The sequence below is a fragment of the Candidatus Harpocratesius sp. genome (genome assembly GCF_054039255.1).
Map to the genome: position 1 here is coordinate 1 of NZ_JBPLBG010000015.1, position 57,671 is coordinate 57,671.

At 30.8% G+C, this 57,671-nt stretch carries 55 protein-coding genes (1 of these 55 running past the window's edge); 36 read left to right on the top strand and 19 right to left on the bottom strand.

The genetic code is table 11. The features are described 5' to 3' along the window. Window positions 1-189: 189 nt before the first annotated feature. A complete protein-coding gene (locus tag ACXLDF_RS03260) occupies window positions 190-645 on the bottom strand; it encodes a GNAT family N-acetyltransferase (RefSeq protein WP_457557061.1) in 456 nt (151 codons plus the stop codon). 269 nt (window positions 646-914) lie between these two features. Here ACXLDF_RS03260 and ACXLDF_RS03265 point away from each other — a divergent pair, with 269 nt between their 5' ends. From ACXLDF_RS03265 to ACXLDF_RS03275, 3 genes are all read left to right on the top strand, one after another. Further along, window positions 915-1,625 (top strand): TIGR00266 family protein, encoded by a 711-nt coding sequence (locus tag ACXLDF_RS03265; protein ID WP_457557062.1) that lies wholly within the window; start codon window positions 915-917, stop codon window positions 1,623-1,625. A 297-nt stretch (window positions 1,626-1,922) separates the two neighbouring features. Then, window positions 1,923-2,414: a hypothetical protein gene (locus ACXLDF_RS03270; RefSeq protein WP_457557063.1), complete on the top strand. Its 492-nt coding sequence runs from the start codon at window positions 1,923-1,925 to the stop codon at window positions 2,412-2,414. A 29-nt stretch (window positions 2,415-2,443) separates the two neighbouring features. Further along, a complete protein-coding gene (locus tag ACXLDF_RS03275) occupies window positions 2,444-4,711 on the top strand; it encodes a site-specific DNA-methyltransferase (protein ID WP_457557064.1) in 2,268 nt (755 codons plus the stop codon). 251 nt (window positions 4,712-4,962) lie between these two features. On the opposite strand, the gene ACXLDF_RS03280 is transcribed toward ACXLDF_RS03275, so the two are convergent. The 5 genes from ACXLDF_RS03280 to ACXLDF_RS03300 all read right to left on the bottom strand — a co-directional run bounded on the left by ACXLDF_RS03280 (window position 4,963) and on the right by ACXLDF_RS03300 (window position 8,483). Beyond that, window positions 4,963-5,388: a DUF134 domain-containing protein gene (locus tag ACXLDF_RS03280; RefSeq protein WP_457557065.1), complete on the bottom strand. Its 426-nt coding sequence runs from the start codon at window positions 5,386-5,388 to the stop codon at window positions 4,963-4,965. Continuing rightward, window positions 5,378-5,767, bottom strand: a complete 390-nt coding sequence (locus tag ACXLDF_RS03285) for a NifB/NifX family molybdenum-iron cluster-binding protein (RefSeq protein ID WP_457557066.1) — start codon at window positions 5,765-5,767, stop codon at window positions 5,378-5,380. Before ACXLDF_RS03285 ends, ACXLDF_RS03280 begins: the two co-directional genes overlap by 11 nt. A 171-nt stretch (window positions 5,768-5,938) precedes the next feature. After that, on the bottom strand, window positions 5,939-6,964 hold the full coding sequence (locus tag ACXLDF_RS03290; RefSeq protein WP_457557067.1) for a P-loop NTPase: 1,026 nt from the start codon (window positions 6,962-6,964) through the stop codon (window positions 5,939-5,941). 28 nt (window positions 6,965-6,992) lie between these two features. Then, window positions 6,993-8,000, bottom strand: coding sequence for an AAA family ATPase (locus ACXLDF_RS03295; protein ID WP_457557068.1), 1,008 nt, complete (start codon window positions 7,998-8,000; stop codon window positions 6,993-6,995). Window positions 8,001-8,084: 84 nt separating this feature from the next. Beyond that, on the bottom strand, window positions 8,085-8,483 hold the full coding sequence (locus ACXLDF_RS03300) for a NifB/NifX family molybdenum-iron cluster-binding protein (RefSeq protein ID WP_457557069.1): 399 nt from the start codon (window positions 8,481-8,483) through the stop codon (window positions 8,085-8,087). 175 nt (window positions 8,484-8,658) lie between these two features. Between ACXLDF_RS03300 and ACXLDF_RS03305 the strand changes: the two genes are divergently transcribed. Both ACXLDF_RS03305 and ACXLDF_RS03310 read left to right on the top strand, forming a co-directional pair. Then, window positions 8,659-9,594, top strand: a complete 936-nt coding sequence (locus ACXLDF_RS03305; protein ID WP_457557070.1) for a PIG-L deacetylase family protein — start codon at window positions 8,659-8,661, stop codon at window positions 9,592-9,594. Window positions 9,595-9,738: 144 nt separating this feature from the next. Beyond that, window positions 9,739-10,104 carry a DUF5320 domain-containing protein gene (locus tag ACXLDF_RS03310; RefSeq protein WP_457557071.1) on the top strand — a complete coding sequence of 122 codons (366 nt, stop codon included), beginning with the start codon at window positions 9,739-9,741 and terminating at the stop codon, window positions 10,102-10,104. 142 nt (window positions 10,105-10,246) lie between these two features. Here ACXLDF_RS03310 and ACXLDF_RS03315 read toward each other — a convergent pair whose 3' ends face one another. After that, window positions 10,247-10,810: an Lrp/AsnC family transcriptional regulator gene (locus ACXLDF_RS03315; protein WP_457557072.1), complete on the bottom strand. Its 564-nt coding sequence runs from the start codon at window positions 10,808-10,810 to the stop codon at window positions 10,247-10,249. Between the two features lie 194 nt (window positions 10,811-11,004). Here ACXLDF_RS03315 and ACXLDF_RS03320 point away from each other — a divergent pair, with 194 nt between their 5' ends. The 9 genes from ACXLDF_RS03320 (at window position 11,005) to ACXLDF_RS03360 (ending at window position 20,809) form a co-directional block, all read left to right on the top strand. Next, a complete protein-coding gene (locus tag ACXLDF_RS03320; RefSeq protein ID WP_457557073.1) occupies window positions 11,005-11,775 on the top strand; it encodes a DUF134 domain-containing protein in 771 nt (256 codons plus the stop codon). A 201-nt stretch (window positions 11,776-11,976) separates the two neighbouring features. After that, window positions 11,977-12,888: a hypothetical protein gene (locus ACXLDF_RS03325; RefSeq protein WP_457557074.1), complete on the top strand. Its 912-nt coding sequence runs from the start codon at window positions 11,977-11,979 to the stop codon at window positions 12,886-12,888. Window positions 12,889-12,902: 14 nt separating this feature from the next. Further along, window positions 12,903-14,123 (top strand): M24 family metallopeptidase, encoded by a 1,221-nt coding sequence (locus tag ACXLDF_RS03330; RefSeq protein WP_457557075.1) that lies wholly within the window; start codon window positions 12,903-12,905, stop codon window positions 14,121-14,123. Window positions 14,124-14,214: 91 nt separating this feature from the next. Continuing rightward, window positions 14,215-15,081 carry an EFR1 family ferrodoxin gene (locus ACXLDF_RS03335; RefSeq protein WP_457557076.1) on the top strand — a complete coding sequence of 289 codons (867 nt, stop codon included), beginning with the start codon at window positions 14,215-14,217 and terminating at the stop codon, window positions 15,079-15,081. Between the two features lie 195 nt (window positions 15,082-15,276). Continuing rightward, window positions 15,277-17,856, top strand: coding sequence for a M1 family aminopeptidase (locus ACXLDF_RS03340; protein WP_457557077.1), 2,580 nt, complete (start codon window positions 15,277-15,279; stop codon window positions 17,854-17,856). Between the two features lie 323 nt (window positions 17,857-18,179). Further along, window positions 18,180-18,518: a hypothetical protein gene (locus tag ACXLDF_RS03345; protein ID WP_457557078.1), complete on the top strand. Its 339-nt coding sequence runs from the start codon at window positions 18,180-18,182 to the stop codon at window positions 18,516-18,518. A gap of 37 nt (window positions 18,519-18,555) precedes the next feature. Continuing rightward, window positions 18,556-19,656 carry a WD40 repeat domain-containing protein gene (locus tag ACXLDF_RS03350; RefSeq protein ID WP_457557079.1) on the top strand — a complete coding sequence of 367 codons (1,101 nt, stop codon included), beginning with the start codon at window positions 18,556-18,558 and terminating at the stop codon, window positions 19,654-19,656. Between the two features lie 111 nt (window positions 19,657-19,767). Next, window positions 19,768-20,040 (top strand): hypothetical protein, encoded by a 273-nt coding sequence (locus ACXLDF_RS03355; RefSeq protein WP_457557080.1) that lies wholly within the window; start codon window positions 19,768-19,770, stop codon window positions 20,038-20,040. Window positions 20,041-20,245: 205 nt separating this feature from the next. Further along, the gene (locus ACXLDF_RS03360; protein WP_457557081.1) at window positions 20,246-20,809 is read left to right on the top strand and encodes a hypothetical protein; all 564 of its coding nucleotides are present in this window, start codon (window positions 20,246-20,248) and stop codon (window positions 20,807-20,809) included. 88 nt (window positions 20,810-20,897) lie between these two features. Here the strand turns inward: ACXLDF_RS03360 and ACXLDF_RS03365 are convergent, their stop codons facing one another. Continuing rightward, window positions 20,898-21,809 carry an ABC transporter ATP-binding protein gene (locus ACXLDF_RS03365; protein WP_457557082.1) on the bottom strand — a complete coding sequence of 304 codons (912 nt, stop codon included), beginning with the start codon at window positions 21,807-21,809 and terminating at the stop codon, window positions 20,898-20,900. A gap of 56 nt (window positions 21,810-21,865) precedes the next feature. Next, window positions 21,866-24,868, bottom strand: a complete 3,003-nt coding sequence (locus ACXLDF_RS03370) for an FtsX-like permease family protein (RefSeq protein WP_457557083.1) — start codon at window positions 24,866-24,868, stop codon at window positions 21,866-21,868. Between the two features lie 316 nt (window positions 24,869-25,184). On the opposite strand from ACXLDF_RS03370, the gene ACXLDF_RS03375 reads away from it, so the two are divergent. From ACXLDF_RS03375 to ACXLDF_RS03390, 4 genes are all read left to right on the top strand, one after another. Then, window positions 25,185-25,757 (top strand): LOG family protein, encoded by a 573-nt coding sequence (locus tag ACXLDF_RS03375; protein ID WP_457557084.1) that lies wholly within the window; start codon window positions 25,185-25,187, stop codon window positions 25,755-25,757. A 201-nt stretch (window positions 25,758-25,958) separates the two neighbouring features. Next, entirely contained in the window at window positions 25,959-26,789 is an 831-nt protein-coding gene (locus tag ACXLDF_RS03380) for an NfeD family protein (RefSeq protein WP_457557085.1), read from the top strand. A gap of 131 nt (window positions 26,790-26,920) precedes the next feature. After that, window positions 26,921-28,093 carry an SPFH domain-containing protein gene (locus ACXLDF_RS03385; RefSeq protein ID WP_457557086.1) on the top strand — a complete coding sequence of 391 codons (1,173 nt, stop codon included), beginning with the start codon at window positions 26,921-26,923 and terminating at the stop codon, window positions 28,091-28,093. Window positions 28,094-28,367: 274 nt separating this feature from the next. Continuing rightward, window positions 28,368-29,612: an MFS transporter gene (locus tag ACXLDF_RS03390; protein WP_457557141.1), complete on the top strand. Its 1,245-nt coding sequence runs from the start codon at window positions 28,368-28,370 to the stop codon at window positions 29,610-29,612. A gap of 13 nt (window positions 29,613-29,625) precedes the next feature. Here ACXLDF_RS03390 and ACXLDF_RS03395 read toward each other — a convergent pair whose 3' ends face one another. Beyond that, the gene (locus ACXLDF_RS03395; protein WP_457557087.1) at window positions 29,626-30,489 is read right to left on the bottom strand and encodes a glycerophosphodiester phosphodiesterase family protein; all 864 of its coding nucleotides are present in this window, start codon (window positions 30,487-30,489) and stop codon (window positions 29,626-29,628) included. A 174-nt stretch (window positions 30,490-30,663) separates the two neighbouring features. Next, the gene (locus ACXLDF_RS03400; protein ID WP_457557088.1) at window positions 30,664-31,479 is read right to left on the bottom strand and encodes a hypothetical protein; all 816 of its coding nucleotides are present in this window, start codon (window positions 31,477-31,479) and stop codon (window positions 30,664-30,666) included. Between the two features lie 555 nt (window positions 31,480-32,034). Here ACXLDF_RS03400 and ACXLDF_RS03405 point away from each other — a divergent pair. Both ACXLDF_RS03405 and ACXLDF_RS03410 read left to right on the top strand, forming a co-directional pair. Then, window positions 32,035-33,504 carry an ArsR/SmtB family transcription factor gene (locus ACXLDF_RS03405; RefSeq protein WP_457557089.1) on the top strand — a complete coding sequence of 490 codons (1,470 nt, stop codon included), beginning with the start codon at window positions 32,035-32,037 and terminating at the stop codon, window positions 33,502-33,504. A 126-nt stretch (window positions 33,505-33,630) separates the two neighbouring features. Then, complete coding sequence (locus ACXLDF_RS03410) at window positions 33,631-34,314, top strand: ArsR family transcriptional regulator (RefSeq protein ID WP_457557142.1); 684 nt, start codon at window positions 33,631-33,633, stop codon at window positions 34,312-34,314. Between the two features lie 15 nt (window positions 34,315-34,329). Here the strand turns inward: ACXLDF_RS03410 and ACXLDF_RS03415 are convergent, their stop codons facing one another. Further along, window positions 34,330-35,184 (bottom strand): hypothetical protein, encoded by an 855-nt coding sequence (locus ACXLDF_RS03415; protein WP_457557090.1) that lies wholly within the window; start codon window positions 35,182-35,184, stop codon window positions 34,330-34,332. Window positions 35,185-35,433: 249 nt separating this feature from the next. Between ACXLDF_RS03415 and ACXLDF_RS03420 the strand changes: the two genes are divergently transcribed. Both ACXLDF_RS03420 and ACXLDF_RS03425 read left to right on the top strand, forming a co-directional pair. After that, window positions 35,434-36,033 (top strand): GTP-binding protein, encoded by a 600-nt coding sequence (locus ACXLDF_RS03420; RefSeq protein ID WP_457557091.1) that lies wholly within the window; start codon window positions 35,434-35,436, stop codon window positions 36,031-36,033. Between the two features lie 141 nt (window positions 36,034-36,174). Continuing rightward, the gene (locus ACXLDF_RS03425) at window positions 36,175-37,617 is read left to right on the top strand and encodes a B12-binding domain-containing radical SAM protein (protein WP_457557092.1); all 1,443 of its coding nucleotides are present in this window, start codon (window positions 36,175-36,177) and stop codon (window positions 37,615-37,617) included. Window positions 37,618-37,645: 28 nt separating this feature from the next. On the opposite strand, the gene ACXLDF_RS03430 is transcribed toward ACXLDF_RS03425, so the two are convergent. Continuing rightward, entirely contained in the window at window positions 37,646-38,104 is a 459-nt protein-coding gene (locus ACXLDF_RS03430; RefSeq protein WP_457557093.1) for a hypothetical protein, read from the bottom strand. A gap of 92 nt (window positions 38,105-38,196) precedes the next feature. On the opposite strand from ACXLDF_RS03430, the gene ACXLDF_RS03435 reads away from it, so the two are divergent. Continuing rightward, window positions 38,197-38,745, top strand: coding sequence for a helix-turn-helix domain-containing protein (locus ACXLDF_RS03435; protein WP_457557094.1), 549 nt, complete (start codon window positions 38,197-38,199; stop codon window positions 38,743-38,745). A gap of 17 nt (window positions 38,746-38,762) precedes the next feature. On the opposite strand, the gene ACXLDF_RS03440 is transcribed toward ACXLDF_RS03435, so the two are convergent. After that, window positions 38,763-41,615, bottom strand: a complete 2,853-nt coding sequence (locus ACXLDF_RS03440) for a DNA methyltransferase (protein ID WP_457557095.1) — start codon at window positions 41,613-41,615, stop codon at window positions 38,763-38,765. A gap of 425 nt (window positions 41,616-42,040) precedes the next feature. Here ACXLDF_RS03440 and ACXLDF_RS03445 point away from each other — a divergent pair, with 425 nt between their 5' ends. Next, the gene (locus ACXLDF_RS03445; protein WP_457557096.1) at window positions 42,041-42,289 is read left to right on the top strand and encodes a hypothetical protein; all 249 of its coding nucleotides are present in this window, start codon (window positions 42,041-42,043) and stop codon (window positions 42,287-42,289) included. 288 nt (window positions 42,290-42,577) lie between these two features. Here ACXLDF_RS03445 and albA read toward each other — a convergent pair whose 3' ends face one another. Further along, on the bottom strand, window positions 42,578-42,868 hold the full coding sequence (gene albA, locus ACXLDF_RS03450; RefSeq protein WP_457557097.1) for a DNA-binding protein Alba: 291 nt from the start codon (window positions 42,866-42,868) through the stop codon (window positions 42,578-42,580). 193 nt (window positions 42,869-43,061) lie between these two features. Beyond that, a complete protein-coding gene (locus ACXLDF_RS03455) occupies window positions 43,062-43,841 on the bottom strand; it encodes a PRK13768 family protein (RefSeq protein ID WP_457557098.1) in 780 nt (259 codons plus the stop codon). A 171-nt stretch (window positions 43,842-44,012) separates the two neighbouring features. Here ACXLDF_RS03455 and ACXLDF_RS03460 point away from each other — a divergent pair, with 171 nt between their 5' ends. Then, window positions 44,013-45,359: a LeuA family protein gene (locus ACXLDF_RS03460; RefSeq protein WP_457557099.1), complete on the top strand. Its 1,347-nt coding sequence runs from the start codon at window positions 44,013-44,015 to the stop codon at window positions 45,357-45,359. Window positions 45,360-45,661: 302 nt separating this feature from the next. Further along, window positions 45,662-47,065 (top strand): transcription initiation factor IIB, encoded by a 1,404-nt coding sequence (locus ACXLDF_RS03465; protein ID WP_457557100.1) that lies wholly within the window; start codon window positions 45,662-45,664, stop codon window positions 47,063-47,065. Window positions 47,066-47,098: 33 nt separating this feature from the next. Here the strand turns inward: ACXLDF_RS03465 and ACXLDF_RS03470 are convergent, their stop codons facing one another. Together ACXLDF_RS03470 and ACXLDF_RS03475 are read right to left on the bottom strand one after the other, a co-directional pair. Further along, window positions 47,099-47,356, bottom strand: a complete 258-nt coding sequence (locus ACXLDF_RS03470) for an LSM domain-containing protein (protein WP_457557101.1) — start codon at window positions 47,354-47,356, stop codon at window positions 47,099-47,101. Window positions 47,357-47,462: 106 nt separating this feature from the next. Beyond that, window positions 47,463-48,731 carry a hypothetical protein gene (locus tag ACXLDF_RS03475; RefSeq protein ID WP_457557102.1) on the bottom strand — a complete coding sequence of 423 codons (1,269 nt, stop codon included), beginning with the start codon at window positions 48,729-48,731 and terminating at the stop codon, window positions 47,463-47,465. A 142-nt stretch (window positions 48,732-48,873) separates the two neighbouring features. Between ACXLDF_RS03475 and ACXLDF_RS03480 the strand changes: the two genes are divergently transcribed. The 9 genes from ACXLDF_RS03480 (at window position 48,874) to ACXLDF_RS03520 (ending at window position 56,128) form a co-directional block, all read left to right on the top strand. Continuing rightward, entirely contained in the window at window positions 48,874-49,338 is a 465-nt protein-coding gene (locus tag ACXLDF_RS03480) for an MOSC domain-containing protein (RefSeq protein ID WP_457557103.1), read from the top strand. 10 nt (window positions 49,339-49,348) lie between these two features. Further along, window positions 49,349-50,233, top strand: coding sequence for a GTP 3',8-cyclase MoaA (gene moaA / locus ACXLDF_RS03485; RefSeq protein WP_457557104.1), 885 nt, complete (start codon window positions 49,349-49,351; stop codon window positions 50,231-50,233). Continuing rightward, window positions 50,214-50,690, top strand: a complete 477-nt coding sequence (gene moaC, locus ACXLDF_RS03490) for a cyclic pyranopterin monophosphate synthase MoaC (RefSeq protein ID WP_457557105.1) — start codon at window positions 50,214-50,216, stop codon at window positions 50,688-50,690. The genes moaA and moaC overlap by 20 nt, the downstream gene beginning before the upstream one ends. A gap of 46 nt (window positions 50,691-50,736) precedes the next feature. Next, on the top strand, window positions 50,737-51,945 hold the full coding sequence (locus tag ACXLDF_RS03495) for a molybdopterin molybdotransferase MoeA (protein ID WP_457557106.1): 1,209 nt from the start codon (window positions 50,737-50,739) through the stop codon (window positions 51,943-51,945). Between the two features lie 48 nt (window positions 51,946-51,993). After that, the gene (locus tag ACXLDF_RS03500) at window positions 51,994-52,530 is read left to right on the top strand and encodes a MogA/MoaB family molybdenum cofactor biosynthesis protein (RefSeq protein WP_457557107.1); all 537 of its coding nucleotides are present in this window, start codon (window positions 51,994-51,996) and stop codon (window positions 52,528-52,530) included. A 16-nt stretch (window positions 52,531-52,546) separates the two neighbouring features. Next, a complete protein-coding gene (locus ACXLDF_RS03505) occupies window positions 52,547-53,488 on the top strand; it encodes an ABC transporter substrate-binding protein (protein WP_457557108.1) in 942 nt (313 codons plus the stop codon). A gap of 100 nt (window positions 53,489-53,588) precedes the next feature. After that, the gene (locus ACXLDF_RS03510; protein ID WP_457557109.1) at window positions 53,589-54,281 is read left to right on the top strand and encodes an ABC transporter permease; all 693 of its coding nucleotides are present in this window, start codon (window positions 53,589-53,591) and stop codon (window positions 54,279-54,281) included. Window positions 54,282-54,292: 11 nt separating this feature from the next. Next, the gene (locus ACXLDF_RS03515) at window positions 54,293-55,405 is read left to right on the top strand and encodes an ABC transporter ATP-binding protein (RefSeq protein ID WP_457557110.1); all 1,113 of its coding nucleotides are present in this window, start codon (window positions 54,293-54,295) and stop codon (window positions 55,403-55,405) included. Window positions 55,406-55,474: 69 nt separating this feature from the next. After that, on the top strand, window positions 55,475-56,128 hold the full coding sequence (locus ACXLDF_RS03520; protein WP_457557111.1) for a DUF4443 domain-containing protein: 654 nt from the start codon (window positions 55,475-55,477) through the stop codon (window positions 56,126-56,128). A 31-nt stretch (window positions 56,129-56,159) separates the two neighbouring features. On the opposite strand, the gene ACXLDF_RS03525 is transcribed toward ACXLDF_RS03520, so the two are convergent. Continuing rightward, entirely contained in the window at window positions 56,160-56,993 is an 834-nt protein-coding gene (locus ACXLDF_RS03525) for a TatD family hydrolase (protein ID WP_457557112.1), read from the bottom strand. A 157-nt stretch (window positions 56,994-57,150) separates the two neighbouring features. On the opposite strand from ACXLDF_RS03525, the gene ACXLDF_RS03530 reads away from it, so the two are divergent. Beyond that, window positions 57,151-57,671, top strand: the 5' portion of a protein-coding gene (locus tag ACXLDF_RS03530; protein WP_457557113.1) for a helix-turn-helix transcriptional regulator. It continues 634 nt past the right edge of the window; only the first 521 of its 1,155 coding nucleotides appear in the window; the start codon lies at window positions 57,151-57,153; the stop codon falls past the right edge of the window.

Consider the following 57,671-nt stretch of genomic DNA (forward strand, 5'->3'; position numbering starts at 1 on the left):
AGTTCAAATCACCATTAGGGAAAATCGATGCGGTCAAAATTGGGATATTGGGAGCAAAAGGGAGTCAAATAATGGAGTAAAGGCAAAAAACTTAAATTAGATTAATCTTAAAATACACTCAATTAAAGTGAAAAAATTTACTTAAAGAAAATTCATAGTGAAAATAATTATTTATATTTATCAAATTTTCTATGTATTTTCTAAAATTTTTGCCATTTCGAACGATTCCCCAAATTTCTCATCTGTTATTTTTCCGATTTTTCTGTAACCTCTTTTGATATAGAAATTAACTGCATTAATACTCGCGTGAAGTTTTACTTCTCGTAGTCCATTTAATTTGGCTAATCTTTCTAAAGAATCCATTAATTTATTTCCAATACCTTTACCTTGCATATCTGGACGTACAAAAACTGAACCGAAATAGTTTTGGCTAATTGTTGCAGTTCCCACAATTTCATCTAATTCTTCTGCTACTAAAACTAATTGTTTTTGAGCGGTTTCAATGAGATGTTTTGGAGTGTAAACTTTAATCATGCGTTGAATTACATTTTCTGGATAAAATTCACTGTTGATTTGCTTAAGATTAGCAATTATTAAATCTGAAACTGCTTGTGCATCAGAATTTCTAAATTGGCGTGTTATCATCGATTCTCATCCCATTTAATATATTATGTACAGCCCACTTAAAAAAGTTGAAGAAACGAATTTTGGAAAGTTAGTAAAGTGTAGAATGAAAGCCTATGTTGTGCATTAATATATTTAAAAATCGAAGAAGAGCAAATAAGTGTATATTTTTTTCTTTATTTAAATAGTTCCTAAAATTTTTAAGTGGAATGCATAATATTTTAATTAAATTTCATGCTTTTTTGCTAAAATGGAATTATTTATGAATTAATTAAATTAAAGTGATGAAAATGACTGTACAGGGTGTAGATTACGAATTTGAAATAGTTGATCGACCTACTTTTACATATTTGAAAGTTCTTTTAAAGCAAGGTCAAGAAATTAAAGCAGAACGTGGGACAATGATGTTTTTCGAGCCAACTTTAGAAATTCAGACTCGAAAAGCCGAAAAAGGTTTTTTAAAATCAATGGCACGAAAATTGGCAGGTGAAACCTTTTTAATGAATTATTTTGTCGCAAATAACAACGGTTGGCTTTCATTAGCTCCATCTTTTGCTGGTGATATGATGCATCTTCCTATAGAAGTCGGTCAAACTTGGGTCGTTTATTCTGGTGGTTATGTTGCAAGTTCTCCACAATTGGAGCAAAAAACTCGCTTTTTAGGTCTTAAAAAGGGGTTTTTCAGTGGAGAGCGTGCGTTCTTTCTAACCATTTCTGCTACTGAATCTCCAGGAGATTTATTTATCGGTGGAAATGGTTCCTTTATTGAATGGAATCTTCAACCAGGTCAGATATTAAATTGTGACAACGGTCACTTGGTTGCGATGGAAGATTCAGTGCAAATGGATATTAAACGTGTTGGTGGTTGGAAATCAACAATATTAAGTGGAGAAGGTGTAGTTGCTCAACTTACAGGTCCTGGAAGAGTGATCATGCAGAGTCGAAATCCACAAGAGTTCGCAATGTGGTTGTATAAATTTATGCCCCATCCAAATAATTAATTACATCTATTGATGTAATTTTTTTTATATTATTTTAGATAGAAATCACTTATGTACGAATAAGTTCTATACATTTGTGATAAATTTTTTTTTGTAGAGATAAAAATTTGAATAATTTTTTTAGAAAAAGTTTCAACTATTCTATTTAAATGGTACCTTTAATTTATTATAAATAGTTGAAGATAGATCTTAATTGGATAATGTTCTTAAGAATTTCAAGAAATGAACCTAATTGAAAATCTTTATTTCAAGTGATATGTGAATAACATTTCGAATTTTAATGTTTTGTGATGAAATATGGCTGATGTAAGCGAAAAGTTGCAAGAATTACAAGAAAGTATGCAAAAATTGCAGTTATTGAAACAACTTGGAGCAGAAAGACTAATTCTTGAACAAGAAAAGGAGATATACAAAATACAACAAGAAATCATGAAGGCTAATGAATCAACTTCAATCGATGCATTTGAAATGATTCTTCCCAAAAAATGTAAATTTTGTACTGAGAAAACTACCGATGAAGAGCGTTTAGAATGCTATGAGAAAAATTATAATACCTGCAAACGAAAACCTCCAAAAGTTGCTAATATGCTTAGTTTAGGTGCTGTAAAACTTTTTCTAAGTTATATTGCTATTTTAGCTTTGTTGTTTGTATTTCTGCTTCTAACTAACATCTTCTTGGATTATTTTCCAGAAAATAGATTATTAGTTTTTATTCTTGCATTTTTGGGATTATCTATGGTAATTATAGGATTTTGGAAGCCATTTAAGCGACTTCATTCCGCATTTTAGAATAATGCTACAAAGTGAAGGTGCTTTTAGTGGGAAATTCCAAAAACGTCTATTTTTTTCCACTGCATTCGAAAAATCAACAAGATAAATCAAAAAAACAAAGTGAACTTATAAATCAAGTCTCATTAAACTGGGATGGAAAATCTTCTGAACCACTGAAATTGCCTGATATTTTAATAAAACCTCTTTTTGAAATTAATCTATCAAAACTAATTTTTAATTTAAAAAGCCCTTATAATTCTACTCAATCTTGTTGGAAAAATCAAATTATTTGTGGTGATTCCCTTTTGGCAATGCATGCTTTATTGCAAGAAGGATATCAAAATTCTGTTCAGATGATCTATATGGATCCACCATATGGAATCAATTATAAACCACAAAGTAATCAGAATCAAATAGCAAGAAAAGGATATATAGATTCATGGAGATGTGGATTGGTTTCTTATTTAGATCACTTAAGAGATCGCTTTGTTTTGATGAGAGAATTATTAAATTCCACTGGTTCTATCTTTGTCCAAATCGGCCAGACAAATTTCCATTATGTGCGTTGTATTCTGGATGAAATTTTTGGTGCTTCAAATTGTGTTAATGTCATTACATTTCGTACAGCGATTAGTACAAATAGGGTCACAAATATCGCAGATCATCTCCTTTGGTATGCTAAGGATAAAAAACGAGTATTTCAACGTAATCTTTTTACAGAACGTCCAAAAGAAAAAACCCAAAAGACATTTACATATATAGAGAAAGAAGTAAGCAAATCCCATTCAAAAAAACTAGCATTTAAGCCACAAGAAGTGGTTTTGCGGTTGAAAAATAAATCCCAAAATAGAAATCCACGCCTATTTCCCGTATATTTGAATGGTAAAGAATACTATCCGTCTTCAGGTTTTGAATGGCGCTGGGATAAAGTTGCTTTTGATCGTCTTATTCAAGCTAATAGATTAGTCGACATAAATGGAAAATTATACGGAAAACGCTATGAATCTGATTTTCCCTTTATGATATTAACAAATGTTTGGATGGATACCAGTACCAGCACTTTTGCAGCTCGAAAACATTATGTAGTTCACACCAATCCAAAAGTCATTTGGCGTTGTATGGCTATGACAACTAAACCAGGTGATTTGGTTTTAGATCCTACTCTTGGTTCTGGCACAACTGCGGTGGTAGCAGAACGTTACGAACGGCGGTGGATTGGGATTGATACTAATTTTGCTTCTATTAGTTCCACGATGATGTGGCTTTTAGAGAAACCATTTCAATCTTTACAAAAAGATCCAGAAAGTCAATCTGTTTTATATCAAACCTTTATAAAAACTAGCTTAAGTTTTATTGCAAAGGGCAAAAAAGAATCAATTGAATTCTTGTTTGATAAACCTTTAATTAGTAAGAAAAAAGATCGTCCCCCTTCTCCCTTTAAAATTTTAACTTTAGAAGCACCTGATGGTTTAGTTGATTATTTTAAAAATAGCAATATAATTGATAATTTTAACCCTATATCTTATTCTATCATAAAACAATTGACTTTCAGTGCTGAAAGTATTGAAAATTTTGAGGTTAAAAGACTGTCTAAATTTAACACAATCACTACTGCAAATAAACCTTTATTTTCACCTATATTACCACATTTTGAGTATTTTGAATTATGCTTAACAGATTCAAAAATATTAATTATATATGCCCCTTTTTTAAGACCAATTTCTGAATTGGAATTAATATCCCATCTTGAAGATCTTAACTCTCAATCTAAATGGGATTATTTGATTCTAGTTATATCTTTAGGGCAATTAAGTTGGGGTGCTTATCATCAGCTTTATAAAAAATATGGTCCAACCTCAAAACAATCAAATCGATTAAGAATTGGGTATTATCATAATGGTTTAACTGTTTCTCAAATGAATGTTCAAGAGAGTAGTGATGTTGCTTACTTAAGTTCTTGGATCGATTTCGGTTGTCTTTCATCGAATAGTCTAATAAAGGAATCAAATTACGTATTTTGGGTCGTATTTCCAATAGAATTGTCTGATCGCTATTTTTCTCATAATATAAAAGTTCCATTTTTTATGAAGATCAATAAAAATTATAGTTCATTAGTTCCTTTATCAAAAAATACTAAAAATTCTGTAGGAATATTCTCTACATCATTATCTGAATTAAATGCATGGGTATCTCAGAATTCTCCTTCTTTTAAAGATCAACAGTCTCATTTTTGCGTATTTGATAAACGAGGTATAATTAATTATGGGATTTTATTTTCATCAAATCATTCATCAAATTTGCAAATGAATAAATAGTAATGTTGTTTTCAATAATGTGCTATGGCCGACAAAACTATATATAAAAGGAAGAAGAAGAATATAAAAAAAATAACTCCTCTCATCCCAATGGATTTTGATAGACTTATAAATAGTCAAGAAAAAATCTCACAGCCCACTTTGGATAAATTAAAGAAAGATAGAAGAAGAATACATCGATTTTATAATTTCGTCCTTCATTTTTAGAAAAAATTTCTTAGATTTTCATCACTATATTCTTTAATTATCCTTCATTTAAAATGAGTAACTATTTTCTTTAGTTTATAGATTGATTTTGAGCCACATTTTGGACATTGGGTAAAATTATTTGATGTTTGCCATTCATAATCGCAGATCCAACAGCCAAAACCAAACCAATCTTCATAAAAAACATTTCCTCCTATGATCTTAAAATCTTTATCTTCTACTAAAGCTTGTGCGATTTTTTCAAGACCTGCCCGTAAAATACGAGAGAATGTTGGCTGTGATACATTTAATTTATTCGCACATTCTGATTGATCAAGTTTTTGATAATAGTATAAGCGAATTGCTTCATATTCTTCTAAATTTAAAATGATGGGGTCATTATCTTCTTCTTGTCGTTCTAGATTTTTATAGTGGATTTTTACCTTATGAAATGATTCAGCATCAATCATGCGGAGTAATTTACGGGGCATTAAAACTATCCTCCATTTTGAATGTCGGGGGCATGAACAACTTTAAGTTTCCCTTTGTAAAAGCAATAAAATTACTTTTCACTGTTTCAGAAAGGCCTTGATATACTTTAATATCCATTTGAGAAAATCCCAAAAATGCCCGTCTACCAATTTGTTTTATCACTATTATATCAACCTTTGAATTTTTTAACAACATAATTGGAGTCATACATTTTCCTTGCTGGTGGGCGGCATTTTTGATGATTTCTATACTTTCAACTTTATTTGTTTCTGAGTTAAAAGTGATTAGTGTAAATGCTTGTGCATGTCCGAAGTGTTCGGCGAGTTTTGAGTGAAGTCCCTCAATTGAACTGGGAAAAGCGATTATTCTTGCAGTCATTTCCTCCTCATTAAGTGATAATTAGGAGAAATTGTGCTTTTATTTTTTACGGTTCTAAAATCTTGCTCATATGTAATTACGAAAAATGAGGACAGAGAAAAAAAACTTATTTGCACTTGAATTAAAGAAAAAAGAGTAATTTCTTCATCTCTCTAATTTCTTGTCAAATTCTTATTGTTTCATTGCTAATTCTCGCTTTTTCCATATTTTTTCAGCAATTTTTTCAAATTCCTGCAAGATTTCTGGATTTTCTAAAAATTTAGCTATTGGTTCTTGACTTACAATTGCATATGGCCATCGTGAATTGATAGGAAAAGATCCAAGAATTTCATATCCTTTTTGGCTAAAAAATACAGTTAATTCAGAATACATTTCAAGGTTCATATCTTTCTTATTTATAATTATACCAAATGGAATATTAAAAGATTTAACAATGGAGATCGCTCTATTAATGTCGTGTAAAGCTGCAGTTGTTGGTTCTGTAACAAACACAATAAAATCTACACCAGTAATAGCTGCCAATACTGGGCATCCGATACCAGGAGGGCCATCTATTAGAAGAAAATCTCGATTTTCTTGCTTGGCTTGAATTTCTGAAATTTTTCGAAGTTCGGTCACCATTTTACCACTCGTTTGAGATCCTAAGATAGTTTCTCCAGATATTAAAGGAAATCCATAATCTGTCATGATAGTCGTTATTGTTCCACTATTTACTGGGTTAATTTGAAAAGCATGACTGGGACATAATAACTGACAAGCTTTACAGCCTTCACATGCAACTACATCAATTACAGGAATTTTTTTACTTTCATCCCAAGCAAGAGCATCAAAAGAGCAGAAATCTTGATCAATACATTGTTTACAGTGTGTGCATTTTTCTGGAATAAATTTGGCTTTTTCGCTTGTTTGAACCGTTTGCTTATGTGATTCTCTTGATTTTTCTGATATTTTATTATGTTCAATACTATGATACGAGTTTTCAGGAGTAAAGAGAATTGCCAAATTTGGAGCATCAACATCAGCATCAGCAACAATGATCTCTCTATTTTGCTGAGCTAAAACGTAGGCTAAACTCGATGTAATTGATGTTTTTCCCACTCCACCTTTTCCTGAAATAACTGTAACTGTGAAAATTTTAGTTGTTTTCTCAGATTGTTGTTGTGTATTATGAGATTCACTTATCGATTTTACATTCATTTTTCATTTATCTCCTTGAGGTATTAAATTAATCTGTTTTTTTTATTCGTAAATTCATAGGAATATTATTATGAAGTGACTTTATAATTGCCTGTATATTATGAAAAATTTCAAAAAATTGGTTTTTTGCAGGAAAAGTCCGCGAATCTTGAATGAATGGTTTACCTTTAGCGTAATCTTCCATAATCGTTTTATCAACTTCAATATGGCCTAAATATTTTGTTATATCACTGGATAACTTTTTTGTAAGATAATCTGCTTCGCTTGTTAGATTTGATCGGTTCAAAATGAAGTAAGATGGTTTGTTTATAAGTCGAAGTAGTTCTAGTATTCTGTTTAAATCATGTTCTCCAAACGGTGTAGGCTCAGTGACGCTGATTACCATATCTGATGCATGAAGTATTTTTTCAACATCACAGTGTGCTCCAGGAGCTGAATCGATAATTATTATATCATACTGGTTCATTATTTCAGGAGTAGTTGCTTGAGAAATCAAGTTTTCAACAATATAAGCCGATAATGCTTCAGACGGTGTTAATTCCCCTACTAAAAGATCAAGATTTTCAAAAGCATTTGGTATAAAATATTTTGTTCCAATCTGTCGTGTTCCTGCTTCAATGGCATCATGTGGACAAATTCGCTGGCAAACTTTACATCCAGAACATAAATGCTCCATAAGAGATGGGTAATGTTCGGGAAATTGTAAAATTGCATGTCGATAACAACCTTTTTGGCAGATTCCACATTTCATACATTTTTCTTTATTAAATTTCGGGATGAAAATATCAATAGGTTGAGAAGAAACTATTTTATTTTCTAAACTTTTTCCCAATAAAATATAGGTATTCGGATTTTCAACATCACAATCTACCAGTAAGACACGAGAATTAGATTGAGTATATGCTACTGCCAGATTAGTAGCAACTAATGTTTTTCCAGTTCCGCCTTTTCCTCCAGTAACTGCAATAATAGGAGGAAATGATTTATTTGCTGTATTTTGAGCAATAATGTCTTTTTCAAGAGAATTATCAGTCATGGAATGACTCCTTTATTTTGATGTTGTGTTGATTTATTCTTTTATTTAAAAAATAACAAAAAAAAAACTTATTCGCACTAATTATTAGTATCGATGACCTGGGCTTGTAGCAGAGTTGATTTCTTCTAATTCATTTTTTAAGAATGCATCAATTAAATCAGCAACAGTTGGATTTTCTTTTTTTGATGGACCAAACATTTGAATATTAGCTTGTTTTAATGCATTTGCCGCATTAGGGCCGTAATGTCCACCAATAATGGAATTTACTCCTTCATTTGCAATTGATTGAACTGCTAAAGGTCCTGCTCCGCCCATGGCTTGGCTGGCTTTATTTTCAATAATTGAAACTGTTTCTATTTCACCATCTTTTAATGAAACGATGGTAAATATGGGGCAACGTCCAAAACGTGTCGTTGCTGTAGCTTTTAATCCTTGATCTGAAGTGCTAGGAATAGCAATTTTAATTGTTTTTGTCTCAGACATTTTTCTCATTTCCAGTATAATTAATTCTTAAATAATTTTAAAAATTTTAAATCAATAGAATTTTATGAATATTTATTCATAAAAATATTTTTTTAAAGAAAAACTTTTGGAGTTAGAATTAAAAGTAGCAAAATAAAAAGATTGAAAAGAAGAATTTTTCCAGTTGTATTAGTAAATGAACCAGAAAAAATTTTTGTTTATCTGTGCCCATCCTGATGATTTGGAATTTAACATTGGTTATCTAATATTCTGCTTGGGGCATAAAAATATCAATGGCATTGGAAAAGATTTTATTTTTTCAGGCAAAGATGGTAATCCTTCTCCTGCTCAACGCAGTGTTTCTGTTCGAATTATTAGTATGACTCGGGGAGAAATGAGTGATTATACTTTAATAACCAAATCTACAAAAAGAGCCGCAGAAGTCAGAACTGCTGAATTAATCAAAGCTATGGATTATCTTGGGATATCAGAGAATGAAATATCTTTTCTCGGATGTTTTGATGGTGATATTCGAGTTACTGATGGAAATATTGAGAGACTTAAGAGAGAGATAATTACCTTTCAACCAGATTATGTAATTGCTCCTGAACCAGTATATACATGGTATTTCCATCAAGATCATCGAAAAACGGGTAAAATCACTTATTGGGCAATTCAACGCTTGATTTCTGAAAGAAAAAATCCTAAAATGAATTTAAAATCTTCAAATGTTGACAAAGTTCCCGCTTTATATTTTTATTCTTCTTTGTTTCATCATTTGTACTTTCCTAAGTATCCTTCATTTCAAATTTCTGTCAATAATGCTCTTCAAGCGCATTATTCTCAGAGAGAATTATTATTTGGTATAGGGGTGAAAATGGATAAAATTACTACCTTTTTACATGGATGGCATGTTTCTAATCATAAATATGCTCAAGCATTGAGACGTCAATTCATTCCTGGACGAGACCCACTTTCAGCTAAATTTAAGCTTGATAAAAAGAATACTTTATGGAGAAAAATATTATATATTTTAGGTATAAAAATAGTTTATTCTTATACTATTCCAGAACTGGAAAGTAAGCGTAAATTTTTTGATGGAACCTTACCACCGTCATATATTTCACTCTAAATTAAGTATCAATCACCCTATTCGTTTATTTTTTACATTATTTTACTTTCAATTTGATAGCAAAGAGTTTAAATATATAGAATGAGTTTAGTCATTTAGTTATGAATAATTATTCATAATTATTTAAATAAAAAAGTGATTAATATGCCCTACGGAGACAGAACAGGTCCTAATGGATTAGGTCCTCGAACAGGTCGAGGATTAGGTTTTTGTAATGGCTACCCACAACCAGGATATGCAAATCCGGTTGGATATTCTCCATATTCGCAACGAGGTTTTGGTCGAGGCGGAGGTTATGGTCGAGGTGGTGGATGGGGAAGAAGTGGAGGTTATGGTCGAGGTTATCGACACTGGGCTCCTATATATGATGTCTATCCTCCAATTTATCCTCCAACTTCAATTTCTCCTGAAGATCAAAAGAAAACCTATGAACTTTATATTCAAAATCTTGAAAAACAACTTAACGATGCAAAAAAACATTTAGAAAATTTTGAAAAGGACAATGAATAATTGTAGAGAAAAATTATCAAAATGCTGATAAAATAACACCTCATTATGCAAAAAATTCTTTTTTTTAAGAGTATGCAATTTTTTGCATACTTTTTTTTCTTCTTTTTAAATTCTTTCAAATTTATTCGCAGTTTTTTTCTTATTACATTAAATTAAGTTCCTCAGGAGATCGAACGCCGGCTTTTTTTCTGTCTGCTGTGCAAACAAGATTCCCTCTACAAGGATCATCAGTATTTACCAAAGATTCAACTGTTAGATTAAGTGGAAAAATTATTGGACTCGCCATAGAAGTAACCAAATCCATTTGAATTCGAAATACATAAGGTTTGTTACGAAAATGTCTATCCAAGACAGCATCCAAATGTTTTAAGTTTCGAGAAGCCAAAAAAAGAGTCATATTATAATCTCCAGTGCTTTTAATTGCATTTATAACAAAAGGACAATATTCACATAATTCCATTATATCATCTGGACGAGTTGTTTTAAGATTAACACGTATTAAATTCAATTCTGGTATTTGTTGGAAATTTACACCAATTTGTGTGGCAATCAATCCTCTTTCGGCTAATTTCTTAATACGAGCACCAATAGCTGGTTGTGATAATCCTAAGATTTCAGCAATTTTCGAATGAGTTATCGAAGGATCATGTTGTAATTGGTCTATAATGGCTTTATCAGTTGAATCAATATTAAAATTCTTTTTCATTAGCTTCAAGAATACGTGTGCCTACATTATATTTTATCTTTTCTTTTCCTATATAATAAAATCAAAAATATTTTCTAATTTCATTAATTTTCATTTTCAACAGTTTATTAAAGAGAATCATACTCTATGTATTGAAGAATGATCAGAAAATCAAATGATCAAGTATATTCTTTAATAGATTTAGGAGGGTTTTAATGGGACGTCCCCACAAATATCGTAAAATTTCAAATATTGTGCCGAAATTTAATAATTACCATCCAAAAGGAATAAATTCTCAAGATGTTAATCAAATTTTTCTTAGCATGGAAGAATTTGAAGCCCTTCGACTTCGTTATTATGAAGATCTTAAACAAACTGATGCAGCTCAAAAAATGCAAATATCACAGACTACATTTTCGCGAATTTTGTCTAAAGCATACCGAAAGATAACAAAAGCTTTAGTTGAAGGATATGGAATTGCAATACAAACAGAAATCATGCCTCTACCAATTCAACCTATTCTGCCTATTTCATCTATTCCTCCTCGGTACGGTCGACGTAGACATGGGCGTGCTTTTCATAGTATTGAGAACTTTCCGCAAAGGGGGAGTTCAAAACCTCTTGGTAATAATTCATTTAAAGTGGATCAAGATAAATCTTTTCAACTGGATCAAACACCAAATTGGATTCCACGACCAACAGATCCAAAAAGTCAAGAAATGCAAGTAATTGTTTTTAAAGGTTGGGGATGTTTGAATTGTGGGTTTGTTTTTCAAACTTCGACGCAATCTGATGAAAATTTGATAGAAAGAAATGATAAAAAAGTGGGTGAATTCGCTGAAGAAAGAAACTATAAAGATCATAAAAACCTTGAAAAGAAAGAAATTTCTTCTTCCCAATCACTCACAACTAAGCAAAAACCAATCTGTCCGAAATGTAATTCTAAAAAAACATATCAATTAATTAAGAAATTATCTCCTGATTGACATTAGTAATTAAATAAATTGTTAGTAATACAGAATTATTGTTTTATCATTATTTCTGAAATGTAAAAATAGCATAATTTTATGTGAAATAATATATTAATAATCAAGATTACTATAATCAAAAGAATATTTTTGCATTCTTCCTAGTGATACATAAGAAATACATGAAGAAAAAGATTAATCTACAAGAAGGATTCATTAATGGAGAGCTCTGAAAAAATAAGTTCAAAAAAACAAACCTCACTAATATCTCACCCTTTTCAAAATGAAGGATTAAGTCAAGAATTATTTAATTTTTTTAGCAATCAGCCAGTGTCTTTATCTTCTTCAGAACTTATTGATTCCTTTAACAAATTCTCTTCACTCCCTAAACATTGGTCTGGCCGAAAACTAAAACAATTTTTAACGAAAGAGCGCTTATTACGATATACACGTGCAAATCCAAAGGGATATTATTTAAATATTAAAGAAATTCAAGAAATCTATCTTGAAGGGTCGAATTCATTACTCAAAGAATCAGAAAAAATAGATTCTGAAAAAATAAAAAATTCTTCAGTGATAAAAACTATTGAATCAAATAAAAAATACAATAGAGCTCATTTAATTTCTTCCCAAGAGTCTGTTAATGATATATTAGATACGATTCCTGATTTTCCACAATACCTTTTGGCAAGAATGCCAAAACAAGCGCGTTATGCATTTCGTTTAGGTGTTGCTCAAATTAATTCTTTATCGATAAGTAAATTAGATCATTTGATTGAATATTTAACTGCTGCCAAGATGTTTTTTGATACTACTTATTCCAATGAAGGAGAATTAGTTAAAGCAATTAATGATAAAATAAGATATATGTCAGAAATTTCCGAAATTCGCCATTCGGAATCCATTCAAAGGGAATTTCAAAAAATATTCTATTCACTATATTCTAAAGGAAAATTCTCTTCAATTATTCAAAATTGGGGTGGAAAATATGGATTGGATGAGTGTGCTTTTCGATGTTGGAAAAAAATGGGAAAAAAAGCCAAAAAAATACCGATTTCAGATTATGCTCTTAGGAAAATGATTGCAGAAGTATTAAAAGAAAAATTTCCAGATAAATTAAAAGAGAAGTAGAATTAACTCATTTTATGGGCCAAATACATAATCTTCGCATTAAATCCATTCAAAAATCCCTTCAAACAATTAAGCTAGATGGAAAAAATATCCATGGTTGGTTATTATACGATTTTCATAACAGGGATCCAATCACATATCGAATTTTAAAATTAAATGAAAATAATTTTCACTCGAGAAGATGGTATTATTATATTCCATCAAATGGGTTACCCCAAAAATTGGTTAGTGCTGTAGAACCAGGAGCTTTAGATGATCTTCCTGGTAATAAATCAGTTTATCGTTCTTTATCAGAACAGAAAGATCTTCTTCACCAAATTCTTTTCAAAGGAAGTAATATTTTGATGAATTATTCACCTATGAATGATGTACCTTACGTATCAATGCTGGATGCAGGAACATTTGAGCTAATTCAAAGTTTTGGTTGCAATATTCATTCTGCACAAGATTTAATCCAAGAATTCGAAGGATTAGTCGATGAGAAGGCATTTGAAACACATCAACGCGCCTCAAAAATTATGCATGAGATAATGGAATCGGCATTTGAAGAAATTGAGCGCCGTATTAGTGAAGGTCTGCAATGTCGAGAGGTGGATATTCGGCATTTTATTCAAGAAAGCTATAAAAAAAATAATCTGATTACAGTGGGTAGCCCTGAGGTGGCAATTAATCAAAATGCTGCAGATCCTCATTATAGTCCTTCAGGAGAAGGCCCAAATATGAAGGAAGGAGATTTGGTTCTTATTGATTCATGGGCTAAATTCGATGAACCCGGTGCTGTTTATTATGATCATACTTGGATGGCGTATATAGGTGAAGAAATTCCTTCTCGCATTCAAGAAATATGGGAAATCGTATGTAAAGCTCGAGATACGGCAGTTGAATTTGAGCGAGATAAAATTGAAAATGGGCAGCCATGTTATGGATGGGAAATTGATCACGCATGCCGTAAAGTTATTGATGAGGCAGGTTATGGTGATTTTTATGTTCATCGAACCGGTCATTCTATTGGGCAGGAAGTTCATGGGAATGCAGTTCATATCGATGGATTAGAAACACATGATACCCGGCAGGTGGTTCCTTTAATTCTTCATTCTATTGAACCAGGGATTTATCTTATGGATGAAAAGATCGGAATTCGCTCAGAAATAGATGTCTATATCGATTCAAATAGACGCGTTATAGTTACAGGACCTATCCAGAATGAAATTGTAAAAATTCTACCTCGAAAATGAACATGCAGTAATCTTTTCGTTTCAATTTTTTTTTTGGAGGAGAAATTAGTATATTTTTTATGTTACTTGAAATAATTGATATCTGATTATAATGCAATTTGCAATTTTTTATTTTTCTGGAACAGGAAATACATGGTGGGTAGCAAAATCTTTCTGTGAAATTGCGATAGAAAAAGGGCATCAAGCCCATTATTATTCAATAGAAAATTCTGAAACTGCCAATTCTGAATTTATTCAAAATACTTTTAATGAAGCTGATGTGATTGGATTTGCTTATCCGATTTACGGCTCAACTCTACCAAATATAATGCGTAGTTTTCTTGAGAAATGTGTGGAAATCTTTAAAAATCAAGAAACAAAACCTGATCAGAAGAATAAACAAGGAATTATTTTAACAACAATGGCTCTTTTTAGTGGAGATGGAGCTTTAGTACCTCGAAAATATGTTAAATCTATGGGTCTTCGATTTACAGGTGCTATGAATTTGCAGATGGCTTCAAATCTCGGAATTCCTTATTTTCGTTATAATCCAGTTGATTTAAATAAATTGGGGCGAAGAATGGCGCGTAATCGTCGAAAAATGAAAAAGTTAATCTATCGCTTAGAAAATGGACGAACTTTGAAAGAAGGGCGAAATCCTCTTTTGATAATTGGAGGATGGCTGCAGCGGGTATTTATGGAGAGTGAATTTAAAATTATGTCTAATATGTTCTCTATTGACCCTGAAATCTGTACTAAATGCATGTTGTGCGTTTCAAATTGTCCCACACAGAATATAGTTGAAGAAAAGGGGCAATTAATAATGAAAGATCTATGTACAGCATGCATGCGCTGCTACAATTTCTGTCCTACACATGCCATTAAGGTTTTTAAACGTTATGCACCACCAAAGAAGTTTAAGCGATTTAAGGGGCCAATATCGTCGTTTAATCTTAAAGTGCTTAGCGAAAATAAATAAATAAATAAATAAATAAATGAAGTTATGAGTAATTTAAAAAATAGAAGTTATTTCTTCAAGTATTTTTTTTTGATATTTACAATTGAAGATATTCAATAATGATTATTTTCTATCTTCTATGAAGTTAGAAGACATAAAATCAAATTGTGCGAATAAGTTTTTATGGAATTTGATCTTATTGTGGCGTGATTTAAAATGCCTATTGATTATTCAAGTGTAAATAGTATAATGCGAAAATATCTAAAGAGGGGAGAATTTGCGCGCCCGGAAACAGAGCGGAAATATGCTCCTTCATTGGAATTTGAACCTACTCACCAAACAATTAATTTGAACTTTGAAATAGCTGAGCAAAAAGCTGAAGGATTTGTAGAAACTCAATTAACAGCAAAAACTTCTTCTGCTAGTATAATTAAGTATGATGCAATCAATCTTTTTATCAAAAATGTTGAAGGACCAGACGAATGGCATTATGATGGAATAGTTTTGACATGCAAATGGAAAAACCCTCTTTCCAAAGGTGATACAACTTCAACCAAAGTATTTTATTCAGTAGATCATCCGATCTCAGGCTTATATTTCAGTAATCCAGATGAATTTTATCCTGATCGTCCTCGCTATGCTGTTACTGACGTTGAATCTATACGAGCGCGCTATTGGTTGCCATGTGTTGATCATTTAAGTGTTCGATGCACACTTGATTTTTTCCTTACCAGTGATAAAGAACATACTATTTTAGCAAATGGAAAGTGTGTTTCTGAAGAGGCTCTTCCAAATGGAAAGAAAATGGTGCATTGGTCTTTGGATTTTCCTTGTCCTAGTTATTTAATCACTTTAGCTGTGGGCGAATTTATTGAATATAAAGATAGAGATGCTGATACCGGAAAAGGGCATATTCCAGTGGCATATTATACCACAAAGAATTATACTGTTGAAAATTTGGGGAAAAGCTTTTCGGGCACACCTGATTTCATTGAATGGATGGTTAAAAAGTTTAGTTGTCCTTTAGAATGGCCTAAATATTATCAAATTGCAACTGCTCTTCATGGTGGTGCCATGGAAAATATTTCTTTGGTAACTTGGGGTGATTTTGCCATTATGGATGAACGAGAAAGAGCCGAATTTAAATGGCTGGTCGATTGGATTAATGTTCATGAACTTTCCCATTCTTGGTTTGGTGATATGATCGTTTGCAATGATTTCGCTCATGCGTGGTTGAAAGAAAGTTGGGCAACATATGTAGAGAAATTGTATTATGAAGATTCTCAAGGAATTGATGCTTATCTCTATGGAATGTATGAAGATCGCTGCGATTATATGAAGGAAAGTGATGAACGTTATGCTCGGCCTATAGTAACCAAAGAATATGAAAGTTCTTGGGATATGTACGATAAACATCTTTATCCTGGTGGTTCTTTTCGACTTCATATGTTAAGAAATATAATTGGAGATTCGGCTTTTTTTGAAGCAGTAAGTGATTATTTGAATACATTCAAAGGGAAAACCGTTGAAACTATAGATTTTCAACGCAAATTAGAGTTTCATTCTGGTATGAATTTACAACCATTTTTCGATCAATGGCTATTTTCTCGCGGATATCCTCAATTAAAAGCAGATTTTTCATATGAAGATAAATCTCAATTAGTAAAAATCAGAATCTCTCAAAATCAAGTGGATGAAAAAGCCAAAATTGGTGTTTTTAAATTTCCATTGGTAATTGAGTGGGAAACTGCAGAGGGTGAGCTTAAACGCCAAACTTTTCAAATTAACGAAAAAGACCAGACTTGTTACTTTAAATGTGAGCATAAACCGCTACGCGTTCAACTAGATCCTGATTTTCATCTTTTATTTAGTTTGGAGTTTAATCCTGGACAAGATCTCCTATTTCAACAATTAATGAAAGGAAATTTAATAGGTAAGATCTTTGCGGCTCAAGAATTGGCAAAAATAGGCAATTATCAAGCAATATTGGCAATATCAGAGCAATATAAAAAAGAAACTTTTTGGGGAATCAAAGTAGAATTCTTGAAATCATTGCTTTCTATAAAGAATTATCATGCAATTGAAAAAGCAGTTGAAATATTAAGTAATGAGAAAGATCCTCAAGCATTATTTCATTCTATCGGGGAATTGGAAGGAAAACGCCATCAAATCGTAGTCAATATGATAAAAAGTTTTATTAATCGTTCTGAATACTATTATCATTCAACAGGAAATGCCCTTAAGGTTCTCGGTAGTCAAAGATCAAAGGAAATGTGGGAATATCTTTCTTCTTTGACTCTTCCAGCAGATTACAATAATATCTTAAAAGGTTATCAGTTTGAAGCAATTGGAAAACTGCGACTTCCTGATTCAGTTGACTATCTAAAAGAAAAAATAAGGTATGGAAAATCTCCAGAGAATATTCGCCGACAAGTTATTAAGGGAATAGTTGATGCTCTCACTTGGGCGAAAAAAGAAATTAAAGAAGAGATTTTAGAAATATTCCAAGTGGAAATTGAAAGAGCATCAGATGAAACATTTTTGATACAAATAGCTTTTGCAATTCAGCAATTAAGGTTACCTCGAAGTAGATCATTATTGATCGCACTAAAATCTCGAATTTCAACTCAATTCCATCCACGTTTGGAGAAATTGATTAAATCCTTAGAAAAATCAGAAAATTCTGCAGAAGCAAGTAAACAACAGACTGAAAAAATCGATAAACTTGAAAAAATGATGGAAAAATTAATATCCCGTGTTGAAATTTTAGAGCAAAAGGTTAATCTTGCAAAATAATTGAAGATTTCCGCTTTATCTTATTTTTTCTTCGATTTTTAAAAATATTTCATAATTTAATTTTAATTCTTTTTCACTGTTATTTTTATAAAAAATTCAATGGAAAAATTAACAAAAATAATATAATATTGATTATATTGAATTTTAATTAAGATAACAAAAATTATCTTATATTATATGTAATATAATTAAAAATATTTTTATCAAAATTTAATATAAATTAAATTATATTAATTTGAAAATGTGTTTGATTAATTTTGATTATAAAAATTTCGCATTAAATTCATTTAGATTCATTCTTTATTTGATAATGAGGGAATCAAATGGAAAATGATTATAAATTAATTATAACTCCAGCAGCATTATCTTATATTCGTGAAGTCGGTTCAAAGCAATTTGATGATGCATTTGTGCTTGTTTTGGCCGACACTCATGCAATTGGTGGAATTGTTGTTCCTGAAATTCATCCTATTGAAATGCTTTATGATAATGATCATTTTAGGGAATTATTCCCACGAGATTATCAAAATTATGGATTTTCCATCTATGTTGATCGAACAATGGAACGAGAAGGTTATCTTCCGCAACATATGTTAATTGATTTCCTTCCTACATATGAAGGGATGAATCTAGTTTTTAAAAATCCTGATTTTGAATCGTGATTTTTTATTTAACTAAATTTAATTTTATTTAAAAAAAATGACACAAATTGCATTCATTGCTGAAGGTTTTGGGCATAATGATAAAATTCGAAGGTTATGCTTCGACAAACAAGGGAAATATTGCTTTTCAGCAAGTTGGGATGGTACAGTTTGTCAATGGCTTATCCCAAGTAGAAAAAATACCGATGAAATCAATTATATAAATCAAAGAATTAAACCGTTTCGAATATATGGAAAGCATGCAGCTGAAGTTTCTGCTATGGCACTGTGGAACGCTCAAGAGATTCTTATTACTGGAGACAAGACAGGTCATATATTTGCTTGGGATTTAAAGACAGGACAATGTCTTATTAATTTAGCTTCTCCACATACACGTATTTCTGCAATATTTATCGATGAATTATCTCGTATTTCATCTTCTTCATCGACGTTATTATCTTCATCATCAACAAAATTATCTATCTCATCTTTTCATTGTGTAAAAAGCCCGCAAATTCAATTATATTCTGGAGGGGCTGAAGGTACAATATATTCTTGGAAACTTTCATTTTCATTTTCAGATTCTTCGCAAATATCAAATACAAAAAAGATTAGTAAATTAATAATTAACAAAATTAAAATATTTAAAGGTCCTAAAAAGGCAATTCATCAAATAGGAGTGGATATTGAACAAAAACTGCTGATCAGTAGCGGCGATGAAGATAAAATTTATGTCTGGAAATTAGATTGCCCTGCGAACCCTATTCACATTTTAGATTTTCCTGAAAAAATCATATTCACTTTTGCAATGAACAAAGCATCAAGTAATCCATATTTATTATGTGGAGGGCAGAAAAAGAAACTTTATCTTATTGATTATTTGAATGGAACGTTAATTGATTCTATTCCCACATCCGCACCAATTTCTTATATCTCCTTTAATCAAAAGATGATGCAATGGCTTATCTGCGATTTTAAAGGACAGTTGTCTCGCTATAAAGTGACAAACGGAGAAAATAGAATTGAAATGATTGAATCTATTTCAATTTTAGAAGAAAATGGAATGGTTTTTGCAAGTATTGATAAAAAATGGAAACTATTAGCATTAAGTTCACCAGATGATTCATCCCATAGTATTCGTTTTTTTTGCTTGTATTAAAGGTTTATTTATAAATTGGCGGAGAAATTTTCTAGTGATCTTTAAATTACTTTTCTCTACTCTTTTAATGAAATGTATTTTGGGCCTACTTTAAGTGGAATTCTTATTTGTATGATTTTTATTATAATTATAGTTTTGATTGTTGTTATACACTTAGTTAAGCAGAATGAAGAAATGGGTGAATGGGCGACCTATCCAAATAGAAATATCTATCCTGATGAACATCATACACCTTATATGGGATTTCCTGCACACGTTACCACTCCACTTAAATCAAAATTTTGTCCTAATTGTGGGGAATTAATCACACATCAGATGAAATTCCGATTAGAACAAGGTTTTAAAACATTTTGTGAGAATTGTGGATATTTAATTCTTCCATAATGAAAATTTTGATCAAACAAAATTTATGAAATTAAAGCATAAATCTTTGAATTATTTCCTATTTTTTACGATTTTTGTCTGTCTCTTGATATTGTATATTTATACTACTATTGGCGCAATAATACTTCTTTTATGGGTTATGTGCTTATTCATTTATATTGACAGTAATCACTTACTTATATTGAATTATTCGAGGAAGTTGTAAATGTTTAAATTGAATTTTGATCCAAAGAAAATTAAAGAAAAATACATTATTAATCCTGAAGATCTGCTTCCAAAACACGTTGAAACAACCGATGGTAAAATATCTCCTTTTGATGCAAATAAGATTGTATATTCACTTATGGAAGAAACAGGTTTAGACAAAGAAAAGGCAATTGAAGTTACAACTAATGTTTTAAGAAAACTGGGGGGGTTGGGTTTGGAATTTATCGCAGCTCCACATCTTAGGGAATTAGTTTGTGGTGAATTAACTGCAGAAGGCTTACATACCTATCGAAATCGTTATACTCGTTTAGGGATTCCTATCTATGATGTTAAAAAAATTTTAACTGAGCAAAGAGGAAAAGCTTTTGCCTCATTATTAGCTGCACAAGTTATTGAACAGTACGTGCATTTAGATCGTTTAAGTGAAGCTGCTGAAGTAGTTATTGAGCAAATATCACATTATACGAAAGAACTGCCTGAGAATGAACGAGCTCTTATCGAAAAAGCAATGGAAAATGCAATGAGATTGTATAACGAAAAGAAAGAAAGACACTTGATATGAAAAAAAAGATTATTGATTTCGTAATTTGAACTTATTCACACTAATAATAATAATTCTTTAAATCATTAATTCAGTGATATTTATTATATTACATTGGATGTAATTTTTTTTCAATTTTTTCGATTTTTTCACGCACATAGTGATCGATTTCTCTTAATTCAAGTAAAGCAACTTCATGGCTTCTATTTGGATCTGAACTTTGCATCGAGAAATCTATGTTTTCTTCTTCTCCAGGTTGTCTTTTGAATGTTTGTAATTCTTCTTTGCTGAATTTGTGTGAAATTGCACCATCTCTGATGTAATATAAGCGATCTGCAATTGCTTTCAACTCAGGATCGTGAGAAACAATGATCATTGTTTTTTCTGGGAATTTTTTAATAACTGAATGCAATAATTCCATAATAATACGTTTTGAAGCTGTATCTAATTCACCTGTCGGCTCATCACACAATATTATATCCGGATTATTAGCTAAAGCAGCTGCAATTGAAACCCTTTGTTGTTCACCACCACTTAATTCATCTGGACGATGGGTTTTCCGCTCACTTAATCCGACGATATCCAACAATGAGTTAACAAATTCTTTACTTGCTTTATTCAAGGTTTTTGATAATTCTAATGGAAGAAGAATATTTTCTTCCGCTGTTAGTTCTGGAATCAAATTCATAAATTGGAAAACAAATCCGATTTTTTTCCTACGATATTGCTCCATCTCTTTGTCTGTATATTGTGCAATATCTACACCATTTACAAAAATTCTTCCAGATGTTAAACGATCTAATCCTCCAATTACATTTAAGAGAGTGGTTTTTCCACAACCACTTGGTCCCATAATAACAGTTATTTCTCCCGCTTTAAATTCACAGGTAAGTCCACGAAGTGCTACAACTTCAATTTTTCCTCGTTTGTATATTTTTATTGCATCATCAATTTGAATTAAACCTGATTGCTGGGCAGGAACATAAGTCATATTTTTGTTTTGTGTTTGATTATCACTCATTATTTTCACTTAATTTTTCTCCATTTTAATATTAGATGCTATATAAAAAAAGGTAATTATGCTGAAATTCTAAGAAGATCTCCTATCTTTGAAACATCTGATTTTCTAGTTTCAATTGCAACAGCAATTGCAATACTCACTATAAAGGCAAATATAGATGCAGCAAGTTGAAGAAGAAGCTTGCCCCATTCTATATAGATTTCTCGTTGTAAGGCTCCTGATATTCCCAGTCCAGTTAAATTATTTAATTGTATAATAATAGAAGCTCCTCCAAGAATCCCGGTAAATGTGAAAATGGTTCCTAATAAAATTAGAGTAAGCCCTTCTGCAATTTGGATCTTGTATATTACTTTCTTTTCTACTCCTCTTGCTCGTAATAAACCCATATCATGGGATTTCTCGTTAATTGATATGTACATAATTATTGCAATTCCGAAAGTCACAATTGTGAGAAGATACAAGCTTTCTAAATTAAGAAATCGGAGTAATGAGCCAGTAACATCAGTAACTCCTTCATTCCAAGTTTGATATTTTTCAACATATCCATTTGAATCCCATTCTTTGATTAATGTAATTAATTTATCAATATCAATTTCTTCAAGGGATGTTCCAGCACTAGGATAGAATGTGACAGTTATATATTTAATTACACCATCTTGAATTGTCTGATTTGCGATAATTATATCTGGATTCCAAGAATATTCATCTGTTAAAGGAAACGCAGAATAACTTCCCAAAATCTTAATATCTATTTCAAATGGTTCAGAAATGGACTCATTTGCAGAATTATACAGAATAGTAAGATTTTCACCTACTTTATACCCTTGTTCGACCATAGTATCAGGAATTAAGCAGTAATTTCCTTGGGATAATTTTGAAATAACTTCAACTCCATATTCTGAATTGATCCATTTAGAATAAATATTGATATCTTTTGTATAATTTTCTGCAGATATTAAAGAAACTTTGGGGGTTTCCATATACCCATAATCATCATAGATTCCATTATAATCTTCACTATATGTTTTTAAACGACCATTATATAGAGTTCCAAGCCAATTTAATCCCCTTACATTGACATCTGAAAAATTAGACTGAAGATAATTCACTAGATTGTCAATACCATCAGTTCCTAATCGAGGTGAATAAAGATCAACACGAACTCCATCTCCAGATAAAATAGTATTTCTTTGGTTTTGGTAATTCATTTCAGAGCCTTCTACTGTAGCAGATAAAACTAAAAAGCTTAGTGCCATTGCTACGATGAATACCAAACGAAATGAACGTGCTTGGTTATTTACTATACTTTTTGAAGTAAATACTGATATATTTTTTGAAAATAATTTGCTAATTTGACTTACTATTTTTTGAAAAAGTGAAATATTCCTACATAAAAGTTTCACTAGTGCATATGTAAGTATAAAAGGTGCAAAAGGTAGAATCGAAGTTGAAATGGATATCAAAGGAAATAATAACATAAGTAATCCGAAATTTGCTTGATCCATTAATAAATCTCCAATAATTGAAATCAGTATTGGAAAACCTCCAACAATTAACAATATCCAATCCATTTTCTTTTTGGGGATTGCATTATAACTTATTTCATGGTATTTTGCTAATCCTTCAATAGGTTCCATTTTAGTGAATTCTTTTAATGGTTTTCTAACAGCCAAGATAGATATTATAATACCACCAATTATCCCAATTAACCAGGTTGAGAGTTTCATATATTCACCAGAAAATATTTGGCCAATAATTGAAATAGTTGTCTGATCTTGAAGTGCTTGAGGATAAATTCTACTCAAAACTAAGGTTGATGTAAGGTTTCCCCCCAATATGCCAATAATCCCTCCTATTCCGCCAATAATCAAAGCTTCTAAGAAAAACATTGATTTTAATTGTTGTGTAATTCCTCCTTTAACTTTTAATAGGGCGATTTCTCTTCGACGCTGTTGATAACTTAACAACCAGTTTGTTTTACAGAGATACCATCCTAGTATTAGTACGGGAAGCGAGATAAACAGAAATAATGTCTGATATAGTATCATCTGAAGTTGAACTTGTCTTACGACCCAATAAAGCGAAGTTGAAATTGAATAGAATTTTCCTTCACCAATTCGTGAAATCCTGGTTGATATATATTCCAACCTATCTGCTATTTCACTTGGTTGGTTATTTAGCATTTCACTATGATCTAATAGCACTGCATATTTAATTGTAAATTCGGTACCTCCATTTTCCCATAAATTACTATCAGAATAATCGGGATTTCCTTTTACAATATACATCATTAATTCCATTTCATCTATCAAATTCTGGATATATGAAATATTTCCTAAAATCAACCTACTCCCATCTTGAAAGTAATAATCAGAAGTTCCAACTATTTGTAGAATATTTTGCATATCTGATATATCAAATGTCCCTAAAACTGGAATATCTGTTGAATTAATTAAGTAATTTACTTGTTCGTAATTTCCACCTATATTCACATAATCTTGAAAAACAACTCGAATTGTAAGGTTATCTCCTGGATTAAGTTGCATGTATTGTGCAAAACCTGAATCTATATATACTCCATCTTGCGATAAATTTAAGGGTGTATTAAATTGAATCAAATCACCAAAACGTGATTGAACTTGTGGATCTTCAAAAATATTTTCGTATAAGCCGCAAAAGATTGAAAAATTAAATCGACGCCATAAACTGTAATCATTATTAGAAAGATAAGCGGACCAATTTATTGAAGTAGAATCCGGAATATATATTGATTGATAATTAGTGGCAGAACCAACAACATAAGAAGTAATATATTCATCCATTTCTAAAGATAACTGGTCTAGTTTTTCTAAATTTGCTTTGATATTATCATCTCCACTTTTCAAAGTAAAATCTACTTTTACTTCATCTAGTTGTTCTTTTATCATATGAAGTGCCATACGATTGCTGGCAATATTAACTCCTGAAACCAACATAATGCTTACAATAATCCCAATCATTATAAGAAGTGAGCGAGTTTTATTGCGCCATAAAGAACGTCGTAAATAATTTCGTATCATATTTTAAATTCTCCGAGTATTAAAATTCAATTTTTTTCATTTTAATTTTTATTTTCTTAATTTTTTCTCAATTTCTCTTCATTGTAATATTCATAAAAGCAACTAATTTTTGAAATTTTCCCTTGATTTTCTTTAAATAATATATTGAGAAAAAATTGTCACCATTTTCTTGATAATTTTGATAAATTCAATAAAATGAAAAATCATTCCATTTTTTAAAAGCCATGTGCGAATAAGTTTTAGAACACTTAATATATTTTAATTTCATAGATTTTTCAATGCAGAAAATCAAAAATAATATTGAATTAATCAAAATATGCATAAATCAATAGCCGTATTTTGCTCTTCAAGTAATTTTATTGAACCTAAATTTTTTAATCTGGCCCAGGAAATTGGATTATTATTTGTTGAAAACAATTATCATTTAATTTATGGAGGATCGGCTCTTGGACTAATGGGAAAATTAGCTGAAACAGTCAAAATAAATGGAGGTGTTGTGATTGGTATTATTCCTGAAAAAATATCGACTAAAGTGCCGCATATAGATAACTACGATGAATTAATTATAACCAATAGCATGAGAGAACGGAAAGCTGAAATTGAAAAGCGCGCTAATGCATTCATCGCTTTACCAGGAGGTTTTGGAACCTTGGAAGAATTAGTTGAGATAATAACCTTGAAACAATTAAAGTATCACAATAAACCAATGGTGATTGTTAATGCATTTGGATTTTTTAACTATCTTTTGAAACATTTTGAATATCTTTTTACTAATTCATTCGCGAATCAAGAGTTCAAGCAACTTTATCATGTTGTTGAATCACCTAAAGCTGCAATTACATATTTAAAGCAGTTTTCTTCATGTAATATTCATAAATTTAAGAAATAGTGAATATAAACCAATAGATAAATTATTTTTTAGATTTAATATTGCCATATGAATCATATGAAATTTTTAATATCATATGATGCCAATTGAAAGTAATGGGATTTTTATTTGTACTAAGTGAAAGTACTATTAAATTATAGCTAGTATTTCTGAGATTCTTATATTTTGGAAAATAAATTTTGGAGGATGATATCTGTATCGATGGTATGGCATGAAATTTTATTTTCAATCTGCGTGGGTTCCCTTATAGCGGGAATTTTATTAGTAAGTTTGCTTCTTTTTTTATCTGCAACCTCGCTCTCCACAAGTAGTCATATTGGAGATTCTAGTGCTGATTCTGATGCAGATGTTGCATCTAGTGGTAATTTTGAGGGGGATCATTCACTTTTAAGCGATCATGATATTAGTTCTGATCATGATATTAGTTCTGACCATGAAATTAGTTCTGACCATGAATTCAGTTCTGACCATGAAATTAGTTCTGACCATGAAATTAGTTCTGACTATGAAATTAGTTCTGAACATGATTTTAGTTCTGATCATGATTTTGCTTTTTCTTTCACAAGTGAAAGTCAACTTCCTGAATTTGTAAAAACCAAAGGTAAAACGCCATTATCTCTAAAATTTTCGCTTTTCTTACTTTGGTTTGGTGCTAGTGGAACATTCTTGTATGATTATATAAGATTAAAAGAATTTTGGATTATTTTGACTGTTATTTTATCTTTTGCTATATCAATTATAATCACCAAATTTTGGAGTAAAATTGCTCAAAATACAATGTATCGAGTTAGATTAGGTAATGAATTAATTGGAAGACAAGCTACTGTCAAAATCGCGGTTTCAGATGAAGGTGGTGTCATATCTGTAAATACTTATGATGCTGTTCAAACATTGGCTGCAAGATCGCTTCATCCTTTGTCTTATTTTTATCCAGGCGATCAAGTATATATTTGCATGGCAAAAGATGGGCTGTATTTAGTAGACGATAATCCTGAAAGTCCAAAAATTCAAAATAGAAAATTTAAGAATTAAATCTTTATGAAAGAAATAAAGAAATCAAGAAATCAAGATTGAAAATTAACCAATTATATTTTTTTTTAATTATTCTATTCAGAAATAATCAAATAAAAAAAAAGTGAAATAATATAAAGGATGTATAAAAAATGGCAGAATTTAAATTAGGTCCGGTGGGTATTGTTCTTTTAGTCGTACTAACTTTGGTATTTATCGCAGTTTTTTTTGCTTCGAGATATCGAAAATTTAAAACAAATGTTTATGTAATTCACCTGCGAAATGGAAAAGTGCATTCCGCAGGCCGTGGCGGAAAGGTAATTAAATTACCTTTAGTTGACGAAATCGTTGTAATTCCCACAACTACGCGAAAAACCTTGTTAAATTCAAGTGAGAAAATTCTATCACGAGAATTTCAAGATGTAAAAATATCTGCAATTTTATATTGGAGAGTTTCAAATCCTCAAACTGCATTTAATGCGGTTCAGTGGGATCCTCGTTCACCTGACTACGTTGAACATATATTAAGCACAGCAACTGAAGCGATCATTCGAACTACATGTGCAGGATTGGAGATTGAGAAAATAATCTGTGAAAGAACAGAGATTATTAAACTGATCACTGATCAATTATTAAATCTAACTCGTGATTGGGGAATTGTCATAGAGAGTCTTGAAATAACTGAAGTTCAAGTATTAGATTCACAGTTAAAAGATAATATGGAAGCTATTAAGAAAATCGAAGAAAAACGCAAAGCAAAATTATCTGAAGCTAATGCTGCTGAGAAATATCGTTTACGGGAAATCGAAGTGGCGCGTTTGGCTGGCGTTGCTGATAAAAATGCTCAAATTCAAATTCAACAAGAAGAAATGAAGCGAATGGAGATTGAGGCAGAAGCTTATAGAAAAGCTACAGTTCTGCGCGCTAGAGCCGATGCTGAAGCAATTCGGATGAAAAAACTTGCAGAATACCAAGCTGAAGCAGAAGGTGTGCGACAAAAAATGATGGCTGAAGCTGAAGGTTTAGAAAAACAAGTTGCAGCCATATCCAAAGCAGATCCGAATTTTATTACTTTAAAATTGCTGGAGCGATTGCCTGAAATATATTCGAAGTTAGCTCCTGAAAAGATGATTGTTTTGGGGGAAGGAAACCAAAGCTTTAATTCGTTAATTTCAAGTATTGTTCCAATGATGGAATTGCTTCCTGATTTTCGTAGATATATGAAAAATAAAGAATCCTTAACATCTGAACTTGCAAGCACTGTATCAAAAAAAAAGGATATAAAAAAGGATCATAAGATGGAGAATGTCGTTCGTGCTGCATAGATGATAATAAGATACAATTTAAATATATATTTGAATGATATTCCCAAAGTTGAACAATATTTGAAGTATTTTTTTTTCTTATTAATTTATTAAGTGATGAATGAAAAATTATTTTTGGAATAAAGAAATAATAATATTTATTGGCAATCTCTCTTTTATCCTTCACCATAGATATTAAAGGTGAATTCTTATTTCTTCAGATTTAACTAATCAACATACGACCCCTTCTAATTTCGAAAAATTTTCAACACATTCATCTTTTTTATGGTTAATTATCTTTGTAAATTTTTTGCGAGTATTGGGAAATTCATCTATTTCAATGGGCCTTCCAAATTATATTGTATCATTGGATGGTGAATCTGTTGCATACGGTTCAATTTTAGCAATTTATACTCTTACTCAAACCGTTTTTCAAACTCCACTTGCTTTACTATCCGATCATTTTGGCCGAAAGAAGATGGTATTAATTGGAATGGGTATTTTTTTGATAGGAACCATTTTATGCTACAATGCTACTACACTTCAACAGTTGGTTCTTTTCAGAGCCGTACAAGGTATTGGTGCTTATTCATCGATATTATTAACTATGATAACGGATACTTATTCGAAAGAAAATCGTTCACGAGCGATTTCTTATTATATGATTTCCATGACAGGTGGTTATTTGGTTGGTACAATGGTTGGTGGTGTAATTTCAGAGTTTTTAGGAATGTCTGGGGTTTTTTTTCTTTGTGCTATTTTTATCGGCTTAGCAATGATCGTTATTTTAATTTTCCTTCCTGAAACAGCTCCAAAATTTATTTTTATTGAAGAACAAAATATTACAAATGTTGATAAAAACAATGGAAATTTAGGGCTAAAGGACATAGAACTGCTAAGCTACACTGATCACAGTATAGAAGGAAATGAAAACAATAATAAAAGTAGTATTTTGTCTATTTCAAATCAAAAAGAGTGGATATTCATTTGCAAAAAGGAGTATATATTTGGTTTGGGGATGAATGCGATTAGATGCTTTACTATTTCTGGATTAATCGCTTACCAAATTTGGCTTTTTACTCAAGAATTCAAATTATCAGAGTTTACTTCAGCAATCGTATTATTACCTCTTACTTTAGTTTATATTGGAGGTATTTTTTCTGCTCCAACCTTTTCTAAGAGATTTGGGTTATTGCGTTTTATTAATATTGCTTCAGTTTCTTTTGTAATAACAGGTTTGATTTTAATTATAGTTAATCAATTATGGCTTTTTATTATTCTATCCATGCTTGGAGCCTTTAGTTTAGGTATGTTGGATCCAGAAATCACAACTTTTACGCAATCATATCTTCCAATTCATGGACGTGGCTTGGGTAATGGAATTTATAACACATTCGGATTTTTTTTCACCGCATTTGGACAATTTGCACTTCCTGCAATAAATAGCATTCTGGGATATTCTGGTGTATATGGTGTGTTAGTTGCAGTATGGATGATCATATCATTTATTACATATATAATACATAAAAAATATATTTGATTACTGTAAAAATTCACGATTTTATCATTTTTAATAATCTTTGTGGATGATCTGTGAATATACCATCTACATTCCAATTTAAGAGTCTGCGCATATCTTTTTCGTTGTTTATTGTCCAAATATGCAAAGCAATTCCTAGAGAATGGGCAAATTCAATAAAAGCAGGTGTTACTAAATGAATAATCGAATAACTTTCTGGAATTTGAAGTGCCACATAGGGTAATTTATATCCAAAAATTCTAAGTTGATTTTGTTCCCATTCATTAGCAACATCAATTTCTTCATGATTTTGATAATATCTTTCAGTTTTGTTATTTCTTTCATCGTTGTTGTTATTCTGTTTTTTTGATTTTCTTGCTTTCAACCAAAATTGAAACACTTCTCTTGGGCCCGCAGAGGTTGAAATTTCAGGTGCAATTTTCCTGAAAGTATTAATCTGTTTTTGATGAAAAGATCCAACCATTACTCGTTCTTCTACGCCCATTTCTTTAAATTGTTTTGCCAATAATATTGGAGCTGCAGAATTTTGGTCTTTAATATCAATATTAAATCGTATTTTGGGAAAAATCGGAATTATTTCTTCAATTGCGTATATTTTGTATCCTTTTCCCCGATAAGGATATGTTATGTTTCCATTTTCAATTTGTGTGAAATTATATCCTGCATCAAATTGCTTCAATTCTTTTAATGTGTATTTAGAGATTTTTCCATTACCATTTGTAGTGCGATTAAGTTTTTCATCGTGAAAAAAGACGAAATGATTATCTTTTGTCAAATGTATATCAGTTTCAATGCAATCCACCCCACTATTAAATGCGTCTTCAAAAGCTGGAAGGGTATTTTCAGGAATATTTGCACTTACACCTCGATGAGCCATTACAAGCGGTCGGTAATTTTTAATAAAAGAATTTTTTGAAAGTCTCCACATTAAGTGATCAAGATAAACAAATTGGGGTGAAAAAAAATGTTTTGCATTAAATTACGTTTTTCTATTAATCCTTAAACATTTTCATTTTGCAATTTGTAAATTTATAATAGTAAATCACGTTATTTAACCAGGGATCATAGAACTTTCAGATTTTTTAAATTGTTTTGCTGTGGAGATTTGATCGATTAAAGGGATAAAGAAATTTTCATCGATCTCATTAATTTTAGAAAGATGGTGTTTTGGCTTGGTTGTTTGAATTATTTCTGAAGGTTTTAATATGTTTCCTTTAAAAATTTGAGTAATCTCTTTCTTATAATCATTCTTTATATTACCTGTATTAGGTTCTTTATAATGTGGAATCTTATTTGAGAAATATTGTGCATTACTTTTAGTGGCATTTGGGGGAGAATTTAAAGACAATTTATTGGATGTATTATTTCTTGGAATTGGAGGTGGTGGGTGTGATGAATGTGGTGAATGTGGTGGAGATGTTGAAAAGGTGGAATATAGAGGGTAATATAGTTGTTGTCCAAGACATTGTTGATGGTATTGTGATTGTGTATGATATATGATTTGTGTCGATGAGGGGCTCGGCCCTTGGAGAATTAAAGGAGAAGTTTCTTGATTTTTTTTGAGGCTTTGTTTCAGCATCAATTTCAAATATTGATTTTCCTCTTCAATTGTTGTAATTAACTTTCGTTCAACTTGATCCTTCTTCTTTTTCATGTGATCATAACTCTTTTTAGTTGCAAGTAGTGAATTCAATACATAATTAAAGGTTATGAAAGAGTGTGTAGAATGTGCCAAATTTTTACGCATTTTTTGTAATTCTTGATAAATTTCATCAGAAACTCTTATAGAATGATTAACCTTTTGTGATTTACGTTTTTTTTCTTTGGTAGGTGAAGAGTTGAAGAGTGTTTTTTGAATCAAAGTCACAATTGGAATAAAATTATACGAATTAATAATTACCTGGACCTTGATTATTTTTTTGATCTTGAAATTATATTACTGCAAATCTAGATATTTTGGTTAATTTGTTTAAATAATCTAATTTACCTTTATACAACAAAAAATGGAATGAAATCTGGAGTATTAACTTCTTAATCTAAAGAAATTTGATTATTTTCAAGAAATCCCTTCAAATGTGTATTTTGCAATGATAGTATTAAGACTAAAAGATGGATAATCATTTATTATCGATTTTTTTTAAATATTGAATGATATCAAGAAAAATCATCGAGAAATTTTATGAAAAAACCTCTAAATTTTATGTTATCTTAATTATTTCTCAAAATTTTATTATTGCATAAATTGCAATATTAAAAAAGTTTTTATAGTCATAGTGTTTTAATTAATCTAATTATTATTTCCAAATCAGAAGGTTTTTTTTGTCTTGTAAAAATCGCCATCAGAGGTTTGGCTGATTTCGACGCATCAAAGTTGCTTATCTCAAAATAATTTAGGATCAAAAATACGAAATGGGGTAAATATATGGTTGAACAACTTGTACAAACACCACTTTCAACCCTGCTATACAGGGAAAAGTTAGATAAAATAACTTCAGTGTTGAAATCATTAGCCAATGAAAAGCGTATTGATATTTTAATATTACTTGATTCTCAATCTCCTTTAGATTTTCAAATTATAAAGGATCAATTACAAATTTCAAAAACTGCCTTAGCTAATCATTTGAATATTTTAGAAAAAGAACATTTAATCACACGGATTTCAAGAGGAATTTACGCAATTACCAAAAAAGGATCTACTTTCTTAAGTGTAAATGCATCATTGGTAATGGATATTGAGAAAAACTTGATGCATTACCTTCAATCTAACGTTACAATTCAGAAAAATAGTGATAATAATTCTTTATCTTCTGAACTTAGTGTAATCATTGATAAACCTCCAGCATTTATACCAAGTTATAATTCTCTTTCCAGTGGAATAGCAATACTTCAACAACTAGAGCAAATTGAATTTCCAAAACATTGGATTTCGGCTATAATGGGCATCTGTTTTTTAAATTGCTTGTCTATCGAGAAATATGAAGTAATTTATCAATATCAAAACATTACTAAATTGGATTTACTTAAAAATTTGGAGCAATTTGGAGTATATTTTGTATCGTATTATGAAGAAAGGTATTATCCCACTCCTTTGGATATGATTTCTTTGGAAGATTTCAATCGAGCGAAAAATATCTTCACTTTAGTCAAAAAAGAATTAAAAAAAACAAAGTTACCCATTTTAATTTTTGGGCTTGATCATCCTGGATATTCGTTGATCGTAGGTATTAAAGACGATAACTATATTGTTGATGTACTTAAATCAAATCAACCAATAAAACGAAAAATTATCCGATTTGATAATTTTATTCAATCTCCCTTTTTGAATATTGTAATTGTCCGAAAATATAGTGATGATAAACCAGAATGCTATATTGAAAATACAAAATGTAACCTGAGAAATAAAAAAAATAATGAAGGATTAAAAGTAAATAATTTTGAACTATATCAAAATATTTTAAGAACAGCAGTTGATCTAGCATCAGGTAATTTTCAATCAAATGAAGATGAATATACAGGAGAAAATGTATATGAAGCTTGGAAAATTTTAATCAAAGAAGTTTTAATTTATGAACATAAATCATGCATTGAAAAATGTAAGCATTTGCTAAATTTATGCAATTTTTTCATAGAAATGAAAGGAGATGCATCTCGATTTTTAATTGATCTGGCTGAAAAAAACAAACGATCTTCAAGAGAATTTTTGATACGTTCTGCAGCAAATTTATTTTTAAAAATTACAGAAAACATGCAAGTTATACAAAATTATCTTAAAAAAATATTAAATAAATCAAAACCAGACTCATCTTGTGCTTTTGAAGAAATTTTAGATGAAAACACTGTGCTTGAACATAAAGCAATAAAATTCCTTAAAGATTGTACATATCTTTGGTAATGAATAATGAAGAGATCAAGAATTTAGAAATAATGTTTTTTTTCTAATTTTCTTCTCAAAGAAGATGATACTGCTATAAAAAGCGAAGGATTTTTTTTCACAATACACTAAGTCAGTTTTGAGGTGATGAAGCTGGGTGAAAAATCAATAAAAATTGAAAATGATTCATTGAATGAAATTTCAATTTCTAAACACAACGTTGATGCTTCTTCATCACGATTATCTCATTCTTCACCACCTGCTTCACCAATTCTTTCTGATACTCAAATTATAAAAGACCCCATTCTAATGAATTTAATTAGTAGTGATGATGTTCGAAAAATCCGATTATTACTTATAACAGGAGAAAAAAATTTTGATGAACTTCGAAAATCGTCTGGAATTAAAGAAGAAACACTGAAATCATTATTATTTACATTGATCTCAAAAGGTATAATCAAATTTCATGAAAAAAAAATATTAAACACCTCATCAAGTGATATTTTTTATTCTATTACTGCAAAACATTTTTTCTATCAGCAAAAAGAAGAAATAATTTTTAATGATTTAGAAATAGTTGGGCAACTAAATCATAAAAAAAAAAATAATTTGCTTAACCTAATTCGATTAGAACCTAAAACTATTATGGAATTAAGTCGAAAAACTGAATTAAATCCTGGAACTGTAAAGCGTCACCTTTCTGATTTAATAGAAGCACAATTAGTTACGATCGCGAAAGAAGAATTTAATAATCGCCGTATTTTGCTAAAATACTATATTACAGTTGCTAAAAAAATGGTTTTCCATTATGAATGGCCAAAAATAGATTAGGATATTGCAGAATGCTTATGTAAGAAAAATACGTAAAATTAGAGAGTTTAAGTCCAAAGAATCTAGCAATTCATACTGGTGTACGATATATGGATAAAGGGTTTTAGAGTACGCTAATAAACGATTGGCTTCTGGAATTTTCTGTTTTATTGTATTATGAAGTTGTATTGTAATCATAACTAAAATCCTTCTCAATAAATCCTCTTCTAAATTAAGTGGGTTCAAATTTACAACGTTCCACCCCAATTCCCCGTAGGCAATACTTTTTAATTCTGGGTAGTCTTGGGTTTCAGGCATTTGTTGAAAATCTTCAAGTAAATTTTTAATTTCTTTATGAATTTTTGGAACATTATCTGGGTCAATATAAGCAAAATATTCAATTAGAATATTAGTTAGGCGATTATATATCTGTTGAAAAATCCCAATCATATCAAACATCCGCGCCATTCCTCCTGAAATTATTTTTTCTGCCTGTGCCCATTGATCATGAAGTTCATCTATTACTTCTCCAAAATCAGCAAAACGTTCTTGATCAATTAAAGTTTCTTCCAATTCATAGGGAGTAAGATTATATTTTTCTAAAAACATTTGATAAATAACTTCAAGTCTGGAACGCATAATTTCAGGATTTTTATCTTTTGACCCTGCTGCTATAAGAAGTAAATCAGTATCAGGATGATTTGAATAAACCCAACTTAATCCTGCCATTAAGATCGATGAAATACCATGAGATTGAAGTTCAACTTCAGAAAATGAATTTAGTGCAGTTAATAAACCTGATACAAGATCTGGATCTAAACGTAATTCTGAATAACTTCGATAGAATAATGTAGTTGAATTGAATTTATTGATTATCCAAATGAAGTTCAATATTTTACACCAATGGTATCACATTAATAATGTACTACATTGATTTTTGAGTTAAAGAATTTATTGTTGAGGAGGTTCAAAAAAAATTTTGTACAATTTTATTGCATTGCAAAGGCGGGTGGCAAATGCATTAAAAAATTTCACTGAATTGTATAACCCTTTGAAAAAATTCGATCATTGGTTGGAAAGTTTCCATTTCACAAAGTAAAAATAGTTTTAACCGTTAAAGTTCTATGGGTAACTATCATCATGACACAAAAAAAAAAAAATCCACATCTGATCTATAAAATAATACTCGCTGGGGATGGAAATTGTGGGAAAACTACACTTCTTCGTTCAAAGTTAGCTAAACACTTTGTACCAGTAGAAAAAATTACTATAGGCATTGATTTCGATTGTTATAAAATTATTAATTACCAAGAAGAAGATGTTGATTTGCTGGCTTATGACCTCGGAGGACAGATACATTTTCAATTCATACATTCTGCTTTTATTTCAGGCGCTAAAGCCGCAATTGTGTTCTATGATTTGACTCGAGTATCAACGGTTGAAAATCTTCCCCATTGGATAAATTTGGTACAAATTGAATATCCATCTATTCCAATCGTTCTTGCAGGATCGAAACGAGATTTAGTAGATCGAGAAACTATGGATGAGTTTAATCAAAAAATCCAAGAGATTATTCAACAATTGTCTCCACATACGAATATTGTCGATCATGTAATGTATTCTGCATATTCATTGGGTGAATGTAATCAAGTATTTGCAGAAATTCAGAACTTGGCAGTATCATGGAAAAATCAAATGATGGCACATAAATCGAATGCAATAAATACACAACAAACTTAGTGTGAATAAGGTTGCTTTTTTTTATTGAATAGTTTAAAACCTCAGTGCGAATAAGTTTAATTGTCTTTTTTTTTTATACTTCTCTCTTTTATCTAATTTTGAGAAATAATCAAAAATACCAAATAGTATCGAATTCTCTTTATGTTGAATAACGTGATCGATGTTTGTTTATTTAATTGGAAAACAGAATTGGAGAACCAAGAAAAAATAACTACTTTTAATGAAACTGCCCAGTTTAGAAATGGAATATTGGATAAGGTAGATCTTTTTTTACGTGAACCTCCAACTGGCTTATTACTTCTGGCTTCAATACTTGAAAATTATGGTTATTCAGTTGAAATTATAGATGCTACTTTACTTGAAGATCCTTATCTATTTATAAAAGAAAATGCAAAAAAATTCCGATTAATTGGCTTGACTGCTTTAACTAATACATTTCCAGAAATTGAAGAAGTTATCCGCTTGGTTAAGAAAACAAATCCTGAAATCTATATTATCGTTGGGGGGCCTCATGTTTCTTTTGAATATTCTAATGTTTTAAATTCTCTTCCAGAAGTTGATGTTGTGTGTATTGGTGAAGCTGAAAATACATTTCCTTGGTTGATTGATCTTCTATTAAATAGGCCCATGATTGATTTTTTATATGAAAATCAGAGAGATCAGCTAGAACAATATAAAAACACACAGAATCATATTTGTTCATTATTTGCATCTCTTGATAATGTTCCCCCTGGTTTAGCTTATAGGGAATCTAAAACTAATCATACCCATATTATATCTACTGGATTTCCTCCTGCAACTAATCTCGATTTACTTCCACTCCCAGCTCGACATCTAATTTCGCGAATTTACAAAGTAGCAGATATTTTAGTTAACCGGGGTTGTCCAAATCAATGCAGTTTTTGCTCACGTACACGATTATTTCCAAAAATGCGCTTAAGATCACTAAATTCTGTTATAGAAGAAGTTGATTATGTCCTTTCTTGTGGAAATTATCAATTTATTAATTTCTATGATAATATTAATGTAAAAAAGACTTTTTTTGAGCAATTTCTTCAGGAGTTAATTGCTCGTCCTCATATGCTTCCATGGGGTGCTGAACTTCGCTCTGATGTAATTACTTTGGAACAAGCTAAGATGATGAAGCAGGCAAACTGCCGCGTAGTCGCAACAGGGATTGAATCTGCTTCTGATATTGTTCTAAAAACAAATTTTAAGTTTCAAAACCTTAAGGCTGTAGAAAAAGGAATTCGGAATTTAAAGGAAGCCGGAATTGCTATTCAAGCCTATTTTGTTATTGGTTTACCTGGTGATACTCCTAACGAATTTGCTAAGACGTTGGCATTTTTAAAGTCTTTACCATTGCAGAAAGGAGAAGATAAGGTTGATTTTTTTGTGACAACACCGTATCCTGGTTGTGATTTACGTATGAATCCGGATAAATATGGAATAAAAATACTAAAAAAGCCGTTTACAACTTATGACTGCCGTCAAATTTTAATCACCACCCAAACTCTTGATGTTCCCCAAATAGAATTGATGATTAGACAGGCTGAAGAAATAAAACAAAAATTAGGCTTATAAAAAATTAATTAATTAGCAAATTTAAATTCTATATCAAATTTTTGATTTCTTTTCTCAAATCTCGATAAAAAGAGTGAGCAAGAATCAATACTTCTGTATTTGGTGCTTCATATTCAAAATCAGAAGGAAAAGTTGCTTTAAATTTGCGATATTGTGATTGAAGAAAATTATCTCTCAATTCTTGAGATAACTTGTAAAATTCTCGATGAGAATTAAAACCTAACTCCTTAAAATCAATCAATGTTGCATTTAAATGGGATGTCCATGCAATAGAAAAGCCATCTTTTGGAGTATACCCGTAAATATCTTCTTTTTCTTCATTCCAAATTATTTTTTCATTTTTTGTTTCTTGAGAATACACTAATTTTGAATTCTGATATAGTTCTAAACTTCGTAATATTCGTTTCAATCGTTCAATATGATAATAATATTCAAATGGATCAACTGAAATATTTGAGAATTTTTCATCAATACTTCCAATTTCCATAAATAAATCACCTAATTATTAAAAATTCCAAAAATATTTAAAATATTTGTCATACTATATTCCTAGAGGGAATATTCAATGGATGATAGAATATGGAAGTGCCAAAATTAGGAAATATCAAGTTATTTCGTCAAAAAATAGGATGGACGCAGAAACAATTAGCAGACGCTGTGAATGTGGGTCAATCTTATATTGCAAAAATAGAATCGGGAAAACAAGATCCTTCTTATTCTGTCTTAAATAAAATTTTTGAAGTTATTCGTAAAGAGTTCCAAAAAATGGAAAAAAGTACTTTAACAGTCAAAAGTGTTGCAACTCCTTGGGAATATCTTCGTTTTGTATCCCCAAAAGATACTTTAGGTGATGTTAAATCTATTATTGGTGATGTAGATCAAATTCCTGTTATTGATTCTCACCGTCGATGTGTTGGTAATATCACTTCTCGTTTATTAATACGGTTGTTATCTAATAATACATCAGAAAACACCCTTGTCAAAGATTTTATGGAACCGCCTCTTCCAATTTTTAGCGATTCAACTTCAATTCAACAGATGCGGGATGTTTTGCGATATATCGAGGCTGCCTTAATTGTAGAAAAGGATCAAATAACTGGTATTGTTACTCGTTCTGATGTTTTCTAAGAATCGCTTTTTTCTAATTATTCACCTTTGAAACTGAAGTAATTCTTAAATTTGTTGATGAAATAATCTTCTAATATATAAGATGAAGAAATTAAGCATGGAAAATTGACAAAAAGCCGAATTTTCTCCAAATTATTTAAGATTTTTGGTAAGATTTTTTCTTTAATATTTTCTGAATCTTGCTTTAGGTTGTTTTCATTAATTTCTCTACAAATTATAATATATAACTCCTTATCTCTATGTCCTGTTGAAATATAATAGTCAACTGCTATCTGATGAGATACTGATAATCTAAATTTTGTTTTTTTTACTCCAGATAATCCTAACATCCAAATAAAACTTTCAACTAAATCAACTTTCTTTAAAGATTGGACAAATGGCTGATAAGTAAATAGATAATGATTATTATAACCGTTTTCTTGATTTAACATAATAGAAAATTCAAATCCTTCAAGAATAGTTTTGTTTGTTCTTTGGTCATTCTTGTTTACATTTCTTTTTCCATTTCTCTTTTCATTCCTATTTCCATTCATTTTAAGCAGCTGATAGTATATATTCCCTGAATAATTGCTTTCTTTTAATCGAATTTCATTAAAATCTTTTTTTCTTTCATTTAGTATTTTGAAGAAAAATGAATCAGGAAAAGATAAGTTATCTTTGAAACTCTGAAGAGAGCGATTTAAGTTTGGGAATTGGGTGTTGATAAGCACATCATCGAATTGTTCTAATGAAAAATATTGAATTATTGATGAATTTGAAATTTTTTCTGAATAGATGGGATTTCCTTCATGCCAATTAAGTGAATATGAAATTTTTTTAATTCGAGGAAGGATTACACGTTTGCATAAATCGCTGGATTCTATTAAAAAAAATTTCCGAGTATTTCCTTGTTCTTGATTTAATTTAATCACAGCATGTGCAGTAGTACCAGATCCTGCAAAAGGATCCAAGATTAAACTTGAATTACTTGAGCCAATTCGTAAACATTTCTCGATTAAAGCAACAGGTTTAGGATGGTCGAAAACCGGTTTTTCAAAAAGGTGTCTTAGATCTATGGTTCCTGCTTCAGTTCTAACTTCTGGTTCAACCCAAATTGTTTTTGCTTTCTTTGTGGATTTTCTATGCTTTTCATAGATATTCCATCCACCTTCTCGTTTTTGCCGAGCCACTATTTCACTTTTTGAAGCATTGTTGGAATCAAGATTTTCTAGTACCTTTTTTTTAGACCAACGCCAGCAATCTTCTATATCTTTACTTGTGTGTGGGAGAACTTCGATTACGTGATTATCTGTTGGTTTTAGCGAAACGGTGCAGAATTGATTTGAATTTTTTGATTTCGGATCAATATAAAAGGGATAGAATAAATTTGGCCTATTTGAACGATTAAACTTTGGGTTACGATTCCTAAGTTCTCGAACTATGAAATGACCCTTTGTATCTTGAAATATTTTTCCAGATAATTGAGCTGGAAGTTCAAAAAACTCCGGTTTATCAGAATTTATTGTTCCAACAATGATGTATTCGTGAGTTTTGGCAAGTGGGAGATAATCTCTACCTCCCTTATTAATTTGAACAATAATGGGTCCAATAAGTGAAGATTTTCCAAATTTTTCTGATATTAATAAGTCTAATTTTGAATATTCATTATCATCAATTGAAATGAAGAAATTTAGATTATGGGTTCCAATTTTTGGAAAATATTCTAGGATTTCATCCATTAGTTGAATCCAATCAGCATCGCTTTGAATGTCGTGATAAGTAAATTCGTGTCCTCCCGTATTATAAGGAGGATCCATATAAATACAATCGATTTTATTTGCAAATCGAGGTAATATAAATTCTAGAAATCTTCTATTATCACTTTGAACAACCCATCCAATAATTTTTTGCTCAAAATTTGGAATTGCAGCAATTAACTCTGAGTAAAATTTTGATGAAAAATGTCGAGTATCGATCATTAAATTTGGTTGTTTATTTAAAAAATCTAAAGTTGGTGTATTTTCTACAAACAAATTTGGGAATAATTCTTTCCATTCATTAATTTGCCATTTGTTAATAAGAATTTCTGGGAAAAATGATTTTGGAATAATATGTAAAGGGATGCAATAATGATTTTCTAAGATTAATGGTGATTTATTATATAAACAATTGATAATACTACTTAATTGAAAAATATCTTTGCTTTTTTGGCTATTAATTAGCTGTGAATTTGATGTTTTACTTATTTTTTGAAATTCATTTACAGTTTCATATTTTGTAGAAGTTTTAATTAATTTTGGAATCGAAAATGAAAATTTAGAGTTTCGAGTAAAAAAAGTAATATGTTCATTAACCAACTTATGCAATTCTTGCTTTTTTTTTAAATCTAATTTAGAATAATTTTGAATGAAATTGATCCATTTTTTTTCAATTTCATGATTGATTTGTAATTGAATCTTGGATCTGCCATACTTTTTTTTCAATTCAGTATCTAAGGGTGCTAATTGAAGTTGGAGTAAAAATATTTTATTTTTGGAATAAAATTTAAATGACTCGTTTGGGATCATTTGAAAATAATTTCTATGACGAATTCTTCGATCCCATGTTTGATTATCAGCAATTTCCTTTTTAAGAATTATTCCAAATTCATAGTTATCCCATGAAAAGCGATATATTTTAAAAAGATCATGAAAATATATTGTTCCCTCATCTTTCTTTCGCCATATTAATTTTATTGAATTATTTTCATCAAATTTTAATATATCAATCAAATTCTCTTCGTTATTCAAGTTTTTAGCCACTAAAGATTTTAAAGAATCTTGAACAAATTTGTTTAAATGAAAAATACCACCTTCGGGGATTTGTTTTTTCTTTGAATTTTCTTCTTTCATCTAAAGAACTCCTAATTTATGCCGCTTCAAAGAATTTAAAAGAAAAAAATCTGGAATCTCTTATATGCTTACTTTTTTAAAAATATTCTTTATATAATATTTATTATTTATATTATCCCAAATACTTGATGATTTCAATTGAACAAACGAAAAATGATATTTTTAAAAAATCTCTATCATCAAATAATAAAAAGCATGATAAGTGCAAATAAGTTTATTTTGAATTAAATTGTATAGCCAATTATAATATTTAGCAGTGTTCTGAATACAATTTGAATGATTCTTTAAAATGCAGTTTTTTAAAAAAAGAAGCTTTGTTATTCGGTCTTGGAAATACTTCATACAGAATTTTAGCCATTACCATTTTCTTGATAATTGGATTGATATCTGGAAAATTTTGGATGATGTAGGCATATGGAAGTTTTGTGGCATTTACCTTTATTTTATTGGAACCTCGATTACTTTGCACACATTGCCCATTCTATCAAATTGAAGGAAATATCTTAAAATGTGGCGCATTATGGGGCATACCTACATTTTGGGGTTTTCGTCCAGAAGCAGTTAATTCAAAAAAGCAATATATCATGTTGATATTTGGTTCAATTATTGATCTTGTTCCTTTTGTAGGAATAATTTATGGATTGATTTTGTTCTTTCAGCAACTTCGACAATAGTTGGTACTTGGAGTAATTTTAGTTTTCGTTATCATTCTCTTTTTTGGAAACGCGTACTACTTTTCTAAAATATTATTAGGAAATCGCTGTAAAAAATGTGTAAATTTTTCCTGAATGATGAATAGTGTTGATCTGATAATTCTTGAACAATTCATAAAAAAAAATCCTGCTATCTATGAATTATGGAAGAAAAATGGTTGGAAATTTTCAAATAAAGAAGAATAAAAAAGAATAATTAGAAATGGTTTTATTAAAACGTGCTTTTTTACATTTTTTACCTTAATTACATTAATTTGGAGAAATCACGATTTCCATTGAACTTACATTACTTTGCTTTCCATCGTCATTTGTTAGATGTTCTGTTGAAATTCGAATATCTTTGTATTTTGCGGAAGGAAAGAACTTATGGATCAAAATCTCTGCTACATCAACAGCATGAGAGATTGCTCTGCCCCTCGCTTTAATTGTGCACTCTGTTCCTCGATTTAAGATAACCATTGCGGCCATTACATAATTCATGGTTGGTCGTTTGCCAATGAAAACAGAATTGTCCGAAGTATTCTCTTCATTTTTTTGCATAGTCTAGTCACCGTTAGTTGTTCTACGTAAAAATGCTGTAAAGCTGACATAATGAGACATCGATTTTTATATTACTAGATGTCTATTACAGAAGTAGAAGGGAAATTAAAAAAGGTTTACTGGTGAGAGAAAAACTATCACCTTAAATTATAAATGGATAATTTTTTCTAGTTGAAAAGAAGTAAATGTCATTTTAATAATAAGGAGAAGTATCGTCATTCATTATCTGCTGCAGTTTTCCATAGACTTGATCAACACCTTCATTATATTTCGCAGAAACAGGTAGCAATTCTGAAGTAGCACCAAATTCAATGAATGCACGAGCTAACGACACTGTGTATTCGCGTAAAACTCCATGTTCTAATGATTCAATTGCATCCATTAAAGTAAGATCATTTTCCATCCAAGAAAGAATTCGTTCCAATTTTTCCATGCTAAGTAAATCTTTTTTGGTTAGTAAGTTTAATTGTGGTAGATTAGCAAATCGAAATTGAACTGAAGCTGCTAGTAAAAGTGTTGAAATCATCCCATTTGGAGTTCCACATAAAAGACTATCATAACAAAAAATGATCCCTCTTTGAACTGAACCAAAACCAAGAGCATTTGCAATCATTGGACCAGAATTACGAAAAGAAAAAAGTTCCATTTGACCAGGAGTATCAACGAGCACAATTTCTGGATCATTATATTGATTGATTTCGTATTTTAAATCTTCAACATAATCAACCATTCTATCTGTTGCAGCTATCATTGCTCCATTTGGTCCTAAGCCCGTTTCTTGAATTACTTCACTCACAGTAATATAATCTTGAATATCAATATCTGGTTTATAAGGCAGATTTTGAACTGCAGGGTCTAAATTAATTGTAATAACTGAAATCTCTTGATTATAAGTGCTGATATAATCTTGTAAAGCTTTTGTTAAGGTAGTTTTTCCTGAACCTGCTGGGCCAATAATGTAATTGATATACATATTATTATAAAAATAAAGTTATGTTTTGAAAAGAATCTTTGTATCGAATGATCAAGTAATTATATATTATTTGAATTTCGATCAATTTCAGAAAATCCTTAAAGAAAATTTTTTTATGGTATAGAAGCACAACAGAATTAATTGTGAGAGATACTGGGAGCTAAGAATATCTTGACATCTTTGAAAAAAACTCGCTATCGCTTCTCAAAAGATGAATTGAAAGAATTATTATTTGACTATAATCAAATTTCAGATGTTATACCAAACAATCGACCGAAATCTGTTAAAATCTGGGATGAAACATTAAGAGACGGAGAACAAACTCCTGGTGTCTTTTTAACATTAGAAGAGAAACAAAAAATTGCACAATATTTGGATGAAATTGGAACAGCTAAAATTGCTGTTGGTTTTCCTGCCATATCTCAACAAGAATTGGAAATTGTGAAAACAATCAGTCATATGGAGTTATCTCATGCAACAATTTTAGGAATTTCTCGACCAAGAACATCTGATATTGATGCTTGTCTGCATGCTGATCTGAAAGAAATAGTTCTTTTTATGCCTGTGAGTGATCTTCATCTTAAAATTATGAAGATTTCTCATGATGAGCAGTTTAATATAATTCAAGATGCATTTGATTATGCTACAGATCATGGTTTAAAAGTGAATTGGGTGTTTGAAGATGGTTCAAGGGCTAAACCTGAACATCTTTTGCGAATTGGTCAAATGATAATCAATAATCATGCATTAAGTATGATATTGGGTGATACTGTCGGAGTTCTCCAACCTGAATCCAGTGCTTATTTGATTGAAATGTTTAAACGAGAATTGAAATGGAATAATGTATCTACGGAGTTGGGGATTCACACTCATAATGATTTTGGTCAAGCAGTTGCAAATACTTGTTCTGCTGTGTTCCATGGAGTAACATTACCGCATGTATGTGTGAATGGATATGGAGAACGTGCAGGTAATGCTGCTTTTGAAGAAGTAGTAATGAATTTGGAAGGTATGGGGATAAATACAGGAATAAAGCTTGAGAAATTAACTGAACTTTCCCATATGGTTGAAGAAATTTTCGCGCTTCCTCTTTCAGCTCATAAACCAATTGTAGGAAGCAATGCATTCAGTCATGAAAGTGGCCTTCATATAAATGCACTATTAGCTCATCCATCTACATATGAGCCAATTAATCCTGCATGGGTTGGACAAAAACGTCGTTTATATTTAGGAAAATTTTCTGGATCAAGTGCTATCGTAAATGCATTAGAAACTAAGTTAAAATTGAGTGATCTTCGCATTCCTCGTTCAGTAATCCGTGATATTGTCACAGATGTAAAAAATTTACAGCAAGAATCTTCAAAAGATGAGAAACAGAAATTATTCCAGCAAAATAAGCAATTAGTCGAAAAAATGCGTGCAGGGATAAGTGATACTGAATTTTTCAAAATTGCTAAAAAACATGCAGCAAAATATTTGAAAAATACGTGGGCTGAGGAAAATTGCTCTGATAACTAATGATTTAAATATTTTTATATAAGATTGCTTACTTCATTCTTCTTTTTTTTAGTGTTCATAAAATATAGTTCAAAAAATTGATTGCCATTGCGAATATTTTTAGGAAAATCATAACCTTCTTAAATAAGGAAATAAGATTATCTATGCGAATTTGAAAAGAAGAGAAATCCCAAAGGGGAATTCTATTTTTTTATTATAAATAGAAAATAAATAAGAATATTCATTTTTGATCCACTTAATATGTCAAAAATTAAATCGAGAATACTCTTTTACACTAAAATTAAAGTCTGGAGGTCTAAAAATTGAAAACAATTATTCCACGTTATGGTTTGGCAGATTTTGAGAAAATGCAACCCTTAACAAAATCAAAAATCATTAAGATATTTGGACCTCCAGATCAAGAAATTTCGCATGAAAACTACTCTATTCAAATGAATTATGAAGAAAAAGGTCTAAATTTCTATTACAGAAATAACAAAAAGGAAGAAGACCCATCAATTATTACTTGTGGCTTTGTTTCTCCATTTGAAGGAAAAACTGAAGATGGAATTGTTTTAAACAAAAGTACAATGAAAGATGTATTTCGTATTTGTGGGGAAGAAACATGGCTGACTACTGATAAATCGCCATATTGGTGGGTAGAAGAATCTGGAATCTCTTTTTATGTGCCCAAACAAGGTAATAATCGTGATTTTCCATTTAAAATAGAAGATCATATTGATAAAACCATCATACGAATGACAGTTCCTTTAACTTATCGTGAAGAAGAATTCTTAGTTAATGAAGATGGATTATTAATTCGAAGTGTTGATGAATATTGCATTGATGGCACTCTTCATGATCCTATTATTGATGAAGAGAGAGCGGAAGAAATTTGCAGCAAATGTGGATTGATCATGGATGATCATATGATCTCCATGGAATATAGTGGAGAGCGCGCTTTTTCAAAAGCAGAGCGCCAGAGAAGGCAAACTCATGGAAGTCCTGTTAATCCACTAATTCCTGATTTACAAATGGCAACAATGATCGATAAGCGCGCCACTATGCCTGATAATCTTCGTAAAGCAATAAAATGGGACAGTCGATATTCATGGAAACAACGCAATATGATCCAAGCAACTTCAGAAATTAAACGAATCGGAGAATTGCTTAATCTTCCCCAACATGTAAAAGTTTATGCAATAAAATTATATCGGAAAGCATTTACACTTGGATTACTGAAAGGGAGAAGTATTAGAGCAATGGTTGCTGCATCCATTTACTATGCATGCGGAGCTGAAAAAATTCCGAGGACATTGCAGAATATAGTTAAAGTTTCTGATTCAACATTTCATCAGATTACAAAGTGTTATCAATCATTAATAAAAGAGTTAAATCTTCCCAGCCCGACTATAAGTCCGAAAAATTTAGTATCTTCATATATATCTCTATTAAATTTACCACATAATGTAGAAGTGACTGCAGGAAAAATTTTGGATAAATATGAGAAAATTTATTCTCTATCTGGAAAAGATCCAAAAGGATTAGTTGCAGCTGCTTTATATATTTCCAGCCAATTGAATAAAATAAAAATTTCGCAAACAAAAATATCTCGAACTGTCGGAATTACTGAAGTAACATTACGCAATCGTCTACGTGAAATGCAGAAATTTGTTCGTAATAAAAAAAGAACCACTCCTAAAAATAAAGTGAAAAAAATTAAATGAAAATAGATAGATTGTGAATTATCTTCTTGAATTTTATTCTTTATTAATGCCAATAAAAACGATTGAATCGCCACGTAAAACGATTTTTTTGAATTTTTCTGTCTTTTCGATTAAATTTTCTTCATTTTCAGAGTCGCGTTCAAAATAAGTGTATTCCACATCTTCAAGTAATACATTCAAATGAGCATTAAATGATTTCAAGATTCCCTTAAACGTTTTATTTCGTTTGCATTTAATAATGATTGCTTTTCCTAGTGATTCTCCTAAAGATTGAATTGGATCAAGTGGCATTTTTATTTATTCCTTTCATTAAATTCGTAAATATTCAAAAAAATAAGTGAATCTGTCTATAAAAAATCTTCTTAACGTATTTTTTATATTAATTAATTTTTCATAATTACCATACTAATTGTGAATACCCACATTTAGAACATTTTATTTCAGTTGATTGAGGAGGAAAAGTCTCTAAGACTTTTTGACAATTTACACAATTTAAATCGATTAATTTGTAGTCATTGGGGTAGAATTTTCGATTAATAATGTGTTGTTGGAAATCTAATACGAGATTGTGAATTAAAGTGGCGACAAGATCTTTATTTTTACAACTTACATACAATGCGAAGAAATTATTTTTAATTTGTGGTATTGCTAGAACTTCTAAAGGTCCATCAGGACTTTCAATTGTTCCTAGATAAAACCACATAGGAACAGGTTTATCGTTTTTCAAGATATTTGAAAAGTGATAACGCTCCATAATTTCGTGAAAAAGAGGTAGAACCATTGATTGACAATCAAGATTTGGACATCCTACGCCTTGCATTCTTTTAAAATATTCTGGATTTCGCATAATTGCTTTGATATCATTGATGTTTCCTTGTAGTGGTTTTATCTCAGGAATATTAAAATTAACATTTATCTCTTCTAATTTAATTAACCGTATTGTATATTTATTATTTCGAAATTGAAAGAATCCATTAATATGAAATTGTCTATTTAAAATATCATAAACATATAATCTTAATGTCTTAGTTGATTTTGCTGGCAGTTCATTAATCTTTATGCTAATTTCTCCTGATTTTCTTTCAAAAGGATATTCATCAAATTGTGGTTTAATTGTCAAATTATTATCATATATTAACCGTATTTTTCCTTCAGTAGCGGGATAATCAGATGAATTTATTATCCCAATGATCGTTACTGTTTTGATTCCGATGATTTTTACTGTCATTTCTATGGATATTAAATCTTTCTGATCGATTTCTCGAAGTCTGGAAGTACTAATTTCAAGTTTATTTTCTTTTTTTTGGACTACATTTGACATCAGATGTCTTAAATTTTCAACTCGAAGTTCATCTTGCTCAGTAACTCCAATTAATCGAAATTGTTCTAAATCCCAATCAATTATATCTTCTAATTTAAGTTGTTTTTTTTGGATTTCATCGAGTGTAAATACTAAATAAGTTCTTCCATCAGAATCCGATTGAATTTTTCCAAAAATTTTATTATCTTGATATAACTTAATTAAAGCTTTACGCACTTCAAAATCATCTAACGAAAATTGAGCTTTAATCTTGTTAAGATCTATTTTATTATAATTCAACATATTTTTAATCAAATATGTTGCGATTTTTTGGATGTTGAAATCATTTTTCAATAAATTACTCACGAACTACCGTCCCTCTTCATTTCAAATATTATTTTTATACAGAAAAGTATGTAACTCTCTCCTTATTACTTTTGCTGTTCTTTATTTAGAAATAAAAAAATTCTGAAATTTTTTAATTCGTTGTATTTTATCATATATATCGATGATGTTTCAACATGGTGTTGTTAAAGCAGTAAATATTAGTCTTAAAAAAGGAGAAGTTAAAAAAAACATCCATTCGTGTCGAGTAACTATGCAAGGGCTGGAGAATGATGCACATGCAGGAGATTGGCACCGTCAGATCTCATTGTTGGGAGAAGAAAGTATTGATAAAATGCGTACTCTAAGTTCCTCGATTACATATGGTTCATTTGCTGAAAATATTACATCTAAAGGAATAATTTTATACGAATTACCTATTGGAACCAGATTTGAAATTAATGATGTCATTTTAGAGTTAACTCAGATAGGTAAAAAGTGTCATAGTGACTGTGCTATTATGAAGCAAGTCGGAAAATGCGTAATGCCCACTGAAGGTATTTTTGCCCGTGTTATCCAACCAGGTGTAATTTCTGAGGGTGATCTAATTCAAGTAATTCCTCCAAGTGATTTTAGCAATTTGGGTTGAATTTTAAAATATGAAATTAATCGATCGATTCCATCGAGAAATAAAGCGTTTTCGGATTTCCATCACATCTGACTGTAATTTATTTTGTGTTTATTGTCATCATGAGGGTAATCCTGATTCAAATGCGCATATATACACTCCATTGGTGCAATTATCCCGATTAGTGCCTTTGATTAAAACCTACAATATTACTAACATTAAAATTACAGGAGGAGAACCTCTTCTTCATCCTAACATTTTAGATATAATTAGACTTTTTTCTAACATTCCAACTGTGAAGGATATCTCACTCACTTCAAATGGCATATTTTTGGAGAAATATGCTCATGATTTAAAACAAGCTGGGTTGAACCGCATAAATATTGGTTGTGATACAATCAATGATTCGACAGATAAGAGTTTGAAAAAAATTGAAAAAGGATTATTACTTGCTAAAGAAGAGGGTATTTTACCTATAAAATTGAATATGGTAATATTAAAAGGAGTCAATGAAGATCAAGTTGAACCACTCTTAAAATTTTGCGAAAAACATGGATTTATTCTCCAAATCATCGAATTGATCAATACAAATGATGCTTTTTTTTCCAAATTTCATAAAGATTTAACTTATTTGGAAGCAAACATTGCCAGAAAAGCATTAAAGGTTATTTCACGTGAAGTACAAGATCGGAAGCAGTATGTTCTTCCCTCAGGTGCAATAATTGAATTTGTTCAACCAGTTCATAATTCTAAATTTTGCGCTAAATGTAATACATTGCGCGTTACAAATGATTTTCAGTTTCAACCTTGTTTGAATCGCTATGATAATTTAGTTCCAATAGGAAAAAATATTGAAAAGAGCCTTGCTCAAGCCGTGATGCAGAGGGAACCATTTAATGTCTCAAAACAATCGTAAAAATGTATCTATGGTGGATATTAGTGCAAAACCACCAGTAAAGCGTATTGCAGTAGCAGAAGGTGAAATTCATCTTCGCTTGTCAACAATCGACAAGATTCAAAAAGGATTAATTAAAAAAGGAGATCCTATCACTGTCGCTCAAGTTGCTGCAATTAACGCGATTAAAAATACACCTCTATCAATCCCTTTATGTCATCAAATTCCCATTACAAATATCAAATTTACTCCAAAAATCGAGCAGAATATTTTAACCATTCAAGTGCGCGTAGAGACTATTGCTCAAACTGGAGTAGAAATGGAAGCTTTAATGGGGGTAAGTGTTTTTCTAAATAATATTTGGGATATGACAAAATATTTGGAAAAAGATGAAGATGGGCAATATCCTAATACAAAAATAACTAACATTCATGTTATTACAAAAGAAAAGCAAATTTTAACCATAAATGAGATATAATAGAATATTTGAAATTAAAACTTAAAGAAATACGAGGAAAAGAAGAATGCGACCACTAAAATCGTTAATTAGCTTATCTAAAGCTCATGAAATTTTATCCCAAAATTTGCACGTTATTGAAGAAACAGAAGTTGTCCCTATTTTGGATTTAATCAACCGTGTTTCAGCAGAAGAGATAAAATCTGATTTAAATGTTCCCCCATTTCGTCGAGCTGCCATGGACGGATATGCTGTTAAAGCAAGTTCTACGTTTCCTGCCACGGATTCAAATCCTATTTACCTAGAATGTATAGAAGAAATTCATGCAGGTGATGTTCCTTCTTTAACTATATCTTCCCAGCAATGTATGGAAATCGCTACAGGAGCTATGCTTCCTGACAGTGCAGATTGTGTAGTTCCTGTAGAATACACCAATAAAGACAAGAATACAATTGAAATTCTCAAGGGATTTGCACCTAATAGTAATGTATCACAAGAAGGGGTTGATATTCGTTACGGCGAAGTTGTCATTCATAAAGGGGACCTTTTTACTCCAGCGCGTATTGGAGTTTTAGCGGCATTAAATAGGTCATCTGCTTTAGTTTATCAAAAAGCGAAAGTTGCTGTTATTTCTACTGGAAGAGAAATTGCTCCATTAGGTCAAGAATTAAAACCAGGGCAAGTTTATGATATAAATACTTATACACTTACTTCTCTAATTGCACAGCATGGTGGTGTTCCTCTTGTTTATGATTTAGTGGAAGATTCTTTCGATGCATTAGAGAGAGTAATCTTGGATGCAGTTCCTAAGGTTGACTTGATTGTTCTGGGTGGGGGAAGTTCAGTAGGTGAACGTGATATAAATATTGATATCATAGAAAAGCATGGAAAAGTGCTGTTTCATGGAATTCAGATAAAACCAGGAAAACCGACATTGTGTGGTGTTATACAGAATACTATGCTGTTAAACCTGCCTGGATATCCCACTTCATGTTTAACAAACGGTTATATAAATCTTTTACCTGTACTGAGGAAAATGAGTCATCTCCCTCCATTAATTCAGAAAAAAATTAAAGTGAAACTCGCCAAAAAAATAGTATCACGCTTAGGACGTCATCAAATTTTTACTGTAAGGGTGGAAAATGGCTATGCATATCCTGCATTTAAAGAATCTGGTGCTATCACCAGTATGGCTTTGGCCGATGGCTATATTGAGATTCCAGATAATTGCGATTTGATTGAAAAAGAAGATTTCGTGGAGGTAACCCTTTTTTAAATTTTGATAATTCTCCTTCACGATTTTTGGTAGGTGTGAAAAGAAATTATGATTCCAATGACAAAAACAACTAAACATCATCACCTTTCTGATGTACCACATCAAATTCGAGCAAAAGTAATTATGATGAGTGATTCTCTTTCAAAAATCTCTGAAAAACAGCGAGAAAAACTTGATAAATCTGGAAAAATTGCAGAAAGTCTACTTAAAGCCAAAAAGATTGAATGGTTAGGCATTGATTATTGCAGTGATGACATTGAACCTCTGCAAGCTTTGCTATCAAAATATCTTAAAAAGAAAATAGAAATAATAATTACAATCGGTGGTACTGGAATCAGTCGTAGAGATATTACTATTGAGGCTGTAACACCTTTAATAGAAAAGCCTTTACCTGGATTTGGTGAACTTTTTCGACATCAAACATTCAAATCTGTTGGAACTGTATCAATTATGACGCGTACTTTAGCAGGGATCCATGATTTTTCACTTATCGTCTGTTTACCTGGTTCCCCCAATGCAGTAGAATTGGGACTTAATTTGATTTTAAATGAACTCAATCATATTTTAAGTCTACGACAGAAATAACAATAAGTGATACATCATGCTACAAAAAAAGCAAAAAATGGCCTTAATTTCCATTGGGATTATTATTTTAGCAAGTTTTTCGATAATAGGTTATTCCTACATCCAAAACCGAAATTCAAAAAAAATTATTCTGGCAACAACCACTTCGACAAATGATAGCGGTCTACTTGATTATTTATTGCCTGAATTTGAAAAACAAAATCATATTAGAGTAGAAGTGCTTTCGGTGGGAACAGGACAAGCACTTGAGATTGGACGTTCAGGAGATGCTGATGTTCTTTTAGTTCATTCTCGTGCTCGTGAAGATGAATTTATTGCGAATGGATATGGTGTTCATCGAGCCTGTGTAATGTATAATGATTTTGTGATAGTTGGACCAAGTTCTGATCCTGCAAGAATTTTCAATCAAAATTTAACTGAAGCATTAAATCGTTTGATTTTAGCTGGTGAAAACGGTACAATTACTTTTTTTTCTAGAGGAGATGGTTCAGGAACGCATAGCAAAGAACTTGCTCTTTGGGGCTCTATTGGATTTATACCTAACGCTTCTACTATGTCTTGGTATAAGGAATTAGGCTCAGGAATGGGAACTACTTTGATTGTATCCAATGAAAATCAAGGTTATACATTAGTAGATAGGGGTACATGGTTATCCACAAAAGCTTCGCTAAATATCGTTGTATTATTCGAAGGTGATTCTATATTATTAAATCCATATGGGGCTATCTTGGTTAATCCTGATTTACATTCAGGTATCAACTATGAATTTGCCCGTAGTTTTGTGGCATTCCTAGTATCAGAACAAGGCCAAACCTTAATTGATAATTTTAAAATCAATGGGGAGCAATTATTCCATGCAGATTTTGGTCGATGTGATGAATTGACTGATTGCAATACCACAGACACAGAAATAGAATTTTGGGCCACTTATAATGGAAATTACACTGGTTTGACTTAATTGTAAAGCTGAGTTTGATAATTTTTCCATTTATTTTTAATTTTAATATTCAATAGATGATGTAAACATAAAGTAATTAAAAATTTGGAATGAATTTCTGATGGATCCTATATTATCTGGCATTGTTGAAGCTTTTCAATTATTGTTTTCATTCGATGGTGAAGTTTGGAATATAATTTTTCTTTCTTTCCGCGTTTCAGGTCTTTCTACGCTTATCTCGACAGCAATTGCTTTGCCTTTCGGTTCATTTATCGGATTACATAAATTTCGCGGAAAAAGAGGATTAACAACTTTGATTAATACATTTATGGGCTTTCCTACTGTTGTTTTAGGGCTAATTGTTTTCTTGCTTTTATCAAAAAGTGGTCCATTGGGCAGTTTAGGACTGTTGTATTCACCAATTGCGATGATACTGGCTCAAATTCTCTTAACATTTCCCATAATTTTAGGAACAACTAAATCCGCTATTGAAAGCGTACCACCTGCTGTTAAAGAATTGCTTCTTTCGTTGGGATCTACAGATTTCCAACTCTGGTTTGGTTTATTGAAGGAAGCTAAAAAATCGACAATTGCAGGCGTGATTATGGCATTTGGAAGAGCAATTTCTGAAGTAGGTGCTGTAATGATTGTAGGTGGGAATATTAGATGGTATACTCGTACTTTTACTACAGCAATTATTCTTCAAACTCGAATGGGTGATTTTGGAATGGCTATTGCTTTAGGAACCATATTACTCTTGTTAACTTTTCTGATAAATATATTTCTGACCAAATTACAGACAGAAACTATCTGAAGTGAAAATTCATGGCGACTATGTCAAGTAATAACGGTTTTATTCGATGTCTTAATATTACGAAAAAATTTAAAATCAAAACACGACAAAATATTAAAATTCTTTCCAGTTTATCTCTAGAAGTGAAAAAAGGAGAAAATTTGGTGATTATTGGTCCCAATGGAGCAGGAAAAACTACGTTACTTAAAATAATAGGATTACTCGAAACACCCACGGATGGAAAAATTTTTTTTGATTCCCACGATTTGGATTCATTGACTTTTTCTGCCAAATTATCCTTACGACGAAAAATTGCGTTTGTTCATCAAAAACCAATTGTTTTAAACACTTCTGTTAAAAAGAATCTTATCTATCCTTTAAAAATTCGAAAATTCAATTCATCTGAAATAGAACACCGTGTCTCTGCTACATTAAAACTTTTAGATATGAAAAATTTTGCCGATCACAATGCGCGCCAATTGTCTGGCGGTGAAATGCAACGTATTGCGATCGCTATGAGTTTAATTTATGATCCTGATATTTTACTTTTTGATGAAATTACTGCAAATTTAGATCCAAAGAATTATAAATTAATTGAAACTCTGATCCAACCATATTTAACTAATCCAATGAAAACTGTAATATTTACAACCCATGATCCAATTGAAGCCATTAAATTCGGTGATCGAATCGCAGTCCTTAATGAAGGACGAATATTTCAAGTTGATGTTCCTGAAAAAATATTTACAAATCCTGCGGATTCCTTCACTGCACATTTTGTAGGTTATGAAAATATATTTGAAGGAATCGCACAATATAACCTCAAAACAGGAATAAATTTTGTTAAGATTAATGATATTTCGATTGCAGCTGCAGTCAATAAAGAAGGTCAAGTGAAGGCTTGTATTAGACCCGAAAGTATTGTAATTTCACGAAATCAACCAGAATCGATTAGTTTTCGTAATATTCTTTCGGGTACTATTGAAAAATATAATGATTTGGGCACTATTTTTCATGTTTTTGTCAAGGTATCACAAGAAATATTTTTAGTATCAATAACCAAAAATGCTTGGAAATCCTTGAATCTTTCTATCAATACTCCAATCTTTATCAGCTTTAAAGCCACTGATGTTCGAATTTTATAGAATATTTAAGGAATATATATTTTTTACATTCAGAGGAACTTTTATAATGCTCTTTCTCTTTTTTTAATTATGAATTCCCCAAATGTTCCCAATTTTACTCACTTATTACAATCGTTATTTCAAACTAAAACTATTGGTCCTTCTTATAAACCTTCTCATATTTTGTTTGTTCTTTATATTATTGGAAAAGAGAAACAAGGCGTAGGGCGTTATCGAATTAAAAAAGAAGTAGGACTTGGGGAAGGTTCAATAAAAACTCTGTTGAACCGTTTAAAAGATGAAGATATACTTCAAGTTGAAGTAGCTCGCCAACGAGGGCATATTCTTACCGCAAAAGGAATTGAATTATTCCACCATATTTCAAGTATTATTCCACACCCATTTCCTCTATCAAATCCAGATAATAAGTATGTCATCGGTCAAGAAGCATATTTCTCTTTACTTCAACCTGAACGACTTGTTTCAGACTACAATCGTTTGACATTGGCAATTCGCGATGAAGCAATAAAGGTTGGGGGAACCGGATGTACTACTCTTGAATTTAATGGTAATCGTTGGTTTTTTTTAGATTCATCTTCATATGTAGTAGATTTGAATATTCCAGTAGAAAATAATAGACTAATAAAAAAAGGAACGATTATGGTAATTGGTGGAGGAAACTCTACAACAAGTGCAGTTTTAGCCACATTTGCTGCGTGTTTTCGATTGATTATTGATCTTTAACAATTAAATGCTTCATAATTTCATAGATTGTTTAAGACATCAGTTTTATTCTTGTAGACAACGATGGAAATACTTCTAGGTAGTTAGAATAATACATCCTTTCCAGAAATTCTTCATCAATATTCTCTTCTTCAAATAATTCAATCGTATTTGCCAAACCAAATACCGAGCTATCTTTATAACCTAATGAAGAGTTTAATACAATCCGATCTGATCGCGAATAACTTTTAAAGATATTTAATGCTTCTTCTGGACTGGTTGCCTGTTGACCAACCGTGATTCCAACCTTGATATTTGGTTCATGGGTTCGGAGTACCAATTCGACAATTTCCAAATCAGCGTGATTAATGATCGCCCGTGTTACTTTTGATTTTATCAATTCTTTTAAAATAATCGATGTTAATGCAACTTTATTCACCGTTGGCGCTTGAACAACAACAGGAAGATCAAATTTACTAGCTAAAGCTAATTGACGTTTCATCAAGAGATATTCATCCTTAGTTCCAAAACCCATTCCAATTTCTCCCACACCAATTATTTTTTTTGTTTTAATAAAATCTTCAATGTAATTTACCGCGGAATCAATAATTTTAGAATTCAAATTTCTAAATGGGGGAATTCCAATCACTGGATGTAACCGAAGGGAATACTGTGCATATCGTTTGACATCGAAATCACACATCCAAGTGAAACAATCTTTTATAGAATTGGCTGAAGTGGGCGTGAATGGGAGTATTAAGGTAGTGATTAAATCCCGAAAGCCCATATGCCTAAACATTTTCAAGTCTCCCACTGTTCTGTAAATACTGTGGATAATATCGATTCGTTGGCCCGCATATATTAAATGTGATGATTTTGTAAGCATGATGATTCAAGTTAAATTACCCATTTTCCTATAAAAAATTTGATCTTTAAGTTGATCTTTAACATTTCTTCAATAGAAAGAGAAAGAAATTTTTAGGTATTGCTGCTTATTATTATGTATCCAACAGAGCTTCCTCGAGTGAGGGTGTATTATAAAAATGGAACATGAACCTTTTATTTTTAAAGGGAAATTATACGATTTTGAACAGAAAATTGTAGAATTCCTCCTCGTTGATGCTGAAATGAATGGTAGTGATCCTAATCAAACGATAATTTATATCTATATACTACTTCATCGTAAATTGACTCAAGCACAATTAGCTGAATTAACAGGATTTCCTAAAAGTAAAGTCTCAAAAATCACCTCAAAACTTGTAATGGAAGGGATTTTAAAGAAAAAATTCATACCGGGAACCCACACAAATGAATATATGCTAATTCAACAACCATTTGAAATGAATTTCATTCCTATTAAGAAAATTATTCAGAGTTTCAATGAAATGACTGCTTTTATGGAAAATATGATTGATGAGCTTTTAAAATTACAAGGAAAATATCGTCAAGATAGAGATTTACTTATATGGCGATTATATGATTTCTGTCGCTATTCGCGAGGATGCAGTCAAATCCTTGAATTTGATATTGAGCATTCCAGATTATCAAAATTTAAATATATTGA

Coding starts and splice junctions, on each gene's coding strand:
- ACXLDF_RS03365 (WP_457557082.1), bottom strand. CDS start 21,809: ATGAGTGATAATCAAACACAAAACAAAAATATGACTTATGTTCCTGCC.
- ACXLDF_RS03380 (WP_457557085.1), top strand. CDS start 25,959: ATGGTATGGCATGAAATTTTATTTTCAATCTGCGTGGGTTCCCTTATA.
- ACXLDF_RS03495 (WP_457557106.1), top strand. CDS start 50,737: ATGCGACCACTAAAATCGTTAATTAGCTTATCTAAAGCTCATGAAATT.
- ACXLDF_RS03310 (WP_457557071.1), top strand. CDS start 9,739: ATGCCCTACGGAGACAGAACAGGTCCTAATGGATTAGGTCCTCGAACA.
- ACXLDF_RS03480 (WP_457557103.1), top strand. CDS start 48,874: ATGATGTTTCAACATGGTGTTGTTAAAGCAGTAAATATTAGTCTTAAA.
- moaA (WP_457557104.1), top strand. CDS start 49,349: ATGAAATTAATCGATCGATTCCATCGAGAAATAAAGCGTTTTCGGATT.
- ACXLDF_RS03330 (WP_457557075.1), top strand. CDS start 12,903: ATGGGCCAAATACATAATCTTCGCATTAAATCCATTCAAAAATCCCTT.
- ACXLDF_RS03265 (WP_457557062.1), top strand. CDS start 915: ATGACTGTACAGGGTGTAGATTACGAATTTGAAATAGTTGATCGACCT.
- moaC (WP_457557105.1), top strand. CDS start 50,214: ATGTCTCAAAACAATCGTAAAAATGTATCTATGGTGGATATTAGTGCA.
- ACXLDF_RS03370 (WP_457557083.1), bottom strand. CDS start 24,868: ATGATACGAAATTATTTACGACGTTCTTTATGGCGCAATAAAACTCGC.
- ACXLDF_RS03355 (WP_457557080.1), top strand. CDS start 19,768: ATGATTTTTATTATAATTATAGTTTTGATTGTTGTTATACACTTAGTT.
- ACXLDF_RS03455 (WP_457557098.1), bottom strand. CDS start 43,841: ATGTATATCAATTACATTATTGGCCCAGCAGGTTCAGGAAAAACTACC.
- ACXLDF_RS03505 (WP_457557108.1), top strand. CDS start 52,547: ATGCTACAAAAAAAGCAAAAAATGGCCTTAATTTCCATTGGGATTATT.
- ACXLDF_RS03510 (WP_457557109.1), top strand. CDS start 53,589: ATGGATCCTATATTATCTGGCATTGTTGAAGCTTTTCAATTATTGTTT.
- ACXLDF_RS03315 (WP_457557072.1), bottom strand. CDS start 10,810: ATGAAAAAGAATTTTAATATTGATTCAACTGATAAAGCCATTATAGAC.
- ACXLDF_RS03295 (WP_457557068.1), bottom strand. CDS start 8,000: ATGACTGATAATTCTCTTGAAAAAGACATTATTGCTCAAAATACAGCA.
- ACXLDF_RS03285 (WP_457557066.1), bottom strand. CDS start 5,767: ATGACTGCAAGAATAATCGCTTTTCCCAGTTCAATTGAGGGACTTCAC.
- ACXLDF_RS03435 (WP_457557094.1), top strand. CDS start 38,197: ATGGAAGTGCCAAAATTAGGAAATATCAAGTTATTTCGTCAAAAAATA.
- ACXLDF_RS03290 (WP_457557067.1), bottom strand. CDS start 6,964: ATGAATGTAAAATCGATAAGTGAATCTCATAATACACAACAACAATCT.
- ACXLDF_RS03470 (WP_457557101.1), bottom strand. CDS start 47,356: ATGCCACTTGATCCAATTCAATCTTTAGGAGAATCACTAGGAAAAGCA.
- ACXLDF_RS03500 (WP_457557107.1), top strand. CDS start 51,994: ATGATTCCAATGACAAAAACAACTAAACATCATCACCTTTCTGATGTA.
- ACXLDF_RS03335 (WP_457557076.1), top strand. CDS start 14,215: ATGCAATTTGCAATTTTTTATTTTTCTGGAACAGGAAATACATGGTGG.
- ACXLDF_RS03305 (WP_457557070.1), top strand. CDS start 8,659: ATGAACCAGAAAAAATTTTTGTTTATCTGTGCCCATCCTGATGATTTG.
- ACXLDF_RS03280 (WP_457557065.1), bottom strand. CDS start 5,388: ATGCCCCGTAAATTACTCCGCATGATTGATGCTGAATCATTTCATAAG.
- ACXLDF_RS03410 (WP_457557142.1), top strand. CDS start 33,631: ATGAAGCTGGGTGAAAAATCAATAAAAATTGAAAATGATTCATTGAAT.
- ACXLDF_RS03425 (WP_457557092.1), top strand. CDS start 36,175: ATGTTGAATAACGTGATCGATGTTTGTTTATTTAATTGGAAAACAGAA.
- ACXLDF_RS03270 (WP_457557063.1), top strand. CDS start 1,923: ATGGCTGATGTAAGCGAAAAGTTGCAAGAATTACAAGAAAGTATGCAA.
- ACXLDF_RS03395 (WP_457557087.1), bottom strand. CDS start 30,489: ATGGCTCATCGAGGTGTAAGTGCAAATATTCCTGAAAATACCCTTCCA.
- ACXLDF_RS03385 (WP_457557086.1), top strand. CDS start 26,921: ATGGCAGAATTTAAATTAGGTCCGGTGGGTATTGTTCTTTTAGTCGTA.
- ACXLDF_RS03405 (WP_457557089.1), top strand. CDS start 32,035: ATGGTTGAACAACTTGTACAAACACCACTTTCAACCCTGCTATACAGG.
- ACXLDF_RS03300 (WP_457557069.1), bottom strand. CDS start 8,483: ATGTCTGAGACAAAAACAATTAAAATTGCTATTCCTAGCACTTCAGAT.
- ACXLDF_RS03325 (WP_457557074.1), top strand. CDS start 11,977: ATGGAGAGCTCTGAAAAAATAAGTTCAAAAAAACAAACCTCACTAATA.
- ACXLDF_RS03340 (WP_457557077.1), top strand. CDS start 15,277: ATGCCTATTGATTATTCAAGTGTAAATAGTATAATGCGAAAATATCTA.
- ACXLDF_RS03345 (WP_457557078.1), top strand. CDS start 18,180: ATGGAAAATGATTATAAATTAATTATAACTCCAGCAGCATTATCTTAT.
- ACXLDF_RS03350 (WP_457557079.1), top strand. CDS start 18,556: ATGACACAAATTGCATTCATTGCTGAAGGTTTTGGGCATAATGATAAA.
- ACXLDF_RS03440 (WP_457557095.1), bottom strand. CDS start 41,615: ATGAAAGAAGAAAATTCAAAGAAAAAACAAATCCCCGAAGGTGGTATT.
- albA (WP_457557097.1), bottom strand. CDS start 42,868: ATGCAAAAAAATGAAGAGAATACTTCGGACAATTCTGTTTTCATTGGC.
- ACXLDF_RS03375 (WP_457557084.1), top strand. CDS start 25,185: ATGCATAAATCAATAGCCGTATTTTGCTCTTCAAGTAATTTTATTGAA.
- ACXLDF_RS03525 (WP_457557112.1), bottom strand. CDS start 56,993: ATGCTTACAAAATCATCACATTTAATATATGCGGGCCAACGAATCGAT.
- ACXLDF_RS03420 (WP_457557091.1), top strand. CDS start 35,434: ATGACACAAAAAAAAAAAAATCCACATCTGATCTATAAAATAATACTC.
- ACXLDF_RS03520 (WP_457557111.1), top strand. CDS start 55,475: ATGAATTCCCCAAATGTTCCCAATTTTACTCACTTATTACAATCGTTA.
- ACXLDF_RS03360 (WP_457557081.1), top strand. CDS start 20,246: ATGTTTAAATTGAATTTTGATCCAAAGAAAATTAAAGAAAAATACATT.
- ACXLDF_RS03320 (WP_457557073.1), top strand. CDS start 11,005: ATGGGACGTCCCCACAAATATCGTAAAATTTCAAATATTGTGCCGAAA.
- ACXLDF_RS03515 (WP_457557110.1), top strand. CDS start 54,293: ATGGCGACTATGTCAAGTAATAACGGTTTTATTCGATGTCTTAATATT.
- ACXLDF_RS03430 (WP_457557093.1), bottom strand. CDS start 38,104: ATGGAAATTGGAAGTATTGATGAAAAATTCTCAAATATTTCAGTTGAT.
- ACXLDF_RS03260 (WP_457557061.1), bottom strand. CDS start 645: ATGATAACACGCCAATTTAGAAATTCTGATGCACAAGCAGTTTCAGAT.